At 52.7% G+C, this 57,671-nt stretch carries 49 protein-coding genes, 2 tRNA genes and 2 rRNA genes; 14 read left to right on the top strand and 39 right to left on the bottom strand.

Annotation, left to right across the window (positions count from 1 at the left end):
- Window positions 1-55: 55 nt before the first annotated feature.
- Together iolB and BM191_RS11050 are read right to left on the bottom strand one after the other, a co-directional pair.
- Window positions 56-877, bottom strand: a complete 822-nt coding sequence (gene iolB / locus BM191_RS11055; RefSeq protein ID WP_092878123.1) for a 5-deoxy-glucuronate isomerase — start codon at window positions 875-877, stop codon at window positions 56-58.
- 22 nt (window positions 878-899) lie between these two features.
- Window positions 900-2,405, bottom strand: coding sequence for a CoA-acylating methylmalonate-semialdehyde dehydrogenase (locus BM191_RS11050; RefSeq protein WP_092878121.1), 1,506 nt, complete (start codon window positions 2,403-2,405; stop codon window positions 900-902).
- 362 nt (window positions 2,406-2,767) lie between these two features.
- Between BM191_RS11050 and BM191_RS16565 the strand changes: the two genes are divergently transcribed.
- Window positions 2,768-3,040: a hypothetical protein gene (locus tag BM191_RS16565; RefSeq protein WP_143088821.1), complete on the top strand. Its 273-nt coding sequence runs from the start codon at window positions 2,768-2,770 to the stop codon at window positions 3,038-3,040.
- 92 nt (window positions 3,041-3,132) lie between these two features.
- Here the strand turns inward: BM191_RS16565 and BM191_RS11045 are convergent, their stop codons facing one another.
- The 5 genes from BM191_RS11045 to BM191_RS11025 are packed head-to-tail and all read right to left on the bottom strand — an operon-like array spanning window position 3,133 to window position 7,495.
- Window positions 3,133-3,444 (bottom strand): PTS lactose/cellobiose transporter subunit IIA, encoded by a 312-nt coding sequence (locus BM191_RS11045; RefSeq protein ID WP_177203329.1) that lies wholly within the window; start codon window positions 3,442-3,444, stop codon window positions 3,133-3,135.
- A 1-nt stretch (window position 3,445) separates the two neighbouring features.
- Window positions 3,446-3,757, bottom strand: coding sequence for a PTS sugar transporter subunit IIB (locus tag BM191_RS11040; RefSeq protein WP_092878119.1), 312 nt, complete (start codon window positions 3,755-3,757; stop codon window positions 3,446-3,448).
- Between the two features lies 1 nt (window position 3,758).
- Complete coding sequence (locus tag BM191_RS11035; RefSeq protein ID WP_092878117.1) at window positions 3,759-5,219, bottom strand: M17 family metallopeptidase; 1,461 nt, start codon at window positions 5,217-5,219, stop codon at window positions 3,759-3,761.
- Complete coding sequence (locus BM191_RS11030; RefSeq protein ID WP_092878115.1) at window positions 5,212-6,183, bottom strand: N(4)-(beta-N-acetylglucosaminyl)-L-asparaginase; 972 nt, start codon at window positions 6,181-6,183, stop codon at window positions 5,212-5,214. The genes BM191_RS11035 and BM191_RS11030 overlap by 8 nt, the downstream gene beginning before the upstream one ends.
- A gap of 31 nt (window positions 6,184-6,214) precedes the next feature.
- On the bottom strand, window positions 6,215-7,495 hold the full coding sequence (locus tag BM191_RS11025; protein WP_092878113.1) for a PTS sugar transporter subunit IIC: 1,281 nt from the start codon (window positions 7,493-7,495) through the stop codon (window positions 6,215-6,217).
- A gap of 168 nt (window positions 7,496-7,663) precedes the next feature.
- On the opposite strand from BM191_RS11025, the gene BM191_RS11020 reads away from it, so the two are divergent.
- Entirely contained in the window at window positions 7,664-8,524 is an 861-nt protein-coding gene (locus BM191_RS11020; RefSeq protein WP_092878111.1) for a hypothetical protein, read from the top strand.
- Window positions 8,525-9,149: 625 nt separating this feature from the next.
- Window positions 9,150-10,655, top strand: a complete 1,506-nt coding sequence (proP, locus tag BM191_RS11015) for a glycine betaine/L-proline transporter ProP (protein WP_092878109.1) — start codon at window positions 9,150-9,152, stop codon at window positions 10,653-10,655.
- 836 nt (window positions 10,656-11,491) lie between these two features.
- On the opposite strand, the gene BM191_RS11010 is transcribed toward proP, so the two are convergent.
- The 5 genes from BM191_RS11010 to BM191_RS10995 all read right to left on the bottom strand — a co-directional run bounded on the left by BM191_RS11010 (window position 11,492) and on the right by BM191_RS10995 (window position 16,280).
- Window positions 11,492-12,451, bottom strand: coding sequence for a chemotaxis protein (locus BM191_RS11010; protein ID WP_092878107.1), 960 nt, complete (start codon window positions 12,449-12,451; stop codon window positions 11,492-11,494).
- A gap of 492 nt (window positions 12,452-12,943) precedes the next feature.
- Window positions 12,944-14,107 carry an MFS transporter gene (locus BM191_RS11005; RefSeq protein WP_092878328.1) on the bottom strand — a complete coding sequence of 388 codons (1,164 nt, stop codon included), beginning with the start codon at window positions 14,105-14,107 and terminating at the stop codon, window positions 12,944-12,946.
- 178 nt (window positions 14,108-14,285) lie between these two features.
- Window positions 14,286-14,459 carry an ROK family protein gene (locus BM191_RS16560; protein WP_143088820.1) on the bottom strand — a complete coding sequence of 58 codons (174 nt, stop codon included), beginning with the start codon at window positions 14,457-14,459 and terminating at the stop codon, window positions 14,286-14,288.
- Between the two features lie 4 nt (window positions 14,460-14,463).
- Complete coding sequence (locus tag BM191_RS11000; RefSeq protein WP_092878105.1) at window positions 14,464-14,841, bottom strand: hypothetical protein; 378 nt, start codon at window positions 14,839-14,841, stop codon at window positions 14,464-14,466.
- Window positions 14,842-15,095: 254 nt separating this feature from the next.
- Entirely contained in the window at window positions 15,096-16,280 is a 1,185-nt protein-coding gene (locus BM191_RS10995; protein WP_092878103.1) for a BaiN/RdsA family NAD(P)/FAD-dependent oxidoreductase, read from the bottom strand.
- Window positions 16,281-16,518: 238 nt separating this feature from the next.
- On the opposite strand from BM191_RS10995, the gene pitA reads away from it, so the two are divergent.
- On the top strand, window positions 16,519-18,018 hold the full coding sequence (pitA, locus tag BM191_RS10990) for an inorganic phosphate transporter PitA (protein WP_092878101.1): 1,500 nt from the start codon (window positions 16,519-16,521) through the stop codon (window positions 18,016-18,018).
- A 39-nt stretch (window positions 18,019-18,057) separates the two neighbouring features.
- Here the strand turns inward: pitA and uspB are convergent, their stop codons facing one another.
- Entirely contained in the window at window positions 18,058-18,393 is a 336-nt protein-coding gene (gene uspB / locus BM191_RS10985) for a universal stress protein UspB (protein WP_092878099.1), read from the bottom strand.
- Between the two features lie 447 nt (window positions 18,394-18,840).
- Here uspB and uspA point away from each other — a divergent pair, with 447 nt between their 5' ends.
- On the top strand, window positions 18,841-19,281 hold the full coding sequence (gene uspA, locus BM191_RS10980) for a universal stress protein UspA (RefSeq protein WP_092878097.1): 441 nt from the start codon (window positions 18,841-18,843) through the stop codon (window positions 19,279-19,281).
- A gap of 85 nt (window positions 19,282-19,366) precedes the next feature.
- Here the strand turns inward: uspA and rsmJ are convergent, their stop codons facing one another.
- Both rsmJ and prlC read right to left on the bottom strand, forming a co-directional pair.
- Entirely contained in the window at window positions 19,367-20,122 is a 756-nt protein-coding gene (gene rsmJ / locus BM191_RS10975) for a 16S rRNA (guanine(1516)-N(2))-methyltransferase RsmJ (RefSeq protein WP_092878095.1), read from the bottom strand.
- The gene (gene prlC, locus BM191_RS10970; protein WP_092878326.1) at window positions 20,119-22,173 is read right to left on the bottom strand and encodes an oligopeptidase A; all 2,055 of its coding nucleotides are present in this window, start codon (window positions 22,171-22,173) and stop codon (window positions 20,119-20,121) included. The genes rsmJ and prlC overlap by 4 nt, the downstream gene beginning before the upstream one ends.
- Window positions 22,174-22,412: 239 nt before the next feature.
- On the opposite strand from prlC, the gene BM191_RS10965 reads away from it, so the two are divergent.
- A complete protein-coding gene (locus BM191_RS10965) occupies window positions 22,413-23,255 on the top strand; it encodes a 23S rRNA (adenine(2030)-N(6))-methyltransferase RlmJ (RefSeq protein WP_092878093.1) in 843 nt (280 codons plus the stop codon).
- Here the strand turns inward: BM191_RS10965 and rnz are convergent, their stop codons facing one another.
- Window positions 23,256-24,167 carry a ribonuclease Z gene (rnz, locus tag BM191_RS10960; RefSeq protein ID WP_092878323.1) on the bottom strand — a complete coding sequence of 304 codons (912 nt, stop codon included), beginning with the start codon at window positions 24,165-24,167 and terminating at the stop codon, window positions 23,256-23,258.
- 190 nt (window positions 24,168-24,357) lie between these two features.
- Here rnz and gorA point away from each other — a divergent pair, with 190 nt between their 5' ends.
- The gene (gorA, locus tag BM191_RS10955) at window positions 24,358-25,710 is read left to right on the top strand and encodes a glutathione-disulfide reductase (protein ID WP_092878091.1); all 1,353 of its coding nucleotides are present in this window, start codon (window positions 24,358-24,360) and stop codon (window positions 25,708-25,710) included.
- A 119-nt stretch (window positions 25,711-25,829) separates the two neighbouring features.
- Here gorA and BM191_RS10950 read toward each other — a convergent pair whose 3' ends face one another.
- Complete coding sequence (locus tag BM191_RS10950) at window positions 25,830-26,465, bottom strand: carbonic anhydrase (protein WP_092878089.1); 636 nt, start codon at window positions 26,463-26,465, stop codon at window positions 25,830-25,832.
- Window positions 26,466-26,477: 12 nt separating this feature from the next.
- Between BM191_RS10950 and BM191_RS16800 the strand changes: the two genes are divergently transcribed.
- Entirely contained in the window at window positions 26,478-26,621 is a 144-nt protein-coding gene (locus tag BM191_RS16800) for a hypothetical protein (RefSeq protein WP_177203328.1), read from the top strand.
- A gap of 149 nt (window positions 26,622-26,770) precedes the next feature.
- On the opposite strand, the gene BM191_RS10945 is transcribed toward BM191_RS16800, so the two are convergent.
- From BM191_RS10945 to BM191_RS16555, 3 genes are all read right to left on the bottom strand, one after another.
- Window positions 26,771-27,379 carry an NUDIX hydrolase gene (locus tag BM191_RS10945; RefSeq protein ID WP_092878087.1) on the bottom strand — a complete coding sequence of 203 codons (609 nt, stop codon included), beginning with the start codon at window positions 27,377-27,379 and terminating at the stop codon, window positions 26,771-26,773.
- A 272-nt stretch (window positions 27,380-27,651) separates the two neighbouring features.
- Window positions 27,652-28,872, bottom strand: a complete 1,221-nt coding sequence (locus BM191_RS10940) for an NAD(P)/FAD-dependent oxidoreductase (RefSeq protein WP_092878085.1) — start codon at window positions 28,870-28,872, stop codon at window positions 27,652-27,654.
- A 234-nt stretch (window positions 28,873-29,106) separates the two neighbouring features.
- Window positions 29,107-29,439 carry a hypothetical protein gene (locus BM191_RS16555; RefSeq protein WP_143088819.1) on the bottom strand — a complete coding sequence of 111 codons (333 nt, stop codon included), beginning with the start codon at window positions 29,437-29,439 and terminating at the stop codon, window positions 29,107-29,109.
- Here BM191_RS16555 and BM191_RS10935 point away from each other — a divergent pair.
- Window positions 29,411-30,538 carry a GNAT family N-acetyltransferase gene (locus BM191_RS10935; RefSeq protein ID WP_092878083.1) on the top strand — a complete coding sequence of 376 codons (1,128 nt, stop codon included), beginning with the start codon at window positions 29,411-29,413 and terminating at the stop codon, window positions 30,536-30,538. The genes BM191_RS16555 and BM191_RS10935 overlap by 29 nt on opposite strands.
- Before the next feature lie 25 nt (window positions 30,539-30,563).
- On the opposite strand, the gene BM191_RS10930 is transcribed toward BM191_RS10935, so the two are convergent.
- The gene (locus BM191_RS10930) at window positions 30,564-32,396 is read right to left on the bottom strand and encodes an ABC transporter ATP-binding protein (protein WP_092878080.1); all 1,833 of its coding nucleotides are present in this window, start codon (window positions 32,394-32,396) and stop codon (window positions 30,564-30,566) included.
- A 171-nt stretch (window positions 32,397-32,567) separates the two neighbouring features.
- Between BM191_RS10930 and BM191_RS10925 the strand changes: the two genes are divergently transcribed.
- On the top strand, window positions 32,568-33,167 hold the full coding sequence (locus tag BM191_RS10925; RefSeq protein WP_092878078.1) for an alpha/beta hydrolase: 600 nt from the start codon (window positions 32,568-32,570) through the stop codon (window positions 33,165-33,167).
- 15 nt (window positions 33,168-33,182) lie between these two features.
- Here BM191_RS10925 and kdpD read toward each other — a convergent pair whose 3' ends face one another.
- The 6 genes from kdpD to rep form a co-directional block, all read right to left on the bottom strand.
- Window positions 33,183-35,852, bottom strand: coding sequence for a two-component system sensor histidine kinase KdpD (gene kdpD / locus BM191_RS10920; protein WP_092878076.1), 2,670 nt, complete (start codon window positions 35,850-35,852; stop codon window positions 33,183-33,185).
- A gap of 49 nt (window positions 35,853-35,901) precedes the next feature.
- On the bottom strand, window positions 35,902-36,474 hold the full coding sequence (gene kdpC / locus BM191_RS10915; RefSeq protein ID WP_092878074.1) for a potassium-transporting ATPase subunit KdpC: 573 nt from the start codon (window positions 36,472-36,474) through the stop codon (window positions 35,902-35,904).
- A 10-nt stretch (window positions 36,475-36,484) separates the two neighbouring features.
- Window positions 36,485-38,533: a potassium-transporting ATPase subunit KdpB gene (kdpB, locus tag BM191_RS10910; protein WP_092878072.1), complete on the bottom strand. Its 2,049-nt coding sequence runs from the start codon at window positions 38,531-38,533 to the stop codon at window positions 36,485-36,487.
- 17 nt (window positions 38,534-38,550) lie between these two features.
- Entirely contained in the window at window positions 38,551-40,236 is a 1,686-nt protein-coding gene (gene kdpA / locus BM191_RS10905; protein WP_092878070.1) for a potassium-transporting ATPase subunit KdpA, read from the bottom strand.
- Window positions 40,236-40,325 carry a K(+)-transporting ATPase subunit F gene (gene kdpF / locus BM191_RS10900; protein WP_092878068.1) on the bottom strand — a complete coding sequence of 30 codons (90 nt, stop codon included), beginning with the start codon at window positions 40,323-40,325 and terminating at the stop codon, window positions 40,236-40,238. The genes kdpA and kdpF overlap by 1 nt, the downstream gene beginning before the upstream one ends.
- A 203-nt stretch (window positions 40,326-40,528) precedes the next feature.
- Window positions 40,529-42,553 carry a DNA helicase Rep gene (gene rep / locus BM191_RS10895; RefSeq protein ID WP_092878066.1) on the bottom strand — a complete coding sequence of 675 codons (2,025 nt, stop codon included), beginning with the start codon at window positions 42,551-42,553 and terminating at the stop codon, window positions 40,529-40,531.
- A gap of 560 nt (window positions 42,554-43,113) precedes the next feature.
- Between rep and BM191_RS10885 the strand changes: the two genes are divergently transcribed.
- Window positions 43,114-44,373 carry a serine hydrolase domain-containing protein gene (locus tag BM191_RS10885; protein WP_177203327.1) on the top strand — a complete coding sequence of 420 codons (1,260 nt, stop codon included), beginning with the start codon at window positions 43,114-43,116 and terminating at the stop codon, window positions 44,371-44,373.
- A gap of 284 nt (window positions 44,374-44,657) precedes the next feature.
- Here BM191_RS10885 and ilvC read toward each other — a convergent pair whose 3' ends face one another.
- Entirely contained in the window at window positions 44,658-46,133 is a 1,476-nt protein-coding gene (gene ilvC, locus BM191_RS10880) for a ketol-acid reductoisomerase (protein WP_092878321.1), read from the bottom strand.
- Window positions 46,134-46,292: 159 nt separating this feature from the next.
- On the opposite strand from ilvC, the gene ilvY reads away from it, so the two are divergent.
- Window positions 46,293-47,174 carry an HTH-type transcriptional activator IlvY gene (gene ilvY, locus BM191_RS10875; RefSeq protein ID WP_092878060.1) on the top strand — a complete coding sequence of 294 codons (882 nt, stop codon included), beginning with the start codon at window positions 46,293-46,295 and terminating at the stop codon, window positions 47,172-47,174.
- Here ilvY and ilvA read toward each other — a convergent pair whose 3' ends face one another.
- The 6 genes from ilvA to BM191_RS16550 form a co-directional block, all read right to left on the bottom strand.
- Window positions 47,175-48,722 (bottom strand): threonine ammonia-lyase, biosynthetic, encoded by a 1,548-nt coding sequence (ilvA, locus tag BM191_RS10870; protein ID WP_092878058.1) that lies wholly within the window; start codon window positions 48,720-48,722, stop codon window positions 47,175-47,177.
- 5 nt (window positions 48,723-48,727) lie between these two features.
- Entirely contained in the window at window positions 48,728-50,578 is a 1,851-nt protein-coding gene (gene ilvD / locus BM191_RS10865; protein ID WP_092878056.1) for a dihydroxy-acid dehydratase, read from the bottom strand.
- Window positions 50,579-50,684: 106 nt separating this feature from the next.
- Window positions 50,685-51,614: a branched-chain amino acid transaminase gene (locus BM191_RS10860; protein ID WP_092878054.1), complete on the bottom strand. Its 930-nt coding sequence runs from the start codon at window positions 51,612-51,614 to the stop codon at window positions 50,685-50,687.
- Between the two features lie 63 nt (window positions 51,615-51,677).
- Window positions 51,678-51,956 (bottom strand): acetolactate synthase 2 small subunit, encoded by a 279-nt coding sequence (ilvM, locus tag BM191_RS10855; protein WP_092878052.1) that lies wholly within the window; start codon window positions 51,954-51,956, stop codon window positions 51,678-51,680.
- On the bottom strand, window positions 51,953-53,599 hold the full coding sequence (ilvG, locus tag BM191_RS10850) for an acetolactate synthase 2 catalytic subunit (protein WP_092878050.1): 1,647 nt from the start codon (window positions 53,597-53,599) through the stop codon (window positions 51,953-51,955). Before ilvG ends, ilvM begins: the two co-directional genes overlap by 4 nt.
- A 142-nt stretch (window positions 53,600-53,741) precedes the next feature.
- Window positions 53,742-53,840, bottom strand: a complete 99-nt coding sequence (locus BM191_RS16550; protein WP_143088818.1) for an IlvGEDA operon leader peptide — start codon at window positions 53,838-53,840, stop codon at window positions 53,742-53,744.
- Window positions 53,841-54,160: 320 nt separating this feature from the next.
- Between BM191_RS16550 and BM191_RS10845 the strand changes: the two genes are divergently transcribed.
- Entirely contained in the window at window positions 54,161-55,684 is a 1,524-nt protein-coding gene (locus BM191_RS10845) for a YifB family Mg chelatase-like AAA ATPase (protein ID WP_092878048.1), read from the top strand.
- 35 nt (window positions 55,685-55,719) lie between these two features.
- Here BM191_RS10845 and BM191_RS10840 read toward each other — a convergent pair whose 3' ends face one another.
- Window positions 55,720-56,058, bottom strand: a complete 339-nt coding sequence (locus tag BM191_RS10840; protein ID WP_092878046.1) for a DUF413 domain-containing protein — start codon at window positions 56,056-56,058, stop codon at window positions 55,720-55,722.
- A gap of 120 nt (window positions 56,059-56,178) precedes the next feature.
- On the opposite strand from BM191_RS10840, the gene hdfR reads away from it, so the two are divergent.
- Entirely contained in the window at window positions 56,179-57,003 is an 825-nt protein-coding gene (gene hdfR / locus BM191_RS10835; protein WP_092878319.1) for an HTH-type transcriptional regulator HdfR, read from the top strand.
- 91 nt (window positions 57,004-57,094) lie between these two features.
- Here hdfR and BM191_RS10830 read toward each other — a convergent pair.
- The 4 genes from BM191_RS10830 to BM191_RS10815 form a co-directional block, all read right to left on the bottom strand.
- Window positions 57,095-57,170: transfer RNA gene (locus tag BM191_RS10830), tRNA-Trp, on the bottom strand.
- 8 nt (window positions 57,171-57,178) lie between these two features.
- A tRNA-Asp gene (locus tag BM191_RS10825) sits at window positions 57,179-57,255 on the bottom strand.
- Window positions 57,256-57,335: 80 nt separating this feature from the next.
- A 5S ribosomal RNA gene (gene rrf, locus BM191_RS10820) occupies window positions 57,336-57,451 on the bottom strand.
- Between the two features lie 112 nt (window positions 57,452-57,563).
- A 23S ribosomal RNA gene (locus BM191_RS10815) occupies window positions 57,564-57,671 on the bottom strand; the annotation flags it as partial.

The following is a 57,671-nucleotide window of genomic DNA, read 5'->3' as shown; positions in this document are numbered from 1 at the left end:
ACTTGTCTGTGTAGAAATTCAGTCAGAGAACTATAACCCTCTGAATAGCTCGTCTTTATGACTGACGCGGATAATCGGCGCTGTTGATCCAGGCATGATCCTTTTCCCAGGTAAATTTCCACAGTCTTACCGGACCCGCCATAACGTTGAGATAATAGTTGTTATAGCCCGCCAGCGTCGCTACAGGATGATAGCCGCGCGGCACCCTCACCACGTCCTGGTTATAGGGTGCCATACATTCATCCAGTGAACGATCGTCGGTATAAACTCGCTGCATAGCAAAGCCCTGAGGCGGATCAAAACGATGATAATACGTCTCTTCCAGATAGGTTTCATCTGCACTATCGTGCTTATCATGTTTATGGCTTGGATAAGAGCTACTATCACCTTCATCGGTATAAACCTCTACCACAAGCAAGCTGTCAGCGGGCTGGCTGTCCGGTAAAATGTTATGTACCAGGCGCTTATTGCGCCCCTTACCACGCCGCTCAACGCCAACATCATCAGGTGCGATTAAACGGACAGGCAAGCCGCCCCCGGTTGAAGGCGCACTACATACCGCCAGCTCCAGATCGGAATCAGCGACCACCTCTACACTCTCCGCCGCAGGAACGTACACCGACCACGGAGGCGTACGCTCGAAAGGGGATAAACGTTTACCGATACCGCTAAACTCCGCATGACGGGTTTTAACCGAAGCCAGACCAGCTACCAGCACCAGGCAAAGCTCTTTATCACCGCTTTCCAGAGTGAGGCGCTGCCCCCTGCTTAGCTGATAGACGGCAAAGCCTACATAGCGCCATTCTGCGTTCTCCGGCGTAATTTGCTGAATGCAACCGTTGGTGTCAGGCGGCTGGCGCTTAGACAGTAAAGACATTCGCTTGCTCCTTTTGGCCCGTTTATCCGAGCGTCGGCATACTAAATTCAGAGGCGATATGCTCACCTGCTGGCCAGCGAGCGGTTGCGGTCTTCATCCGCGTATAGAAGCGAACACCGTCCGGACCGTGTACGTTAAGCGCGCCAAAGACCGAACGCTTCCAGCCTCCGAAGCTATGGAAGGCCATCGGCACCGGAACCGGTATATTGACGCCCACCATTCCCGCTTCAACATCCTGCACAAAGCTACGTGCAGTGTGCCCGTCGCTGGTAAAGATGGCGCTGCCATTGCCAAACTCATGACTGTTAACCAGTTGCAGCGCGCTCTGATAATCAGCGGCGCGCATGATACTCAGTACGGGACCAAAGATTTCCTCACGCCAGATGGTCATTTCTGGCGTAACGTGATCAAACAGGGTACCGCCAACATAGTAACCATTATCATAGCCAGCAACTTTATAGTTTCGCCCGTCAATGATCAGCGTAGCGCCCTCCTGCTCGCCTTTATCAATGTAGCCCAGCACTTTTTTCTGATGAGCCGCGGAAACCACTGGTCCCATCTCATTTTCAGCATCGCCGCGATGTTTACCCGGACCAACCTGCAGCGCTTTGATCATCGGCTTCAGGCGCTCGATTAAGGTATCCGCGGTTTCCTCTCCAACGGCGACCACGACGGGCAGCGCCATGCAGCGTTCACCGGCAGATCCAAAGGCTCCCCCCATAATTGCATTGATGGTCGCATCAAGGTCGGCGTCGGGCATGACAATGGCATGATTTTTCGCCGCGCCAAACGCCTGTACACGCTTACCGTGGGCACTTGCCGTTTTATAGATATGCTCCGCCACGCCCGAAGAGCCAACGAAACTAACCGCCGCGATACGCGGGTCCTGATAAAGCTGCTCAGCATTCTGGTTAGAGCAGTGAACCACATTAAAGACACCATCTGGCAGACCTGCCTCTGTGAGCAATTCAGCCATACGCACCGCCGCAGAAGGATCAAGCGCTGGCGGTTTAAGTACAAAGGTATTGCCACAGGCCAAAGCAACAGGGAACATCCACATTGGCACCATCGCCGGGAAGTTAAACGGGGTAATGCCCGCGACCACACCCACTGGCTGCATCAGAGAGTAGCTATCAACGCCAGTGCCGACGTTAGCTGAATACTCACCTTTAATCAGATGCGGGATACCACAGGCAAATTCCACCACCTCCATACCGCGGGTCAACTCACCCTGTGCATCAGACCAGACCTTACCATGTTCGCTGACAATCAGCTCCGCGAGCTCGTCCCGATGCTTCTCCAGCAGTGCATTAAAGTTGAACAGCACGCGGGCGCGACGCAGTGGCGAGGTACGCGACCAGCCGTGAAACGCCTCCTGAGCAACGGCAATCGCTTGGGAAACCTCTTCTGATGAACTTTGCGTCAATTCACGAATGACGTTACCCGTCGCCGGGTCGTAAACCGGAATAGTTTCCTTAGTGGCGCTGAAGGTGGTTTTACCCGCGATGAAATTTCCAGTGATTTGCATGTTGTTGCCTCTGTCAAGTGAGAGGTCCTTATCAGCCGCGCTAAAATACAGGCCGACCGGACAAAATATCTGCATCACAAAACAGTATAATAATGGAATATTATTTTCAAATAATGACGTTTGAAAAATTTATTTTTATCGAGGATGATCGCATTTTCTTCATCACCTTAACGTTCAGGCGACAATTTGATAGGGTTTGACGAGAATAACCGCGCCTGGAGTTGCATCTCAGCTGTTGCATTTTTCCAGGGCTTCCAAAAAAGTGGTATTTCGCCATGAATGAGAGATGAAATAAATATTCCTTCCATGACCGGTTTCCCGCAGCCGGTCTTATTACGTCGCTACCGGTAATGACGCTTTCCATGTCATTCAGTCGGACGCCGGCAGTCGTGTGGCAAATACGGGCGCAGCGCTGCGCAGATAACCCTCTGCACGCCAGCAAAGCGGATAACGTCCCCACCTGCAGGCCGCTAAGGGCGGGCAACAAGTCTATAAACGCAGTATCAGTCACCAGCGCACTTTCCAGATCCAGTGGCGGCTCTGCACGCTATCTGCCTGCCCGCCAGAGAAAAGACAATGGTTATCAACTGGATAGCATCGACTCAAAGCAAATGATGGCCAGGGCCATGCGGTGATGGCGATTGATCGCGTTGGGATATAACAACCGGACAAGCATGAAGGCGCCGCTTACAGCGCCAGGGCGTAAGCGGTGCCGTATCGTATGCGATCAGCGGTCGATCTTCTGATGCAGCATGATAATTTCCTTTCCCAGCTCCACCAGCATAATCGCATTCATCAGGTGATCCTGGGCGTGTACCATAATCAGGTGAACCGGAATTTTACCGCTACCTTCGTCCTCACCAATCAGGCGCGTTTGCACCGCGTGCGCCTCAGATAGCGAATCCTGAGCCTGCTGCATCAGCATACCGGCCTGCTTAAAGTCGCCGTCTTCACGCGCACAGCGGATAGCCTGAAAAACCAGGCTACGGGCATAGCCGGAGTTAGTGATTAACTCCATAACGTCATTTTCCAGATCCACATCAGACCTCTTCTATCAGTGCTAATGCCTGATCCAGCACCTTGTCACCTTTCAGGGTGCCGTAAGCCATCATGTCAATACAGGCGACCTTTTTGCCGTGCTCATCCGCGATCTTTTGACATTCCGGTAGCTTGTAGCGTATCTGCGGTCCCAGCAATGCCACGTCAAATTCGTCGACGCACATTTTGTAATCGTTGACTGATTTAGCCGTAATCTCGACTAATAACCCGCGCGCCTCTGCGGCCGCCTGCATCTTTTTTACCATCAGACTGGTGGACATGCCCAGGTCGCAAATCAATAGGATTTTTTTCATTTCAGTTCTCCATATCTTCAAGCAAATGCTGAACTAACAGCGGCACAGGACGGCCAGACGCAACGCTATAACCTTTTTCACGCCAAAGCGCCGTACCGCTGATGTCCAGGTGCGCCCAGGGCGTATTGTCCGGGCAAAAACGGCTGAGGAACCAGGCCGCTGACGTGCTTATCGCGGCGTTATTGGTAGGGGTATTGCAGTAATCGGCAATGTGACTTTTTATCTGGCCATCAAAACGCGCATCAAGCGGCAGCGACCAGACTTCGTCAGCACAGCGCTGACCCGCCAGCGTCAGAGCATGGCGCAAATTTTCATCCTGTGTCATCAGGCCGGACAGCTCATAGCCCAACGCTTTTACTACGGCACCGGTCAACGTCGCGAGATCGATAACGTAGCGCGCCGGCTGCCCGTTGACGATCATCCGACTCGCCCAAGCGATGCCATCAGCCAGCACCAGTCGCCCTTCAGCATCCGTATTATTTATTTCAACGCTGTAGCCGGCATAACTCATGGCGACGTCGCCAGGGCGCATCGCCGCTGGACCTATCATATTCTCCGCCAGCGCCAGCACCCCAACCACTGGCCGCGCAAGCTGCAACTCGGCGGCCGCCACCAGCAGCCCCAGGACGTTCGCCGCGCCGCACATGTCGTACTTCATGGTGTACATACCGTCACCGCTTTTCAGCCAGTGGCCCCCCGTATCAAAGGTAATGCCTTTGCCTACGTATGCGGCAAACGGCACCTTCTCTTTTCCGGCATAGCGAATCACCACCAGCCGTGGTGGGTTGTTCCCCCCTTTGCCTACCGCATGTAACAGCCCCAGCCCATGCTGCTGGATCTGTATTTCATCCAACACCTCGCAACTCAGGCTGGGATAGTCAGAAATCAGGGTTTTAACCTCGCTGGCAACATAGGCGGGTGTGCAGCAATCACTGGGCATATCCGCCAGACGGCGGGCAATATTCATCCCCTTTGCCCCGGCATATGCCTGGCGCAGCAGCGCACTGAAATGGGCCTGCTGCTGCACCTGGCAGCAGAATATCAGTCGCGATACGCGCACCAACTTTCGGTCATCGTCTCGCGTCTTCAGCCCAAGATCTTGTAGCTGATAATCCAGGTTAAATAGAAAGTGGAACAGCGCCAGCGCATTAGCCTCATGCGTCAGCAAGCCACAGTCAATAACCAGGCACGCTGCCGTGCTCTTTGACAGTAGCGGCCGCAAAGCATCGATTAGCCGGTTTGCCTGCTGGTGCTGCCAGAGCACCGAAGGCAGTAGAGTCAGACGGCCAAACGGCTCACAGCCATAAGAAGTATCCGCCATCTGCTCCTCATCCGTGCGCATAGCTTGCAGCAGCCATTCAGGCACACCCAGCGATGGTGGCAAAACACTTTGCGGATAGCTAATCAAGTGGGTAGCGCTATCAACAGGGCAGCGTTCAGTACAGAGTTGGTATTCAATCATAGCGGACCTCCTCCATCACAATGGGCGCCCGGATGCGTGCGGCATAGTCATTCATCCATGTCTCGTCAGCCGGAACATAACGGGTAGTATTCAGATGACGTTCGGCCAGATAAACCGTCGGTGGCTGGGCTTCGCTGGCCACCACGAACGAAAAATTACTGATGTTGGTCGATGCGCCAAACATGCCATCCGCATTCATGCAAACGACAGAAAGGTCACCAACGCGCCCAAAGCGCGACATCAGGCGATCTTCGAGTTCAAATACGACCGAATCCGCCGCCTGTTGCGGCGGCATTCCCTGAGCCATTCGCCGAACAATTTCGTAGCTGGTACACCCTTTCATCAGGTCTTCACCTACGCCGGTTGCTGTCGCCGCACCGATCTGGCTGTCGCAATAAAAACCGGAGCCGATAACTGGCGAATCACCCAGGCGTCCGCGACGTTTCATAAATAACCCACTGGTTGAGGTTGCCACGCTCATTGAGCCATATTTGTCCCGGGAGATAATGCCAACCGTGTCATGTCCGTCATAAGGACTTAGCCCCTTGTCGATAGTCTGCTGGCAGCGCTTACGATAATGCTGCAACGCACGTTCGGTCAGCATCTTTCTCGCACTGAATCCCTGGCTGAGCGCCCACTCACGGGCGCCCTGACCGACCAGTACGCTATTAAAACGCTCGCGACTGAGCGCCTGTGCGACCCGTACCGGATTGGCGATATCTATCAGGCTACCTACTGCGCCAAACGCCAGACTATCGCCGTCCATGAAGGCAGCGTCCAGCTCTACATCGCCATTCTCAGTTGGTAAACCGCCATAGCCCACGGATTTATAGAGTGGAAAGTCCTCCACCTCGACGACCGCATCGACGACGGTCTGAGTGGCTAAAGCCCCCTGAGACAACATCTGACTTGCGGTGACTACGCCTTCCAGCGCCATACGCCATGTTGCGATCATTCCCCACATATTTTGCTCCTGCATTGCGGATCCAGGTTGATTAAGCCACTTCTGACGCCTGATATTGCTTATCGAGCACTTTCAGGAAGGGCAAATATAGCAGCGCGCCGATGAGCAAATTGGTCAGCTGCATCAGGCTGCCACTGAGGTGGGCGGTAACAATGAAGCCACTGATTACTGGCGGCAGCGTCCAGGGAATGAATACACCGGTGGTGACCGCAACCATGCCAATCTTCATCGCCACGTATTGGACGGTAACCAGCACTAAAGGCACTAGATTGAAAGGGATAAGCATGATGGGATTCATAATGATCGGCAGGCCAAACAGGATGGGCTCATTAATATTGAAGCACGAAGCCACGGCCCCCAGGCGAGCCACTTCACGGACGCTTTTACTGCGAGCAAAAATCAGCATAGCGATGACCAGCGAAAGGGTGGTCCCGGCCCCTCCCATCCAGATCATGTCAAAAAACTGCTCGGTGATCACATGGGGCGGTACGTGCCCGGCTTGTAACGCCGCCAGATTATCGGTTTGATTCTGCATCCAGAGCGGACGGATAATTCCGTTGACCATCGAGCCGGAGTTGATACCCACCGACCACAAAATGGTAATGCTTAATACCGTCAGCAGCGCGCCTATGTAAGAAGTACCAAAGTGGCGAATCGGTAGAGCAACCACATCATAAATAAACTGATGGATAGTCTGATAGCTGGTATGGGCAAAACCAATGCGGATAGCCAGCGCCAGCACGATAACAACCAACCCAGGGATCAGCGCCGCAAAGGATTCCTGTACCGCTGGCGGAACACCTTCAGGCATTTTAATGACCAGATGCTTACGCTTCAGATAGCAAAACAGTTCGGTCCATAATATTGAACCGATCATTGAGACAAACAGACCTTTACTCCCGATCCATTCGGTGGGGATAGCCATCACGTTGCCAGCCGCATCGAGGGTGATGAACGGCGTCAGAATTAAGAAACAGACCAGCGCCAGAATCCCACAGGAAACAGCGTCTTCTTCATATTGTTCCGCCAGGCGATAAGCGACCAGGAAGCTAATAAACAGCGACATGGTAGCGAATACTGCGTTAAACGGTATCTCGATGATGCTGTTCCAGCTCTTGCCAAACAGCACAGCCATAAAGTGCTGGTAACCTGAATAGGGAAATGACGAGATAATCAGCAATACGGAACCAACAATGATAAAGGGCATGAAAGAGATGTAGGCATTGCGAATCGCACAGAGATGTTTTTGCTGTGCCACTCTGGCCGCCAACGGCATGAGCCTGGCCTCCAGAAATCCCAATACGTTATTCATGCTTAACTCCCCGCTAAGACGATAATGGAAACGACGCTGTGCAACCTGGCCCGATTATCGGGGAATGAATGTCATAGAAAGGTGAATTAGCTCACAACACGGTAGAAAACGATAAAATATCTCACTAGATTGGATATCATTTATCTATGGTTTACCGGAGAGAAACTGATGGAAATTAAGCTGCATGCTAACGCCACAACGACACCGCGAATTCGCAAGTATATCCAGCAGTCCGATAAAAGCGATCGTCAGCTGGCTAAGGAACTAAGTATCTCCGTTGCGACGGTGAGACGCTGGCGATACAGGGAAAATGTCGCCGATCGAAACACCGCACCGCTCGCCTCGCGCAAAGTGCTAAATCCTCAGCAAAGTGCGCTAATCAACTGGCTGAGACAAACTCTCTCAATACCGCTGGATGAACTACTGTTAATGGTCAATCTGGGGATGGGGCTGTCGGTTTCTCGCGCAGGTCTCGATCGCTATCTGACTCGCGTGATTGATAAATGCCCGGGTAAAACGCTGCGCGGCAAAAAGGCCAGCAAAGCAGGGTTGCGCCCAACGCATCTGCGCCTGCACTATCAACGGATTAACCTCCTGCCGGACGACGGTGGCGAATGGCATCTGCTATGGGCGCTGGAGCCGGTAAGCGGCTGGGTAATGGCTCAGGCCTTCGCCGGCGTGTCTGCGCATCTGGTCGTCAGCTGGCTGAGTCAGCTGCTTGATGATGCCCCCTGCGATATACAATCTATTGAGACTGAGAATAAAAAACTGTTTGGCTACCAGGATGCTAAAGAGCAGCCTTTACAGCTCTGGGCCGACCGCAACGCGCTGAAGATTCACTGCGACGAAAGCGCCGACAGTGACGTTGCGCTGAGAATGGATATCCGGTTGAGCACGCTAGCACCCTCAGCAGAAGGTCACGATCTCAACCAGGTCATCGCGCATTTTTGTCAGCATTACAATCACCACTGGCGCCAAAAAAAACTGGGCAATCTCTCTCCTTACGACTATGCACAGGCTCATCGCTAAAGCGAAGGCCAGCATCTAATGACGCCAGTTCGGTTAAGCGTTGGTCGCCGGGGTCAGAACAATAATCACTGATACCCGGCGACTGTTTGATGCAACTTTGGCAGCAGAGACGATTAACATTAAGGCAAAGCTTAAAACCAGCTCTGCAAAGGTAACCGACAGTGAAAAGATGAGGCACAGGCTCAAACATCCGACGCTATTTATCCTGAAAAATAGCAGCGAGTGTTGTCACAGCTTAGCCGATCAACCCTGCATGTCACACACCACCGCAAAGACGCAATTTTTCACTATACTGAACCTTGCGAACCACTTTCACGCCAGTCGCGTGCTAGTGTAAAAACATTTATTAACAATAGGTTATGCGAATAATCAGAGCCATCATCCCACACCAAAATCGGCTTTAAAAGCCGCAGCTAATTGTTAAACTCTGATCTATCAGGCTGAGAAATTACACAAACTGGAAGGAAAACGTTAAGATAACCCTCTGCTGACTCGATTAATTAGATATAAATAATGTCCTTCAAGTCCGTTACTGGCATAAGTCAAAAGATTTTTTTTTTGCTGCTTTTATCAGGACTTGCGAGGCGGGTAAGTTTCACAGGATTAGAACTACAGGGTGTTTGATATGAAGCTACGTAGGAAGCGTGTTAAACCGATTGGGTTAAAAGATATAACAATTATCGACGATACGAAATTGCGAAAAGCCATTACCGCCGCAGCGCTGGGCAATGCAATGGAGTGGTTCGACTTTGGTGTATACGGCTTTGTTGCTTACGCGCTCGGCCAGGTTTTTTTCCCCGATGCCAGCCCAGGCGTGCAGATGGTTGCCGCATTGGCCACATTCTCAGTACCATTTTTAATTCGCCCGCTGGGTGGTATGTTTTTCGGTGCTCTCGGCGATCGCTACGGCCGTCAGAAAATTCTCGCTATCACCATCGTTATCATGTCTATCAGTACCTTCGCCATCGGCCTGATCCCTTCTTATGCCTCAATTGGCATTTGGGCGCCGATTCTATTACTGATAGCCAAAATGGCGCAGGGATTTTCAGTTGGCGGTGAATATACCGGCGCATCAATATTCGTTGCCGAGTACTCACCGGACCGAAAACGTGGCTTCCTTGGTAGCTGGCTCGATTTCGGTTCGATCGCCGGCTTCGTGCTAGGTGCTGGTGTTGTCGTGATGATCTCCGCCATCGTTGGTCAGGATAAGTTTCTCGACTGGGGCTGGCGCATTCCGTTCTTCATTGCACTGCCACTCGGCTTGATCGGACTCTATTTGCGGCACGCGCTGGAAGAGACTCCGGCTTTCCAGCAGCATGTCGAAAAGCTGGAACAGGGTGATCGTGAAGGGCTAGCTGTCGGTCCTCAGGTTTCATTTAAAGAGGTGGCCACCAAACACTGGCGTAGTCTTCTGACCTGCGTAGGTCTGGTCATTGCGACCAACGTGACCTATTACATGCTGCTTACCTACATGCCGAGCTATCTTTCGCACAACTTGCACTACAGCGAAGATCACGGCGTGTTGATCATCATTGCTATTATGATAGGTATGCTGTTCGTCCAGCCAGTCATGGGGCTGATGAGTGATAAATTTGGCCGTCGTCCCTTCGTAATCTTCGGTAGCATCGCCCTGTTCATTCTGTCGATCCCCTGTTTTATGCTGATTAACAGCAATGTTCTGGGGTTAATATTTGTTGGCCTGCTGCTTCTGGCGATTGTACTTAACGCTTTCACGGGCGTCATGGCCGCTACGTTGCCAGCCATGTTCCCGACGCATATCCGTTATAGTGCTCTGGCCAGTGCTTTCAATATTTCCGTGCTCATCGCTGGCCTGACACCGACAGCGGCGGCATGGTTGGTTGAAGCCACCAATAATCTCTATATGCCAGCGTATTATCTGATGGTCATTGCGGTTATTGGTCTGGCCACCGGCCTTCTGATGAAAGAGACCGCTAATAAACCGCTGCGCGGCGCCGCCCCTGCGGCTTCTGATATGCAAGAAGCTCGGGAAATCCTGCAGGAACACCACGACAATATCGAAAATAAAATTGAAGATATTGATGCGCAGATAAGCGAACTGGAAGCCAAACGTAAGAATCTGGTGCAGCAGCACCCGACAATCAACGAGTAATTTTCTCCCAATCCCCCGGCTATCGGGGGATTTTTTTGCCCGGCGATCGCAAATCTATGATCCAACTATGCCTGACTAAAATGACGACTCAGAGCGGAAGATGCTGACACCCAATACGCAGCACGTTATCCGGCAATGGAACCCCGTTAAGACGCCGCGCCGCAATAAGTTACACCACAAATTGATCCTATGCGCCATAATGAAGTGAGCGATCACTTACAATTGGAGTGTTCATTTCCTTGAGTCATGGTTTTATTGAACGGGTATTCTGCCACCGATCTTTTTCAGGCATCTGTTGAGGTGAGTGAGCGGGATTGTTTGGCGCTCCCTCAGCTACGGCGATGCATTAATAGCCTACGTCAAATTGCCGATGAAAAGCCTGAACACACGCCACCCTGCTTAGGAATTTATGCTACAGAGATTCATTCCGCCGACCACGGGGATACAAGCGGTGCAGCAAATACGCGGTAATCCGAAAGAGAAAGTAAATATTATACGAAAATAGAGTGAATACTCACTAACAATACTGAGCCTGTTCTGCAACTCATTAAGAGATTAGCGCACAGACGTGAGGCTGCGGAAATTAACCAGGTCTGCTACTAGAGCCATACAAACGCTGTTGCGGTGGCTTGAGGTAGTAATCGCTTACTTCTATTTCATTCAAAATGATAAAAACCAATTGCTTAACGTTGTCAGCCATCGCCTTAGTGATTAATAAAGACGCCGTTTGCAGCTAACTGGCCGCTCGAAGCTTGTCTGCGCCTGACAAATAAAGCCAGGCGAAAGCGCTCTGCGTCGCCAATAACCCTCTGCCGCGCATAACCACAGGTTTCTGATCAGGGTTGAAGTACCGACTTAATCGCATCATACAACTCGTTAATTTCAAATTTAGCCACGTATCCATCCGCCCGCACTTTACGAATATGCTCTTCGTTTGCGCTGCCGGTAAGCGACGAATGTATAATCACCGGGGTACCGGCTAACGCTTTGTCGCCCTTGATGCTGCGCGTCAGGGTAAAGCCATCCATCTCCGGCATTTCTATGTCCGTCAGCACCAGCGCGATCTTATTACTGATCGGCTCGCCAGTTTCCAGAGACGCCCTGGCAATCTGCTGAATATGCTTCCAGGCCTCAAGGCCCGTGGTATGCATGATAGCGGGCAGTTTCATCACCTCCATCGCCCTCTCCAGCATCTGACGCGCGACTTTTGAATCTTCAGCCACGATGACACTGGCACCAGGCCTGATACTGATCGTTCTATCCTGCTGAACTTTAGTTTCATGTACTTCACGGGTGGAGGGGATGATCTCATGCAAAACCTGTTCAACGTCGAGGATCTGCACCAACCCTTTTTCACCGGAAAGACGCTCCAGCGAGGCAATACTGGTTACATATTTAGCATTCAGCGCCATCTCTGAGGGGTGAACCTGGCTCCATTCGAGACGAACGATATCATCCACAGACTCAATCGCGAAGGCCTGCGTGCTGCGGGCATATTCAGTGACCAGCAGCAAATTATGGCCGGTTTCGGGAACACAACCAGCAACCGCAGCAAGATCAATGACAGGGATAATCTGCCCGCGAATACTGGTCATTCCAAGTAGCGGTGCCGTCATGCCCGCGGCTCTGGTAATTTCCGGCATCGGCATAATTTCTCGCAGTTTAAATACGTTGATACCGTACAGCTCTGAAACGCCTTTCGCCGCCTCAACCCCCAGCCTGAACAGCAGCAGTTCAAATTTATTGGTCAGCGCCAGATTGGCGCGCTCGTCGATGTCTCGTTGGATATTATCCATGCCGGTCTCTCTGATTTTATCGTTGCGAAAACGCCTACCGTTAACCACCCCAACCGATGATCACTGCGTATAAGGCAGGGTTAAAGTTACTATCGGCGCGCCGGAGAAAAAAAAGAGGGGAATGACACAAAAAAACAGTGGTTCGCGCCACAGCACGTTACGCCAGCGGGCGAATGAGTCTGACAAACTACTTCATCCGCAGTGAACGGACGCGTCAGTCGAGCCGGCAAGTCTGCCAGACGTACACATCACGCTCTGCGTTTGTGCGTGCGCTAAAAGATTAAGTCATTACTGGTAAGCAAGGTCCCGTCAGGCGAATTTCTGGGCCTCGAACGGAAACTCTCCTCTGATATCAACGCCTGGCTAACTGACAGCGGCGCGGGATACATAAGGATCTGTGCTCGCAGGGCGATCTGTTACCAGCAGCAGTTCACTGTTGAGAACGATTCGCGCTGCGTTTAACGTTATCTTATTCGCTATGACGTTAGTGCTCTAATTCGTCTGATAGCGCAGCGTCAACGCCGCGACGGCAATCAGTGCAAAACCCGCGGCCAGCAGCGTGAAAGCGATTTGAAAATTGGTATAGTGCGCTATCCAGCCAAGGATAGCCGGGCCGCCGAGTACGCCAAAATAGCCAAGCGTGGTGACGACAGCGACAGACAGGTTAACCGGCATCCCTTTTTCCTGCCCGGCCAGAGTCACGAGTATTGGAACAATATTGGCCGCGCCAATGCCGATTAAAGCGAACCCCCATAGCGATATTATCCAGTCCGGAGCCAACACGACCAGCAGGTAGCCAGCCATCGCCAGCACCCCACCGCCAACCAGTACCGTTTTACGTCCCAGACGCTCCACGAGCGCATCGCCGGTCAGGCGCAATACAGACATGGCAATTGAAAATACAGCAAAACTCCAGCCAGCGTTGCGCACATCCAGACCGCGCTCTGTCGTCATAAAGATGCCGCTCCAGTCGATGACCGCCCCTTCAGCCATAAAAGAAAGCATCGTCATTAACGCCAGTAAAATTAGGGTGAAGCCAGGCCGAAAGCGACCAGTAGATGTTGCTGCCGTCATATGATGGTTGCCAAATCTCAGCAACCCGGAAGACGTCAGCAGCAGCACCAGCGCAGTAACCGTAATTGTTAACAGGGTGCTGGTTAACGGTGTAAGGCCAACGCGGAACAGCAAAGCACCGCCGGCAGAACCGGCAATGCCGCCAATACTCCACAGGCAGTGAAACCCCGACATCAAAGGCTTGCCGGACATCTGCTCAACGATAGCGCCCTGTACGTTCATCGCGACCTCAGTCAGTCCGATACCCATGCCAAAAATAAACAGTGCGAGACCAAGCTGCCAAAGCTCATCTGCAGTCGCCAGTACCGGCAATAACAGGCAGTAAAGTAAAGTTGCAACGAAAATAATCGTCCGACAGCCGAAGCGGCCGACCAGCGGGCCTGCAACGGACATAGAGACCAGCGACCCGGCACCAAGGCAGAGCAACAGCGCACCAAGCTGGTTTGCTTCTGCACCCGTTCGCTGTTGAACGAAGGGCACAAGCGCTGCCCATAACCCCACTGCCATACCGACGATAAAAAATACCGCTCGCGTAGCCAGCGCTCCGGATACCACTTTCTTGCCAGAGCTAACTTTACTCATTTTTAACTGCCTCCAGAGGTCAATAAAGCTACTTTTTAAAATGATTTTAATTACTGAAAACGATAATTCCTGACGGGCAAAACTCAAGCGGAAAAATTAATTTTCCTGCAAATTCAGAAGGCTGAGGCTGCGCTGTATCAGGTCAGCCATTCCATACAGATAGGGGCGCTGAACTCATTCAGGCAGATGTCGCTGGGCAATACGCTGGTGTAAGCATGGTTCCGTGCAATAGCTGACCGTTTACCACCAGACCACAGCCAATGCAAAAAACCTCATGACAATGAATATACGCCACCGGATCGGAGTCCGGAGAGCAGTGACGCCGATACAGCCCACAGACCGCATGACTCATAGCGTTATCCGCGCGAACATGACACCCCCGTTTGCTGACTCAGCGTCTGCGCTATCTTTAAGCCGCTAAAGGAGGAAATATCGTTGGATAGCACCGTGCCATCGGCCACCCCCCCTGACACGCCAGCGCCAATTGCGCGAATATTCGGCCAACGTTTAAGCGCTAAAGTAACGCTGGCGTAAAAAGCTTCTGGTTGTTGCTGCTGAACGTCTCCCCGATCCTCTGACCGTCGTCCGCCCGTTGCAGAGAACAATGCGCGCACGATACGGGCCGAAGAGTCGTTGCCCTCAGCATAGAAGCAAAGCAGAGAATAACAATCGGGATTCAAAGCATAACGTAGCGCTGGACGCCCGCCACGAAAAGCTTCAGGCGCCCGGATCATCACCTCCTGATGCGCGCAAAGGGCGTTAACAACGCTGCCAAAGCTGGCGCTGCACAGACCAGTCTTGCCGCCAGTTCAGACTGGAGCACAAAACCCAGTCTGTGCAGCGTTGCAATAATCGCCAGTCTATGCTGGCGTCTGATGTTGTGAATGTGGGATGTCATCGATATCAGCATTGAGAGATCATGACGGCGGTATACATAGAGTTATCTTAACCCAGCCGGTGGCGTCCAGATTCGCCGTGGTCTGCAGTATCACAACGCCTGAGCGCAGGCCCAAGCCGAACTCCAGGCCCACTGGAAGTTATAGCCCCCCAACCAACCGGTTACGTCGACCACCTCACCAATAAAGTAGAGGCCAGGAACGCTTGCCGCTTCCATCGTTTTCGAGGAGAGCGCATGGGTATCCACGCCACCGAGAGTCACCTCCGCCGTACGATATCCTTCGGTGCCATTAGGTTGGATTCGCCACTGATGCAGCGTTGCCGTTAGCGCTGCCTGCTGCTTTCTATTAAGCTGTTTCAGGCTGACATCCGGTATGATCTCAAGCTGTTGTAATATCTCGACCAGCCGTTTAGGCAGCACTTTCGTCAGGCAGTTTTTCAGGCTGAGATTGCGCTGCGCCTGGCGCTCGTTGTTAATTAGCGCATCCAGTGATTGCTGGGGAGAAAGATCAATGCTGATATGTTCGCCAGGCTGCCAGAAGCTGGAGAGCTGAAGCACCGCAGGGCCAGAAAGACCGCGATGGGTAAATAGCAGCGCCTCATTGAAAACGGTGCCGTCTTCCGCAGTCAGGCGCGATGGCAGCGAAACGCCTGAAAGAGTTTGCAACTGCGTCAGTAATGGCTTGTGCAAAGTAAAAGGCACCAGCGCAGCGCGTGTAGGCAGCACCTTCAGACCGAACTGTTCCGCAAGACGATAGCCGAACGGCGAGGCCCCTAATCCTGGCATCGACAGACCACCGCTGGCGACCACCAATTTGGGCGCACAAACCCGACTATCGTTCAGCACCAGCTCATAATTCTCTGCGATTTTCTCCACGGCGGAGATATCACTGCGCAAACGCAAAATAACCTGACCCACTTCACATTCGTTCAACAGCATATCGACAATTTGCTGCGCCGACTCGTCACAGAACAGCTGACCGAGCGTCTTTTCATGCCACGGGATCTGGTGGCGATTAACCAGGCCGATAAAATCCCACTGGGTATAGCGCGCCAGTGCAGATTTGCAGAAATGCGGATTGGCAGACAGGTAAGCGCCTGGCTGCGTATAAAGATTAGTGAAATTACAGCGGCCGCCGCCCGACATCAGAATTTTACGCCCGGCTTTTTTGCCGTTATCAAGGAGCAGAACACGTAGACCTTTCTGTCCCGCCTGAGCGGCACAAAACAGACCTGCCGCACCTGCACCAATAATAATGACATCAAACTTTTGCACGCAATTTCTGCCCGACGATAAAAAGAGGCTGATTGTAAAAGGTTGCCGCTACGGTTACCAGTGGCAATAATGCCATCACTGACCAGGCCAAATAATATTCTGTTTAATAACCGCTTTATGCCCTGATGACGATATAAATATCAAAACATAACAAAAATAAGTCCATATTTTCCTTTCCCAATGTGGCTTTGTCACCGATAATGCGCCGCGTTCATTTCCTCCAAAATGGCTTAACGTTATGCTTCATCTTTTTGCTGGTCTTGATTTTCATACTGCCCTGTTGCTGGTACTGGCCCTTATTTTTGTTCTTCTGTACGAAGCAATTAATGGCTTCCATGATACGGCTAATGCAGTTGCGACAGTGATCTATACCCGCGCAATGCGTGCGCGGTTGGCAGTGGGCATGGCCGGACTGTTTAACTTCTTTGGCGTGCTGCTCGGCGGACTAAGCGTCGCCTACGCCATCGTACATTTGCTGCCAACCGATTTATTGTTGAACGTCAGTTCAGCACAGGGGCTGGCGATGGTATTCTCGCTGTTACTGGCGGCGATTATCTGGAACTTTGGTACCTGGTATCTGGGTCTGCCCGCCTCAAGCTCTCACACCCTTATCGGTTCGATCATCGGAATTGGTCTCACCAACGCAATCGTTAATCACACCTCTATTATTGATGCGCTGAATATTCCGAAAATGATCGAAATCTTTCTGGCGCTGATCATTTCACCGCTGGTAGGCCTGGTGCTGGCAGGATTGCTAATCTTTCTGCTGCGTCGCTACTGGAGCGGCACCAAAAAGCGTGCGCGCATTCATATGACACCAGCCGATCGTGAAAAGATTGATGGCAAAAAAAAGCCGCCTTTCTGGACGCGTATTGCGCTGATTGTATCCGCTATTGGCGTTAGCTACTCTCACGGTGCCAACGACGGACAAAAAGGAATTGGTTTGATCATGCTGGTGTTGATCGGTATTGCGCCAGCAGGCTTCGTAGTCAACATGAACGCCACAGGCTACGACATCATGCGGACCCGCGATGCGGTAAATCATCTACAGCAGTTTTATCAGCAAAATGATAACGTGCTGAAACAGTTAGTGGCGCTGTCTCCACCGGCCGTCCCCACGCCGGAAGAAAAGCCTGGTGATCCTCACAGCTTCCATTGCAATAGCGCAAACGCTATGCACTCCATTGAGCGCGCCCAGCAGTTGCTGACGAATCTGAAAAACTACGATCAGCTCAGCGTCGCTCAGCGTAGCCAGTTGCGTCGTATCATGATGTGCATTTCTGATGCGACGGAGAAGACCACCAGTCTGCCCGGCGTCAGCAGTGATGATGTGCGCTATTTGAAAAAGCTAAAAAGTGATCTACTCAGCACCATTGAATACGCGCCGATTTGGATTATTGTCGCTGTTGCGCTGGCACTCTCACTCGGTACGCTGATCGGCTGGCGTCGGGTAGCAACAACCATTGGTGAAAAAATCGGTAAGAATGGCATGACCTATGCCCAGGGCATGTCGGCACAGATGACCTCCGCACTGTCGATAGGTATCGCCAGCTATACCGGGATGCCGGTATCTACCACCCACGTACTCTCGTCCTCAGTCGCCGGGACCATGCTGGTAGACAGCGGCGGTTTACAGGGCAAAACGGTTAAAAATATTTTGATGGCCTGGATACTGACCCTACCGGTCTGCATCCTGCTGTCAGGCGTGCTCTACTGGCTGGCCCTTAAGCTGGTATAACAGGCAGGCCGGGCTTTCCCGGCCTGCTTTTTTGGCGGGTCAATACCCTATCGCCAGCGCAATTGCGCTCACGATGATCACACCACAAAGGGTACTGGTCAGAATAAACTGTCCGCGGACACGCTCACAGCGCAACATAAACTCGTCATCATGATGGTCACGATAGCGCTTTAACCAGATGTAGCGAACCAGCCGCACCTGCTTACCCGGCTGGCCATGCGCTGTAAAAAATCCGCCGCCGTCCACGTACTGATAAAGCAGCGGATCGCAACCACGTAATACGATAAGCAAGGCGCGTAAAGAAGAGAAGTAACGCGCCATATTTACCACGCACACCACACACAAAGCCCAGAACAGTGCGATAGGGCTGATCATATCTCCCTCCCGGCTAAAGATCGCAAAGGCGGATGCAACGCAGTAGCGCCGGACTCGCCCTGGAGGTGTAGCCAACCATAAGATAGCCAAAATTGTTGTGTTAATACGGAAGATTAAGGCGCCTGCCGTCGTTACAAACGCCTTTAAATAGTGTAGAAGAACCGAACTAAAATATTCCACCCCTGTTTTTCACTACGTCATTTTCTAAAGAACGCAAAAGCCTTATAAATAGTTTAAACGATGCGCTGTACCACTGTGCATAATGCATTGTAGGTCTATACTCTTTGTCTCTGAAATAAGGGTGATACGGGGTGATGTTGTTTTAGAACAGGTAGCAAGTCACTTTATGAATTGCGACTGGTTTTAGAACGCTTTTAACTGATTGTGGTGCAGCCGGGAATTAAATACTCGCGACGGACCCACGCGTTTTATGGAAGGAGTTTTATCATGGCTTACAAACATATCCTGATAGCAGTAGACCTTTCTCCTGAAAGCAAAGTATTGGTAGAAAAGGCGATTTCTATCGCACAACCTCATAACGCTAAAGTTTCCCTGATCCATGTAGATGTCAATTATTCGGATCTTTATACCGGTCTGATCGATGTGAATCTTGGCGATATGCAACAACGCCTTTCCCAGGAGACTCAGAATGCCCTCACAGCCCTATCGACTAACGCTGGCTATCCAATTAGCGAAACGCTGAGTGGCAGCGGCGATTTAGGGCAGGTGCTGGTTGATGCCATCAGAAAGTATGATGCAGACCTCGTCGTCTGCGGTCACCATCAGGACTTCTGGAGCAAACTGATGTCCTCGGCGCGTCAGTTAATCAACACCGTACATGTTGATATGCTGATCGTTCCGCTACGCGACGAAGAAGAAACAGAGTAACAGCCCGGACGCCGACAATAAAAACCGCATCATGAGCGCCAGTATCCCCTGCTCATCGGATGCGGTTTGAACGCGGGATTTTCACTTAGCCAGCACTCAGCGGCGGATAAATATCATAGCGGTGACTTTTGGTTATTACTGCCGAGCGGGTTTCAACCTCTGCCAAAGGCGGCGCGTAGTCGGGCCGTTTCACCACGATCCTTTTTGTCGCCAGTCGTCGTGCCGGGAACAGCAAACCATCGGCGTCAGCGTCAGCCCCTACCAGCATCTGAAAAACGCGCATCTCTTTTTTCACCAGTGCACTCTTCTGACGATGTGGATACATGGGATCGAGATACACAACCTCCGGGCGTGGATTAAGCGCCTCAAGAGCCGTCAGACTTGATGCATGCAGTAAGGTCAGGCGTTCACGCAGCCAGACGCCGATTTCCGCATCCAGATAGCCGCGTTGCAGGCCATCATCCAGTAACGCGGCCACGACCGGATGGCGCTCCAGCATCCTGACGCGACAACCGATAGAGGCCAGCACAAAAGCGTCACGCCCCAATCCGGCGGTGGCATCGACCACGTCAGGCAGGTAGCTGCCCTTTATACCCACGGCTTTAGCGACGGCCTCACCCCGACCGCCGCCAAAACGCCGGCGGTGTGCCAGCGCGCCCGCGGCAAAATCAACGCGGATACCACCGAGTTTTGGCTCATCCTGCTTGCGTAATTCAAGGCCATCAGACGTCATCACCAGCGCCATTAACTGACGTTCATCCTGCTCCAGCCCCCACCGAGCGGCTAAAACAGACAGGGCGCCGTCACCGGCGCCCGTTTCATCGATCAGGCAGATTTTCACGCCTCGGATGCTTCCTGAATACCATAATGTTTCAGCATCGCATCCAGCTGCGGTTCACGACCACGAAAGCGTTTAAACAACGCCATCGGCTCCTCAGATCCCCCTCGGGTCAGAATGTTGTCGAGGAATGCCTGACCGGTAGCGCGGTTAAAAATGCCGTCGTCTTCAAAACGCGAGTAAGCATCCGCCGCCAGCACGTCCGCCCACAGATAGCTGTAGTATCCTGCTGCGTAGCCACCCGCAAAAATATGGCTAAATGCGTGGGGAAAACGGCCCCAGGAAGGGCTGGGCACCACCGCTACCTGCTTTTTAATCTCGGCCAGAGTGTCGAGAACAGACGCACCGTTAGCTGGGTTAAATTCTGCATGCAGACGGAAATCGAACAGGCCAAATTCCAGCTGGCGCAAAATAAACAGCGCGGCCTGGTAATTCTTGGCCGCCAGCATTTTATCCAGCAGCGCCTTAGGTAGCGGCTCGCCGGTTTCATAATGGCCGGAGATAAACGCCAGCGCTTCAGGCTCCCAACACCAGTTTTCCATAAACTGACTTGGCAGTTCGACCGCATCCCAGGGTACGCCGTTGATGCCGGAAACGCCCGGCACCTCTATCTGTGTAAGCATGTGGTGCAAGCCGTGACCAAACTCATGAAACAGGGTGATCACTTCATCATGGGTAAACAGCGCCGGTTTGCCACCGATCGGCCCATTGAAGTTGCAGGTCAGGTACGCCACCGGCTTTTGCAACAAGCCGTCCGCTTTACGCATCTGGCCGACGCAGTCATCCATCCAGGCACCACCACGCTTATGCTCGCGAGCGTAAAGATCCAAATAAAAACTACCGCGCAGCTCGCCGCTGTCATCAAACAGATCGAAAAAGCGTACATCAGGATGATAAACATCGACATCTTTGCGCTCCTTAGCGCTGATGCCGTAAATGCGTTTGACCACTTCAAAAAGACCATTGACCGCACGATCTTCCGGGAAATAGGGCCGCAGCTGCTCATCACTGATAGTATACAAATGCTGTTTTTGCTTCTCGCCGTAGTAAGTCAGATCCCAGGGCTGCAGTTCGTCAACGCCGAACGTTTTTTTGGCAAATGCACGCAGCTGTGCCAACTCTTTTTCCGCTTGGGGGCGTGCGCGCTTAGCCAGATCACCGAGAAATTCAAGAACCTGCGCCGGACTTTGCGCCATTTTGGTCGCCAGCGACTTATCGGCATAGGAGTCAAAGCCCAGCAGCTGGGCCAGCTCGTGACGTAGCGCCAGCTCCTCGGCCATCACCTCACTGTTATCCCACTTGCCGGCATTCGGCCCCTGGTCGGAAGCCCGGGTGGAATAGGCACGATACATTTCTTCACGCAGCGCTGCGTTGTCGCAATAAGTCATCACCGGCAGGTAGCTCGGAATATCCAGCGTCAGCAACCATCCTTGCTGCTCTTTCGCCTCTGCCTGTGCTTTAGCGGCGGCCAGTGCGCTTTCAGGCAACCCGGCCAGCTCACTTTGGTCGCTAATCAGCTTACTCCACCCCATCGTGGCGTCGAGCACGTTGTTACTGTATTTCGAACCCAGCTCGGAGAGACGCGCGGCAATTTCGCCATAGCGTTTTTGTTTCTCTTTAGAGAGTCCTATACCGGAAAGCTCAAAATCACGCAGCGCATTATCCACCGCTTTCTTCTTCGCCAACGTCAGCGAATTATAGCTACCGTTCTCTTTCAGATTACGGTAAGCCTGGTACAATCCTTCGTGCTGGCCGACCCACGTGCCATATTCTGATAACAGCGGCAGAACCTGTTCGTAGGCTTCCCGCAGCTCAGGACTGTTTTTAACCGAATTCAGATGACTGACCGGCGAAAAAAGCCGACTGAGTCGATCGTCCACTTCAGCCAGCGGTTGTACCAAATTATCCCAGTTCCAGGGCGCACCGTGCGCCACCGCCTTTTCAACCGCCGCGCGGCAGTCGTCAAGCGCCTGCTGCACGGCAGGAACCACATGTTCAGGCTTAATGGCAGAGAAAGGGGGAAGGGTGAAATTACTCAGAAGCGGATTCGTCATAGCACGGTCCTTATTATCGTGTATGGGGCAGCGTTGCTGCGCGCGATAAGCAGTAACATGGGGCCAGACGTAATAGAAATCAATGCCTGTTAGCATCGGCAGGACATTTCCACTGCCAGCAGGTTATACTGGCGCCAACCTTGTCGCTGAATCAGGCCGATGACGTTCTGTCAGGAACGTTATCATCAACCTGATGAGTGCGGCACTAACGCTTTTTCCCATCGGATAAATCTTCAGACATGCTCAGCTACCGCCACAGTTTCCACGTCGGCAACCACGCCGATGTCCTCAAGCACACCGTGCAAAGCCTGATCATCGAAGGGCTTAAAGAGAAAGAAAAACCGTTTCTCTATCTTGATACCCACGCCGGAGCCGGACGCTATCAGCTAAGCGGAGAGCACGCCGAGCGTACCGGAGAATATCTTGAAGGTATCGCCCGCATCTGGCAGCACGATGATATACCGGAACTGCTTAAACCCTATATCGGCGCAGTGAGGGCCTTTAATCAGGGTAAAACGCTGCGTTTCTACCCCGGCTCGCCGCTGATAGCCCGTCATTTGCTGCGCCCCGACGACAAGCTACACCTGACCGAGCTGCACTCCAGCGATTTTCCTTTGTTGCGTAACGAGTTTCAGAAAGAGCCTCGCGCCCGGGTTGAGCGTGCTGATGGCTATCAACAGCTAAAAGCCAGGTTGCCGCCACCGTCACGCCGGGGGCTGATCCTTATCGACCCACCTTATGAGCTAAAAAGCGACTATCAGGCAGTGGTCAGCAGCATCCACGAAGGCTATAAGCGTTTCGCTACCGGGGTATTCGCCCTCTGGTATCCTGTGGTCATGCGTCAGCAGATAAAGAAAATGTGCAATGAGATGCAAGCCACCGGCATTCGCCGCATTTTACAAATCGAACTGGCGGTGCGCCCTGACAGCGATCAGCGGGGCATGACCGCTTCCGGTATGCTGGTGGTTAATCCACCCTGGAGGCTGGAACATCAGATGAAAACCCTGCTGCCGTGGCTACATGAAAAGCTGGTACCAACAGGCATCGGCCATGCCCGCGTCAGCTGGTTGGTACCGGAGTGATCACAGGCTGAACAGTGAAAAGTCTTGCGCCAACTCGGTTGCCGGAAAGATGGTCCGGCACTCGGCCAACAGACGTGGGCAATCTGCACGCTGATAGCGCGAGCTGAGATGCGTAATAATCAATCGTCTGGCACCAGCCTGGCGGGCTACCTCCGCCGCCTGTACGGTAGAGGAGTGACCCCGGCTATTGGCCTTTTGTTCCATCGCGGCCTCCAGCGTAGCCTCATGCACCATCAGATCCGCCCCTTTCGCCAGAGTCAGTGCCGCATTACCCGGTGAGGTATCACCGAAAATGGTCAGCGTTTTACCTTTTGTTCCCGGCAACACGTAATCCCAGCCGTTGATCAGCCGACCGTCATCCAGGACGACCTGTCGTCCCTGCTTGATATCGTGAAACCAGGGACCGCGCGGCACGCCGTCGGCAGCAAGCCTTCCGGCATCCAGCGCACCGGGCTTATCTTTTTGCTCAATGCGGTAACCATAGCATTCCACAGGGTGGTTCATTGGTCCGGCGATAACCCGGTAAAATTCATCGTCGTAAACCGTTCCCGCACTAATCTCGACAATTTCCATTGGAAAAGAGACCCAGGAACCGCTGAGGGATAGCGTCGTTTCGACGAATGATCGGATACCCGGCGGCCCATAAAGGGTTAAAGGACCTTTACTGTCATTCATTGAACGGCTGGTAAGAAAACCAGGCAGGCCAAAAATATGATCGCCATGTAAATGTGTAATAAAGATCTTCTCGATCCGCCCTGGTTTGATCGTCGTACGCAGGATCTGATGCTGAGTACCTTCACCACAATCAAACAGCCAGCTAACCGGCCGTTCCGGCAGGTTCAGAGCGATACTGGTGACGTTACGCTCCCGGCTGGGCATCCCCGCGCCGGTACCAAGAAATTGAAGTTCCATGCAATACTCCAGGTTGACCAGTGCGCTGAGTTTAACCTTTTTAGGGGCCTTTACCACCGACAGGTAATCGGTCATGTCGACACGCTTCCCCTATTACAATCATTGGTGCAAACTTTACGGCATCGCCAATGCAGGCGTTAAACTTAGGGCTATTATTAGCTAAACCACTTTCACCGGATGGAACGCTTTAATGACCAGACATTATGATTACCTCGCCATAGGTGGCGGCAGCGGCGGAATTGCATCAATCAACCGTGCGGCCATGTACGGGCAAAAATGCGCGCTGATCGAAGCAAAGGATCTTGGCGGAACCTGCGTAAACGTAGGTTGCGTACCCAAAAAAGTGATGTGGCATGCAGCACAAATCGCCGAGGCCATTAATCATTACGGCCAGGATTATGGCTTTGACGCTACGCTTAATCAGTTCAACTGGGCAACCCTGGTAAAAAACCGCACGGCCTATATCGATCGCATCCACACCTCTTATGACAACGTGCTGGGCAAAAATAACGTAGATGTTATTCACGGCTTTGCACGTTTTGTTGACGCTCACACCGTGGAGGTCAACGGCGAAAAGATCAGCGCCGATCATATTTTGATCGCTACCGGCGGACGACCGACGCATCCGAGTATCCCCGGCGCGGAACTGGGCATTGACTCTGACGGTTTCTTCGAGCTGCAGGCGCTGCCAAAACGTTCGGCAGTGGTGGGGGCAGGTTATATCGCCGTTGAGATCGCCGGTGTGCTGAGTGCGCTGGGTTCCGAAACCCATCTGTTTGTACGTAAACATGCTCCGCTGCGTAGTTTCGACCCGCTGTTGTCAGAGACCCTGGTTGAGGTGATGAACGCTGAAGGCCCAACGCTGCACACCCACGCGGTGCCGAAAGCAGTGAGTAAAAATTCCGATGGCAGCCTGACACTGACGCTGGAAAACGGCCAGCAGCAAACTGTTGATTGTCTCATCTGGGCCATTGGCCGCGAACCGTCAACCGATAATCTCAACATTGAAGCAGCCGGCGTGGCCCTTGACGAAAAAGGCTATATTCTGGTGGACAAGTTTCAGAACACGAATGTCAACGGCATCTACGCTGTCGGCGATAACACCGGTAATATTGAGCTAACACCCGTAGCCGTGGCGGCTGGACGTCGTCTTTCCGAACGCCTGTTTAATAACAAGCCAAATGAGCACCTGGATTACAGTAACGTCCCGACAGTGGTGTTCAGCCATCCGCCGATTGGTACTGTTGGCATGACGGAGCCGCAGGCGCGCGAGGCGTTTGGTGATGACAATGTCAACGTCTACAAATCCGCTTTTACTGCCATGTACACTGCCGTTACTCAGCATCGCCAGCCGTGCCGAATGAAGCTGGTTTGCGTAGGTAAAGAGGAAAAAATCGTCGGTATTCACGGCATTGGCTACGGTATGGATGAGATGCTGCAGGGTTTCGCCGTGGCATTAAAAATGGGGGCCACTAAGCAGGACTTCGATAATACCCTAGCCATTCACCCAACCGGTGCTGAAGAGTTTGTGACCATGCGATAATCATCAGGCTCTGACAGTGACAAACAGAAAAATGGGATGCTGATAGCATCCCATTTTCTTTCGCCGGGTTGATGGCAGCACCCTCCCCCCGGAGGTAAAACATCACCGTCAGATCCAGCTTATTCGAAAAAAGTATCCGGATTTTCGGACAGCAGTACAAAGCGTTCAGACATATGCTCAAGCGCGTGGATAACGCCGGTTTCAATATCATAGACCCAACCGTGCAGTCGGATGGTGCGATTCCGCAGCGCCACCGCAACTGAAGGATGAGTGCGAATATTATAAAGCTGGGCAATGACGTTTTCCTGCACCATCGCATTCACTTTATCTTCTTCACTCGCGTGGGATTTATCTTCCACAACCGACTTTGCCGCATCAGCGTAGCGTAGCCAGTGTGAGACCGCTGGCATATTATCGAGGCACTGGCAGGTTGCAATGGCTTTCATCGCACCGCAGTTTGAGTGTCCGCAGATGATGATATCACTGACACCCAACGCCAAAACCGCATATTCGATAGTGGCAGAGACCCCGCCCGGCTCCGGGCCGAAAGGGGGAATAATGTTGCCAGCATTGCGAATAACAAACAGCTGCCCTGGGTCCTGTTGGGTGACTAACTCCGGCACCAGGCGGCTATCGGAGCAGGAAATAAACAGGGCCTTAGGACTCTGGCTGGAAGCAAGTCCCCTGAACAGCTCGCGCCTTTCAGGAAATACGTTTGCCTGAAAACTCAGGAATCCTTTAACGATGTCTTTCATGTCCACCTCTGAATGAATCAAATTGCAGGCAAATTTAGCCAAAATATAAACAGCTATGCCCGTGCTATTAAGATGATTATGCCGGATTTACCGACTTTTACCTCTACTCTTTATTCCATTATTCAGCCTTTGGCACTTGCAAAAGAAGGCGGTTGACAACACCCGTCTCCGCTGCAAAGTAGGTCAATTATCCGCAATGTACATAAGACCGTCAGACAGGAATTCCCCAGGAAAATAGAGATCACTACCGCGTCAGCGTTGCTTTCCGCCAGCCACCGCGACATTGAGAGAGATTTTGCCGCCTGTTAATCACACCACGGCTCGCTACCTTCACGTGCAATGCGCAGGCTGGTTTCGATTTGCAACGGCACGATACGCGTTAGCGATAACGGCGGCAGATCATCGGCCGCAAAAAAGCCGATATCCAGCGACTCATGGCTGATGGCTAACTCTCCACCCAATTCTTCACAGAGGAAAATGAGCTTGTAGATATGAAACGGGTGGGGCGGATGACCATGCTGATTACGATCCCATACGCCGAGCAGACGAGTTGCCCGTACCTGTAAGCCGGTCTCTTCCAGGACCTCGCGCTCAGCGGCCTGTCTTGGCGCATCGCCAACGTCAACCCAGCCGCCGGGTAAGCACCAACCGCCATCATCCATTTCTCGCACCATCAGCAATTTGCCGTCACGAACAATCAGCGCCCGGCTGTCTATCTTTGGCGTTGCGTATCCCTGCTGCTGAGAAAAACTCGATTGAACCTGCAGCGGATCGGCTGAAAACTGCTCCGCCATCAGCTGCGCCGCCAGCGCCCGCAGCTGCTCATAGCGTTCAATATCAAACTGATCCTGACTGAAGGTAAGGCCGGACTGAGCAAGCGCCTGAAGCTTTTGTGCCAATGCGATAGGATCCATTGATACCCTCCTTTGTAGAGTGCCAGCAGTCAGCATAACCATTCAACGCTGCTTTAAAGCAACGGCGATGAAAAATACCCGACTGCACCGGCACTGTTTGCTTAGGGCAGGCATCCTGCATCATCAGCGGGATGGCCGTTAGTCAGTATAATGTTGTCTGCCAGCGGTGACTGGGCATCCAGAGTTTCTGCAGTGAGAGTTGTTCCAGCTGCGGTTTTTGGCACCAGAGGTTTAAGAGTCTGTTATCTGAAGCTGGCACGCACCGCATACCGCTACCGTTTTGGCTTACAGGCGGTGAACCACTCCACGCCCTGTAAAATTCCCTTCCAGTAGAACCAGGGTAAAAAACGCGCTTTGAGAAACCATCCCAGCCAGCGTGGCTTCAACGGATTCAGAGGAAATGTTGGCAACAGACGGCCGTTATAACCAAATTCTGCCAGCAAAACTTTACCGCGTCTGACCGTTAGCGGGCAGGAGCTGTACCCATCATAACGGGCCGTGAGCGGCTGTTGACGTAAAAAACTCAGTACATTACGCGCCACAATCACCATCTGCTTACGCGCTGCCGCTGCGGTTTTGGAGTTCGATGTCGATACCGCATCGCCCAGGGAAAATATCGAGGCAAAGCGCGTATGCTGCAACGTGATTTCATCCACGTCGCACCAGCCGGCCTCATTACCCAACCCGCTATCAGAAATAAATGCCGGCGGCAGCTGCGGCGGAACAACATGCAACATATCAAATGATCTCTGCACCTCGACAGTTTCACCGTCAGCGCCAGCCTGCTCAAACCAGGCCTGGCGATTCGCACCGTCAACCCGGACCAGTTTGCAGCCATAGTTGACCTGTGCATGGTAATGTTGCAGCCAGCGTTCCAGCTCCGGAATAAAATCACTTACGCTGAACAGCTGCTGGCCGGCGATGCAAAGCTCGGTGTTGATCTGCCCAAGCCGATGCTGTTTATGCCAGTAGTCGCAGGAAAGATAGAGCGCTTTTTGTGGCGCGCCGGCACATTTAATCGGTACCGGCGGCTGGGTGAAAAGTGCGTTACCGCACTTGAGTTGCTGCACCAGCTCCCAGGTATAAGGCGCCAGATCGTAACGATAATTTGAGGTCACGCCATTTTTACCCAACGTCTCCTCCAAACCTTCGATTTTATCCCAACGCAGCGTCAGACCGCAGCATATCAGCAGCACATCATAGGGTAGCGCCTGACCTGCGGCAGTATGCACCTGCTGGCGTTCCGCTTCGACCCGGCTGACGCTATCCTTGTGCCAGGTCACACCAGATGGAATGAGTTTACGCATCGGGCGGCGCGTGTCTCGCTGATCATATTCACCGGCACCGACCAGCGTCCAGCCGGGCTGATAATAGTGATACTCTTGCGGCTCAATCAGCGTAATCGCTAGCTGTTTATTTCGTTTCCTTAAGCTGGCAATCACACCCAAACCCGCCGTTCCACCACCGATTACCACCACACGCTGTTGCACCATCACACCATCCTTTATTTCGCTGTGTTTTTACCGGCACTCCGCCCCTGAAAAGAGTCTGCTTCAGTCAACAGCGATCAGACAACCGGCCCTCTGCCCTACTTATTGATCTGCTCGTGCCACGCCTGATGCCATAGCTGAAGTAACAGGTCGGCAGGCACCCGCACAACATTATCAATATAACCGTGAAGCGTTTATCTCACATGCTATTTAACGCGCAGTGAACCAGTTAAATCTTCAAGCCACCGATAACAAGCTTTCTGTAGCATGGCAAAAATTTTTTAGCGATGCACTATTCTGATAGCCAGTCTCGCGGCCATGCTCCCCACACTTCTGCTCAATGTAATCACAGAAATACTCTGTAAATTTTGATAAAGAGACGACCGTCAGATGTTTCTCATCCCCCGACAGCTTTGCTTTACTGACGGCACTTGCATCGGCCGTAGACCGGTTCCGGGTGGTGTTATCTGGCACATAAGGTGATTGATCGATACCCAAAAAACGTTCAACGTAGCCATAGCGTTGTTCACCGGAGACTAAAATGTCGCTAGTCTGCCTTAATACGATCACTGATATCGCCGCTGCCAGCTGGGATGCTCTGCTGGTCGATCATCAGCCGTTTATACGCCATGCTTTCCTGAGCGCACTTGAAGAAAGCGGCTGTATCAAACCCGAAACCGGCTGGCATCCGCAGCATCTGCTGTGGGAGGAGCACGGGAAGGTGCTGGCCGCTATGCCTGGCTATCGTAAAAACCATTCTCACGGCGAATATGTTTTCGATCACGCCTGGGCGGACGCTTGCCAGCGGGCAGGGTTGCCCTATTACCCTAAATGGCTCTGCGCCGTTCCTTTCAGTCCGGTTAGCGGCGCACGCGTCATGGGAGGGCAACAGGCAGTTCGTCAGCTCCTTGAATTGCTGCCGGCCTGGTTTGAAGAAGCCAGGCTGCATAGCGGCCATATTAATTTTACCAATTCGTTTGCTGACTCGCTGCTGGAGCAGCAGCAGGACTGGCTGTCGCGCATTGGCTGTCAATATCACTGGCATAACCGCCAGTATCGTGATTTCAACGACTTTCTTGATACGTTGATGTCACGCAAACGCAAAAATATGCGCAAAGAACGCCAGACTGTGCGCGAGGAGGGGTTTGATTTCTGCTGGTATCAGGGAGATGAACTCACGCAAAGTCAGTGGGATTTTATTTATGTTTGCTACGCCAATACCTACGCGGTGCGTGGCCAGCGCCCCTATCTCAATCGCCTATTTTTTAGCCTGCTGGCCGAACGAATGCCCGCGGCTATTCGGGTTGTAATCGCTCAGCGGGATCAAAAGCCGGTTGCTATGGCCTTGAGCCTCGTCGATGATCACACTTTCTACGGCCGCTACTGGGGGTGTCTGGCAGAGTTTGCCCACCTGCACTTTGAAACCTGTTTTTATCAGGGCATGGAGTATGTGATGGCCAACGGGCTGAGCCGTTTTGACGCCGGTGCCCAGGGGGAGCACAAGCTGGTGCGCGGCTTTGAACCCACGCTAACGCGCTCATGGCACCTGCTACGCCACTCCGCACTGCATGAGGCGGTAGCGGATTATTTACAGCAGGAAAAGTTGGCGGTGGCAGCCTGGGCGCTGGAAGCGCGCCAGGCCTTGCCTTTTCATCGTCAGCAGCCTTAACGCCGTGGACTTCAACCGACTGCAATCAAAGCTCGCCGACAAAACCACCGGTCTGATGGTGCCAGAGGCGGGCATACAGACCGTTTTGTTCCAGCAGCTGCTGGTGATTACCCATCTCAACAATCTTCCCTTTTTGCAGCACCACCAGCCGATCCATTTTAGCGATGGTGGACAGGCGGTGAGCAATGGCAATCACCGTTTTCCCTTCCATTAAATCCTCAAGGCTCTCCTGAATCGCCGCTTCGACCTCTGAGTCAAGCGCCGAGGTGGCCTCATCCATGACCAGAACCGGCGCGTCTTTCAGCAGCACCCGTGCAATGGCAATCCGCTGTCGCTGACCACCAGAGAGTTTTACACCGCGCTCCCCGACGTGCGCCTCAAGACCGGTGCGTCCCTGATCGTCGGACAGGCAGGGAATGAAATCCTCTGCACGTGCACGCTGTATTGCCTGGCGCAGCTGATGATCAGATGCGTTGGGGCGTCCATACAGCAGATTGTCGCGAATGGAACGATGCAACAGCGAGGTATCCTGGGTGATCATACCTATCTGTGCCCGCAAACTTTCCTGACTCACCTGGGCAATGTCCTGTCCGTCAATCAGAATACGTCCCCCATTCAGATCGTAGAGACGCAGTAACAGATTAACCAGCGTTGACTTGCCAGCACCCGACGGGCCGATTAAGCCGATTTTTTCACCGGGCTGAATGGTCAGGTTAAGCCCTTCAATGACTGACCGTTCACTACCGTAATGAAATTGCACGTCGCTAAAGCGTATTTCACCACGTTCAACTCGCAGCGGCTTAGCATCGGGCCGATCGGCAACGTTTACCGGCTGAGCAATGGTTTGCAGACCGTCCTGCACCATGCCGATATTTTCAAAAATGCCGTTTACCACCCACATAATCCAGCCAGACATGTTCACAATGCGTATAACCAGGCCGGTAGCCAACGCAATCGCCCCAACGCTTATCAGCGACTGGGTCCAGAGCCAAAGCGCCAGCCCGGTAGTAGAAACAATTAAAAGGCCGTTGATCGTGGTGATAGTCACATCCATGCCGGTGACCATACGCCCAGCCAGCTGGGTTTTCTCGGTTTGCTCGCCGATGGCCTGACGGGCATACTGTTTTTCCAGTGCGCTGTGGGCAAAAAGCTTCAGGGTCGTGATGTTGGTGTAACCATCAACGATGGTTCCCATTAATTTCGAGCGCGCCTCGGACGAAGCAACAGAACGCGCCTTTACGCGCGGAACAAAATACCACATGCATAAAACGTAGCCGATGATCCATAAGATAAGCGGGATCATCAGCCGCCAGTCTGCTTCCGCGAACAGCACCAGCGAGGTGATGGCATAAATCAGCACGTGCCAGATGGCATCAACCGCCTGCACGGCCGAATCCCGCAGCGCATTACCGGTTTGCATAATGCGCTGGGCAATGCGTCCGGCAAAGTCACTCTGAAAGAAATTAAGGCTCTGCCGCAGTACGTAATTGTGATTTTGCCAGCGGATCATGCTGGTCATCCCGGGACTAATGGTTTGATGTACCAGTAAATCATGCAGCCCGATAAAGAGTGGCCGTAACAGCAACGCCACCACCACCATCCAGATCAGCTCTCCGCCGTGCATACTGAACAGTTTTTCAGGCGGAGTAGAATTGGCAAGATCAATGATGCGACTCAGATAGCTGAACAGGGATACTTCAATTAATGAAGAAATCAGCCCGACCAACAGCAGGATGGCGAAACTGGGCCAGACCTGACGCAAATAGTAATAATAAAACGCCCAGACCCGATCAGGTGGCGTATCGCCTGGCGCATCCTTAAACACATCAATCAGACGTTCAAATCGTTGAGACAGCATTATTAATCTCTCATTTTCCTTAAGAATTCTGCAAAGCGTAGTGCAAAACACGGCTAAAGGGGGAATCTTGCCGGATGAGCGTTACTCAGACAAAGGCACGTAAACCTTATGCACTCGGCCAAACAGCAAGCACAATGCGGATACGAGTTATCACTGCGCAAGAGGAAAGATATGACAGACGGTTTAGCGATTCTTTTGCATGGCTTTGGCAGTAATGGTGACGACCTGGCCGGGCTGGCGGCTCGCTGGGCACCCGATCTCCCTGATGTGCGATTTTCCAGTCCAAACGCGCCCGAACGTTTTCTCCACGGCGCGGGCTATCAGTGGTTCGCACTGGACGATATTACCCCGGAAAACCGTTCTCAGCGTGTGGCTGACGCCCGCCACAACGTTGATCGGGTTCTCAAACAGGTTCTGCAGCAACAGAAGATGGCTGATAAGCTGGATAAGGTGGTGCTGATAGGTTTTTCTCAGGGTGCCATTATGGCCCTTGACGCCGTGGTTTCCGGCCGTTGGCCCGTTGCGGGCGTGGTGGCATTTTCCGGCCGCCTGGCATCACCGCCGCCGTGGAAACCCGCCATCGCACCACTACTGTTAATCCACGGCATGATCGACCCGGTGATCCCCTATGCTGAAAGCCAGCAGGCGGCTGATCAGCTACGCAGACTGGGCTATCCGGTGACAACCCAATTTGAACCATCAACCGGTCACACTATCTCAGCGGCCGGGGCTAGATCCGCGGCCGGATTCATTGCCGAGCGCCTGACCTGATGAGCTGGCACCTTGCTACGTCAGTTCAGGCGGCGCTCCCAGCGGCAAAGTGAAGGTAAAGCACGCGCCGCCCTCCGGGCGATGACTGGCACTGATTGTACCGCCATGAATATCAATAATTGCCTGGCAAATCGCCAGGCCCAGTCCCACACCCGGCACGGCAGACTCTTTGCTGCCGCGGGCAAACTTTTCGAAAATGTGCCCTTCCTGCCCTGGTGAGATACCACGCCCCGAATCCCAGACGCTGATAGCCAGCGTATTATTTTCCGAACGTAAGGCCGTGATACCTATCTGCGCACTCTCGCCAGCGTACTTGAGTGCATTCTCAAGCAGGTTAGCGAATACCCGCTCCATCAGCGCCCCATCGACCTGCAACAGCAGCATTTCATTCGGTAAGTCGAGCTGTATCTGACGCTCACCCAATAACGGTGTGAGATTTTGCAACGCACTGCCAATCAGCTCATCCAGCGCCATCCACTCGGTGTGCAGGTGAAATCCACCCGACTGTAAACGCGCCATATCCAGCAAATTATTCACCAGCCTGACCGTGTTCAGCGTTTGCTGACGTATTTGACTTGCCTGAACGGCATGTTTTGAGTTTTCGCCAGCCAAATCCAGCATCAGAATTTCTGCCTGGCTAAATAACACCGTCAGTGGTGTGCGCAAATCATGGGAAAGTGCCGACAGCAAGGCATTGCGCAGCTGCTCACGCTCAGCGGCCAATCGGGCAACCTCCTCACGTTGTGCCAGCTGAAGCCTTTCCAGCGCATTCGCAATCAGCGCAGTAAAGGTATTAACCAGCTGTTGCTGCTCGGGGATCATCAGCTGACGCGGATTATTCGGTTCAATAATCAGCAGCCCGTAGGTTTGCTGCGCGGTTTTAAGCGGTAGCATCTGCCACGGCACCGCAGGCAACGTATCCGTACCGGCACCGGCTGGCTGGCCTTTATCAATGCTCCAACGGGCGATGGCCTGATCCGGCAGGACGCTAAGGCGCTGCTCTCCCGGCATGAACAACTCGCCCTGTTCGCCGGTCAGTAACAGCTCGCTACGCGCACCAAGCGTACTCTCGACAGTGCGCTGGCTGATACTGGCGATATCCTGCTGGGACAACGCGCGCCCAAGCGACTGCGCCAGCTCATACAACCGACGCGCCCGCTGTTCCCGATAGCGGGCCACCCGTGCCTGGTAGCGCACGCCCGCCGTCAGGTTACCCACCAGGGTGCCGACTGTCAGCATCACGCCAAAGGTCACCAGATACTGCATGTCAAATACCGCAAGGGTGCCCGTTGGGGCAATAAAAGTGAGATCAAAAGCGATGACGCTCAGTACTGCGGCGATCACCGACGGCCAGCGACCATAGCGCAACGCCACAATCACCACCCCCAGCAGATAGATCATCACCAGGTTAACCGAGTCAACGCCTGGCAGCAGCCAGCGACCGAGAAAAGTAATCAGGGCGCACAACAGTGCCGCCGCCGCGCAGCCATACAGTTGCCGACGCCATTTTTCAGCAGAAAATGTACGATCAACCGGCGTCAGTGCGGAGCGGGTACGCGGGGCATCATTCAGCGCGACCACCAGCAGATCCAGCTCAGGACCAGACTGGCCGAGACGCCGCAGGAATCGTTCCCGACGCCAGCGATGTAACCCTGGCGAGCGGCCAATGACGATTTTACCGAGGTTATGTTCTCTGGCATAGCGCAGGATCGCTTCGGTTTCACTGGGGTCAGAGAGGGTGGCGGTTTCCGCGCCCAGCTCTCTTGCCAGTTGCAGCGTGCTCAACACCGCCCGTCGACGAGCCTCCGAAATACCGTAAAGGCGCGGCGTTTCAACATAAACCGCATGCCAATCGCTTCCCAGCTTTGCAGCCAGACGAGCCGCAATGCGCACCAGCTTTTCACTGCCGTTATTGTCGCCGATGCATAAAAGAATCGCATCGCGGGTATGCCAGACCTTTGCGCGCCCGTGACTGTCACGCCAGAGCCGCATCTGGTCATCCACCCGGTCAGCGGTCCGCCGCAGGGCCAGCTCGCGCAACGCAAAGAGATTGCCTTTGCGGAAGAAGTTTTCAATCGCGCGCTCCGCGCGATCGCCAACGTACACTTTGCCCTCTTTCAGCCGCTGCAGCAGGTCATCGGGTGGCAAATCGACCAGCACGATCTCATCGGCTGAATCAAAAAAAGGATCAGGTACCGTTTCCCGCACCCGAACACCCGTAATCCCGCTAACCACGTCATTCAAGCTTTCCAGATGCTGTACGTTAACCGTCGTCATCACATCCATACCCGCCGCCAGTAACTCTTCGACATCCTGCCAGCGCTTAGGATGACGTGACCCCGCGGCATTGCTATGAGCCAATTCATCAATCAACATCACCGCCGGATGACGTGCCAGCGCAGCATCGAGATCGAACTCCGCATGGTTGTGCCGTGCAGAATGACGGCGGGGCAGCATTGCCAGCCCATCCACCAGCGCAGCCGTTTCTTTACGTCCGTGGGTTTCCACCACGCCGATCAGGACATCCAGTCCCTGAGCACGCAATCGATGTGCTTCCTGTAACATCGACCAGGTTTTTCCAACGCCGGCGTTGGCGCCAAAAAAGATTTTTAACCGTCCGCGTGGTTTTTCCTCTGCGTGCTTCAGCAAGGCATCCGGGTCGGGGCGGATAATATCGTTATTCATCGCTGTCCTGCCTGAGAAACGGGTCGCCGACAGCGCCGGCGATAAGGGTTTAGCGTGCTAATTTATCCAGTGCACTATTGAGCATTACGACATTAACGCCCGGCTCGCCGATAAACCAGGGCATCGGCCTGCGGGTATTCTCGGCAATCAGCTGCTCCACTCGCGCTAACGCCAACCCACGGGCGGCCGCTACCCTTTTTGTCTGCCAGCGTGCGGCCTGTGGTGAGATCTGCGGATCAAGTCCACTTGCAGACGCAGTAACCAACTCCACGGGTACCGGGCCAGTTGCCTGCGGATTTGCCGTTTTAAGTGCCGCTACGCGCTGCGCTATCGTCGTCAACAATGCCGGATTAGTGGGTCCAAGATTGCTGCCCCCTGACGCCTCTGGGTTGTAGGGTAAACCGCCAGTGGCGGATGGTCGCCCCTGGAAATATCGCGTCTGAGTAAAATTCTGGCCGATCAACGCTGAACCTCGTAGAGCGTTGTGCTGCTCTAACAGCGAACCATTGGCCTGAAACGGAAACCACCATTGTCCCAGCGCCGTGGTTAATAAAGGGTAGCCAACGCCGGTGATAAGCGTAAGGAATAGCAACAGCGTCAGCGCGGGGCGTAATTGACTCATTTTTCTCTCCTCAGGCCAAACCTGATACGGTCAGAATTATATCGATCAGCTTAATTCCCACAAACGGGACCAGCAGACCGCCAAGGCCATAGATCCACAGATTACGTCGCAGCAAGGCAGCAGCGCTAAGCGGGCGATAGCTCACGCCTTTCAGCGCCAATGGGATCAGGAAAACAATCACCAACGCATTAAAGATGACTGCAGAAAGAATGGCCGATTGGGGTGAATGCAACTGCATAACGTTCAGGGTATTAAGCTGCGGATAAGTGACGACGAAGGCGGCAGGAATAATAGCGAAATATTTAGCCACATCGTTAGCGATGCTAAAGGTGGTCAGCGAACCCCGCGTCATCAGCATTTGTTTACCAATATGCACCACCTCCAGCAGCTTGGTGGGGTTGGAGTCAAGATCAACCATGTTGCCCGCTTCTTTTGCCGCCTGTGTACCGGAGTTCATCGCAACGGCTACGTCGGCCTGTGCCAGCGCCGGGGCATCATTGGTACCATCACCGGTCATGGCAACCAGCCTTCCCTCCGCCTGATACTGACGGATTAACGCCAGCTTGGTTTCCGGCGTGGCCTCCGACAGAAAGTCATCAACGCCCGCCTCAGCAGCGATCGCTGCAGCGGTCAGCCCGTTATCGCCGGTGATCATGATAGTTTTAATACCCATTTTGCGCATGTCGACAAAGCGCTCTTTGATCCCGCCCTTCACGATGTCTTTTAGCGCAACCACACCAGTAACTGTCGAGCCTTCGGCAACAACCAGCGGCGTACCGCCCGCGCGGGCCACGTCCTCCACCAATTTATTGACCTGTGGTGGAAACTGACCGCCGTTAGCCTCAACGTGACGACGGATAGCATCCGCTGCGCCCTTGCGGATCATACGGTCTTGCACGTTGACGCCGCTCATCCTTGTTTGCGCTGAAAATGGCACAAAGGTCGCACCGCTGCTTTGCAGATCGCGTTCGCGCAGATTAAATTTTTGCTTCGCCAGCACGACGATACTTCGCCCTTCCGGCGTTTCATCCGCTAACGACGCTAACTGTGCGGCATCAGCAAGCTGACGTTCACTGATACCCGGTGCCGGTAAAAACTGTGTCGCCTGCCGATTACCCAGCGTGATGGTGCCGGTTTTATCCAGCATCAGCACATCGACATCACCAGCAGCCTCCACCGCTCGCCCGCTGGTGGCAATCACATTGGCTTGCAGCATACGACTCATACCTGCCACGCCAATTGCCGATAGCAATCCACCAATAGTGGTGGGGATCAGGCAAACCAACAGCGCCACCAGTACGGTTACACTGACCGGTTGCCCACCCCAAAGGGAAAAGGGCCATAGCGTCGCTGTAGCAAGTAGAAAAACGATAGTCAGCGCAATCAGCAGAATGGTCAGTGCAATTTCATTGGGGGTTTTGCGGCGCTTTGCGCCTTCTACCATCGCGATCATGCGATCAAGAAAGGTTTCTCCCGGATTGGCACTGCACTGAATTATCAACCAATCAGACAGGATGCGCGTTCCGCCGGTGACTGACGCAAAATCACCGCCGGACTCGCGGATAACCGGTGCCGACTCGCCGGTTATCGCGCTTTCATCAACCGAGGCACCGCCTTCAAGCACTTCGCCATCGCAAGGAATAATATCGCCAGCTTCAGCCAGCACGACATCGCCCTTACGCAGGGAGTCGGCCGCAACCGTCACCGTTGCGGCGCCATAATGTGGCTGCGCCATTTTTTTCGCATCGTGGGTGCGTTTGACGCCTTTCAGACTGTTAGCCTGCGCCTTGCCACGTCCTTCGGCCAGCGCTTCGGCGAAGTTGGCAAATAACACGGTAAACCACAGCCAGACCGCGATAGCCCAGGTAAAGCCCTCCGGTCCGGGCATCAGATTAAAACTCATTGCCAGGGCTTGCAGCGTAGTCAATACGCTGCCGAGCCAGACAACAAACATGACCGGATTATAAAACTGTACCCGCGGATCAAGCTTGCGCAATGCATCCATTAAGGCGATGCGGGCCAGCGCCCCGTTAACTGACATCGGTGTGGAACTTTTCATGGTGTTTTCCTTAGCTCTCACTGACCCATCATCTGTAAATGTTCGGCAACCGGTCCCAGCGCCAGAGCCGGGACAAACGTCAGCACGCCAATCAGTACAATGGTGCCGGTAAGTAATGCGATAAACAGAAAGCCGTGAGTAGCAAGGGTGCCATTACCCACCGGCTGCACCGGTTTTACCGTCAGGGAACCCGCTATCGCCATTACTGCGACGATCACCCCAAAGCGGCCGATAAACATGCAAAATGCCAGCAACAGGTTCCAGAATGGCGTGTTGGTGCTTAAACCAGCAAAGGCGCTGCCGTTGTTATTAGCCGCGGAAGATAGCGCGTACAGAACCTCACTGAAGCCATGAATACCGGGGTTCGTCATGGCCGATCGTCCCGCTTCGGTCATCATCGCCAGGCCGCTGCCGAGCAGGACCAGCACCGGCGTGACCAGAATGGCCAGCGCAGTCATTTTCATTTCCCGGACGTTAATTTTTTTACCCAGATATTCGGGGGTACGGCCGATCATTAACCCGGCAACAAATACCGCCAGTAAAACAAACAGCAGTATGCCGTACAGGCCAGAGCCAACGCCGCCAAACACCACCTCACCAATCTGCATCAGCAACATAGGCACCATGCCGCCTATCGGGGTCAGCGAATCATGCATAACATTAACCGCACCGCAGGAAGCGGCCGTGGTTACTACCGTGAACAGGGCCGAGCCGGGAATGCCAAAGCGGCTCTCTTTCCCTTCCATATTGATGCTGCTATCGGTACCCAATGCCAGCAGATGCGGATTCCCTTGCTGTTCGGCCCAGATAACGGTAACTGCCGCCGCAACAAATAACAGCGTCATCGACCAGAGCAGAACATACCCCTGACGACGATCTTTTACCGCTTCACCGAAAGTGAAGCACAGCGCGGCAGGAATAAGGAGTATCGCCAGCATCTGTACAACGTTGGTCAGTGCCGTCGGATTTTCAAAAGGATGAGCCGAGTTGGCGTTAAAGAAGCCGCCGCCGTTGGTACCCAGGACTTTGATCGCTTCCTGAGAGGCAACCGGTCCCATCGCCAGCGTCTCTTTTGCCCCTTCCAGGGTGGTGAGATGCAGGTAAGGCTGAAAATTTTGCAACGTGCCCTGACTGATATGGAACAAGGCTATCAGCAACGATATCGGCAGCAGAACCCACAGCGTAATGCGCGTCAGATCGCGCCAGACATTACCCAGCAGACTTGACGAATGGTTAGCAAAACTGCGGATGAGTACCAGGGCAACCGCCATGCCGCTGGCGGCTGAGAGGAAGTTTTGCACCGTCAGCCCAACCATCTGGCTGAAATAGCTAAGCGTGCTTTCTCCCGCATATGATTGCCAGTTGGTGTTGGTGACAAAGCTTACCGCCGTATTCAATGCCAGGTGCCAGCTTAATCCAGGCAGATGCTGTGGGTTTAGCGGCAGGCTGCCCTGCGCCATCAACATGAGGAAAAGCACAAGCATGCCCGCCAGGTTGAACAATAGCAACGCCAGCAGGTATTGCCGCCAGCCCATAGCCTGTTCACCAATCGCACAAATGCGCCAGATATAGCGCTCAATGGTAGCAACGCCCGGCCAGGGACGATCCTCAACCATCAGTACCATCGATCGACCTAACGGCCAGGCAAGTAGCATCAGGACAACCAATAAGCTGGTCATTAACAACAGGGCGCTTAAGTCCATCAAAATGTCTCCGCGTTGATCAGGGCGTAAACCAGATAGCCCAACAACAGAAACACCAGTGCGATCCCGATAACTCCTATGATGCTCATTTTTCACCTCTGTCAGCACTTTTCAGATACTGTCAGTCTGAACAGGCGACCATAAAATAGGTGTAAAAACTCGCGGGCAGGGCGTAAAAAAAGTATAAAAAAGGGGAGTCAGGCGGCACGTCAAGCGACATCGTAGGGTTCAAAGGCTGATAATTAACCGCCTGCACCCTAAGGAAGAGAGGGTGGAAAAAACAGGTTCTCTTTTAGCCAGCGCCGCGCGATTTATCCAGCATCGCGCGTAATCCGGCAACCCGACTCTGGCCGGTTTTCATCCGCTGCTCCGGGCTGACGACCTTACGCTCGGTTTCCCACTGTAGATCATCCTGCGGCAGTTCAAGTAAAAAGCGGCTGGGTTCGGGCCGGATCAGCTCACCGTACTGACGGCGTTCACGACAGAGCATAAAAGTGAGTTCTCTTTGCGCACGGGTTATCCCGACATAGGCCAGACGCCGCTCCTCATCAACATTGCTTTCATCGATGCTGCTCTGATGCGGCAAAAGCCCCTCTTCCATCCCCACCAGAAAAACATAGGGAAACTCCAGCCCTTTCGAGGCATGTAGCGTCATCAGCTGCACCTGATCGGTATCTTCATCACCTTCGCCGCGCTCCAACATGTCACGCAGCGTAAAACGCGTAACCACCTGTGCCAGGGTCATCGGCTCATCAAGATCGGTGCCTTCGAGCATCTCCGTCATCCAGCTAAACAGCGTATCAACATTTTTCATCCGCATTTCAGCCGCTTTCGGGCTGGCAGAGGTCTCAAACAGCCAGCTTTGATAATCCATGCAGCGAATTAAATCACGCACCGCGTTGATCGGTTCGCGCTCTGCCAGGGCCGCAATCTCACGCAGCCAGAGAGTAAAACGCTGTAATGATTCGAGGTTGCGACCGTTTAACGTCTGTTGCAGACCGATATCAAAGCTGGCAGTAAACAAGCTTTTATTTCGTGCCATCGCCCAGTCGCCCAGCTTTTGCAGCGTTGCCGGGCCAATCTCACGCCGGGGGGTGTTGACGATACGCAAAAAGGCGCTGTCGTCGTCAGCGTTAGTCAGTATGCGCAGATAGGCCAGCAGATCTTTAATTTCCGGACGCGAAAAAAAGGAAGTACCACCAGAGATACGGTAAGGGAGACGGTTTTGCATCAACATCTTTTCGAAGACCCGCGACTGATGATTGCCGCGATACAAGATGGCGTAATCCTTATACTGGGTTTTGTTAATAAAGTGATGCGCGATCAACTCACCGACAACCCGCTCGGCTTCATGGTCTTCATTGTTAGCGGTGACCACTTTCAACTCCGCGCCGTAACCCAACTCAGAGAACAGTTTTTTTTCGAAAACGTGAGGGTTATTGGCAATCAGGATATTTGCCGCTTTAAGGATGCGCTGGGTAGACCGGTAGTTCTGTTCGAGCTTTATGACCTGCAACGCCGGAAAATCCTGATTGAGTAACGCCAGATTCTGCGGACGCGCTCCGCGCCAGGAATAGATTGACTGATCATCATCACCCACGACCGTAAACCGCGCCCGGTGGCCAACCAACAACTTTACCAGCTCGTACTGACTGGTGTTGGTGTCCTGATATTCGTCCACCAGCAGATAGCGAATGCGCTGCTGCCAGCGTTCGCGCACCGCCTCATTGCGTTGCAGCAACAGGGTTGGCAGCAGGATTAGATCGTCAAAATCAAGTACGTTGCAGGATTTCAGGTGGGCATGATAGAGGCCATAACAGTGAGCAAAAATGTTGTCGCGCTCTGAGCGTGCCAGCGATGCGGCACCGGCCGGATCCACAAGATCATTTTTCCAATTAGAGATCGTGGATATCAGTTGCTGCAGCAGCGTCTTATCCTCTTCCAGCCACTGTGCGGTCAGCTCTTTTAGCAATGCCATCTGGTCCTGATCGTCAAACAGCGAAAAGTTGGATTTCATTCCCAGCGCGGCGTATTCGCGTTTGATAATGTCCAGTCCCAAGGTATGAAAAGTGGAAATCACCAGCCCGCGCGCCTCTTTGCGCCCCAGAGTCTGGGCGACACGCGCTTTCATCTCACGCGCCGCTTTATTGGTAAAGGTCACTGCGGCAATATGGCGAGCCTGATAGCCACATTCACGAATAAGGTGGGCGATTTTATTGGTTATCACGCGCGTTTTTCCTGACCCGGCACCGGCCAGCACCAGACAAGGTCCGGTGACAAATTCGACGGCTTGTTGTTGACCAGGGTTTAAACGCATAACCAGGATTCGCTCATGACAGGTGGCTGGGATAGTATCTCGCTTGCCGCGTACGGTATGACAGGCAGGACGCGGCCTAGTATAACCAACACACAGGTTACGATCATGGCAAAAAACGCAGCCGCTCTGCATATCCTTGTTAAAGAACAAAAACGGGCGCAACAGCTGCTTAAGCAAATCAGGCGACTCTGTGGCACCGAACCACGAAAAATCGTTCGGCCATAAATTTGAGCGGCATACATTTGCTTATGATAAAAGACAATTTCCTCACTCCAGACAGGCCAGTGGGGTTTGATTCAGCTGCCCACTCGGCAGATATGTCGTCAGCAAAAGTTTGTTCGTATCAGCGCGAATTATTGCTAATAGCAGTGACCAGGATAACTTGACATTTTTTAAAAAAATCTCGCTTATTTAATTCTCACCTTGCCAAGCCTCGTTGTCATTTTTTAATGATATTGCCAGCCACTGCACGTTATTAACATATGATAACTACCCATGCCTGAATTTTGACTACACTTTGCAGCGTTGCTATGTCATGCAAGTCAATTCAACTTTTAATTATGGATAAATTACTAATGATAAGATTATTATGCCTGTTAATTGCTACGCTGCCGATTGCTAAAGGCTACTGTAGCGATGAAGAGATAACGAATACTTTTTCACAGCAGCAATCAGTTATTGCTCATCATAATGGTTTTTACTTTCCTGATAATCGCGTGACCTATCAAAATATGGGGAAATTATACCCCAACGCTACGCTTTTTAATGGAAATCACATCTGGAAACTCAATACCGTTCCGTCATCGCTAGATAATTTGATCATTAAGGATGGCAATGAAAGCTATCCTTTGGGTAAAATTGGCAACCACCGAAAAATAGATAGCGTAGTGGTTTTAGAGAAGGGAAACATTCGTTTCGAAAAGTATTTTAATGGCCAGACAGAGTATACACGTCACCAGCTAAACTCCGTGACAAAGTCGGTGAGTTGGCTGGCCATTCAGCCGCTGATTGACAGTGGGAAAATCGATCCAGATGCGCAGGTCAGCCATTACTTACCTGAATTGGCCCACAGCGCTTGGGGAGACGCCAAAGTTTCTCAGGTAGCCGCAATGACGACTTCCCTCCAGTACGATGAAGATTATGCTAAACCTGACAGTGGATTTAATCGTTATCTGGCTGCCGGCAATTTCATACCTGGTGAACAAAACCCACCAGGTCTACTGGCTTTTCTTCGCGGTATAAAAAAAGCCGCTCATCCACAGGGGAGTCAGTTTAACTATGCAACAGTCAATACCGATGTGATGTGTCTGATTGCAGAAAAAGTCGCTAATAAACCTGCATGGCAGATCATTGAAGACAATGTCTGGAAAAAAATAGGCGCTGAGCGGGATGCTTTTATCTTACTGGATAACAAAGGACAAACCTTTTGTGGTGCAGGTATGAGCGCCACTACTCGAGATATCGCGCGGTTAGGTCAGGTGGTTCTGAATACGGTTACGGGTAATACCCCACGATTTGACAGTCCGGGGTTGGCTAACTTAATTAAAGATAAAGGTAATAAAAAGGCATGGGATGCGGGCGATTATGGTAAAAAAATATCCTATGAGCAAGGCTATAACCATTTCTGGTGGTTTATTGGTGATAAGGAACAGATTATCTCTGCAGAAGGGATTAATGGGCAACTGGTCTATATTGATCCAGAGAAAAATATCGTCATCGCTGTCAACTCGTCATTTGTAAATTCAGATGCTGATAGCGACTGGAAATTTCTATTCAGCGTGGCCAGTCAAATCACTGATCAACTGAGTCAGAATAAGTAGTGAATACTGGCATCGACGAAATGTCACAGTGATAACCATCGCAATGCTGGTGAACTTAACTGGCGTGTTCACCAGTAACGGTACTCATAAACCTGTAAAAGGACCGACATTTTAGTCGTAACAGCATCCTGTCAGCGGTACGCTGGTACTGCAAATATGGCACCAACTACCACAAACTGCGGTCACGGCACTTTAGCAGGTATCGATCATTAGCTGTTGTTTAACAAAGCCAGCCATAAAAAAAGCGTCCGGCTGAGGGGACGCTTTTTTATTTTTATTGTGACTTATCCGGCAACAGCAATGCGTTTCATATCAGTCATATAGCCACGCAGTTTGCGACCAACCACTTCGATTGGATGGTTGCGGATCGCTTCGTTAACGTCGCGCAGCTGGGCGTTGTCCACGGCACTTCCGGCAACCGCTTTGCCCAAATCCCCCGCCTGCAACGTCCCCATGAAATCTTTCAGCAATGGAACGGCGGCAAATGAAAACAGATAGTTACCATATTCTGCGGTATCGGAGATAACCACGTTCATTTCGTACAGACGTTTACGAGCAATGGTATTAGCAATCAGCGGCAGCTCATGTAGCGATTCGTAATAAGCCGACTCTTCGATAATGCCAGCATCAACCATCGTTTCAAACGCCAGCTCAACCCCCGCTTTAACCATAGCGATCATCAGCACGCCCTGGTCATAATAATCCTGCTCGGCGATTTTACCTTCAAATTGTGGTGCCGTTTCAAACGCCGTTTTTCCGGTCTCTTCGCGCCATGTCAGCAGGTTTCTGTCATCATTGGCCCAGTCCGCCATCATCCCTGCGGAAAAGTCACCGGCAATAATGTCGTCCATGTGTTTCTGGAACAGCGGCGCCATGATGGTTTTCAGCTGCTCAGACAGTGCGTAAGCGCGCAGCTTGGCCGGGTTGGACAGACGATCCATCATCAGCGTAATGCCGCCAAATTTCAGCGATTCAGTGATAGTTTCCCAGCCGAACTGAACCAGTTTTTCGGCATAGGCCGGGTCGGTGCCTTCAGCCACCAGCTTATCAAAGCACAGTAAAGAACCGGCCTGTAGCATACCGCACAGGATGGTTTGCTCACCCATCAGGTCGGATTTCACTTCCGCCACGAAAGATGATTCCAGTACGCCAGCGCGGTGACCGCCCGTTGCGGCAGCCCAGGCTTTCGCCAGCGCCATACCTTCACCTTTAGGATCGTTTTCCGGATGGACAGCTATCAACGTCGGTACGCCGAAACCGCGCTTATACTCTTCGCGAACTTCGGTCCCCGGACACTTAGGCGCCACCATGATAACCGTGATGTCTTTACGGATGTTTTCGCCCACTTCAACAATGTTAAAGCCATGAGAATAGCCCAGCGCCGCCCCATCTTTCATTAGTGGCTGAACGGCCTTAACAACCGAAGAGTGCTGTTTGTCCGGCGTCAGGTTGACTACCAGATCGGCTTGCGGGATCAGCGCCTCGTAGGTACCCACTTTAAAGCCGTTTTCACTGGCTTTGCGCCATGAAGCGCGCTTCTCAGCAATGGCTTCAGGGCGCAGGGCGTAGGAGATATCCAGGCCGGAATCGCGCATATTCAGTCCCTGATTGAGACCCTGAGCACCACAGCCCACGATGACCACTTTTTTCCCTTTAAGATAGCTGGCTTCATCGGCGAATTCATCGCGCGTCATGAAGCGACATTTCCCTAATTGCGCTAACTGATTGCGCAGGTTCAGCGTGTTGAAGTAATTAGCCATGGATCCCTCGTTATTAGTGTTTGCCATTATTGTGTCTGTAGCACGATACGCGGCGCTGCCGGAAATATCTCCATAATATGACAGGAAATATGTTGCTTAAATTGATATATTGACAACACTATGTTGCAATAATTACAACAATAACCCGGTAGGCTGCGCATGGATTTACGAGACCTCAAATTGTTTCTTCATCTGGCGGAAAACCGCCATTTTGGCCGCACGGCACGTGCCATGCATGTCAGTCCCTCGACCCTATCACGCCAGATCCAGCGCATTGAAGACGAGCTGGGCCAGTTTCTTTTTTTGCGCGATAACCGTACCGTGACGCTAACCGGGTCTGGCGAACAGCTGCGACACTTCGCCCAGCAAACGCTGCTGCAATATCAGCAAATGCGTCACGCCATAGCTCAGCACGCTCCATCGCTCAGCGGTGAACTGCATCTGTTTTGCTCCGTTACAGCCGCCTATAGTCATCTTCCGCCGATCCTCGACCGTTTTCGCGCCGAACAGCCACAGGTGGAAATAAAACTGACTACCGGCGATGCCGCTGATGCTGTTGAAAAAGTGCAGTCCGGCGCGGCCGATATGGCCATTGCCGGTCGACCGGAAAATCTGCCTGCCAGCATCGACTTTATCGCGCTGGGGCTGATCCCGCTGATTCTGATTGCACCGGCCTTACCCTGCCCGGTACACACGCTTGCCAGCGAAGAAAAGCCAGACTGGTCTAAAGTCCCCTTTATCCTGCCGGAGCAGGGGCCGGCGCGACATCGTATCGATCTCTGGTTTCGTCGTGAACATATTGCGAATCCACAAATTTATGCCACTGTTTCCGGCCATGAGGCGATTGTTTCAATGGTCGCCCTCGGCTGTGGTATCGCTCTGCTGCCCGATGTAGTGCTGGAAAACAGTCCGGACCCGGTACGAAACCGCATCCTGGAGCTGGGCAATGCGACCTCGGTCGCGCCATTCGAGCTGGGCGTCTGCGTACAAAAAAAGCGGCTTAGCGAACCGCTTATTGCGGCATTCTGGAGCATCTTGTAATCAGTTTCCCGCCAGGAAGAAACGAAAAGACGGGTTACTGGTTTCATCGTGGCAGTCATAGCCCAGCGCAGTCAGATGCTGCTCAAAACGCGGTTCCGCTTCGCTCAGCTCAAACGCCGCCAGCACCCTGCCGTAGTCGGTACCGTGGCTACGATAATGAAACAATGAGATATTCCAGTGCGTTCCCAGTGTCTGCAGAAATTTCAGCAGCGCCCCTGGGGCTTCAGGAAATTCGAAGCTGTAAAGCCGCTCATGCAGCGGCTTAGAGGGGCGACCTCCGACCATGTAGCGTACATGCAGTTTAGCCATTTCATCGTCGGAAAGATCGACAACTTTATAGCCCCCCCCATGTAGCAGGCCGATAATTTCCGCTCGCTCCTGCAGGCCACGCGTCAGACGTACGCCAACGAAAATACAGGCGTCTTTCTCATCGGCATAGCGATAGTTGAACTCGGTCACCTGACGGCCGCCCAGCAGCTGGCAGAAATTCAGGAAGCTGCCCTGCTTTTCAGGGATAGTCACTGCCAGCAGCGCTTCGCGCTGCTCACCCAGCTCGCAACGTTCAGAAACATAGCGCAGGCCGTGGAAGTTGACGTTCGCACCGGAAAGGACATGCGCCAGGCGTTCACCCTGGATATTGTGCCGCTGAATGTACTTTTTCATTCCGGCCAGTGCCAGCGCGCCGGACGGCTCCGCTATCGCACGTACGTCTTCAAATAAATCCTTCATCGCCGCACAAATAGCATCGCTGTCTACGGTAATAATATCGTCAAGATGTGACTGGCAAAGGCGGAAAGTTTCGTCACCGATACGTTTAACCGCCACGCCCTCAGCAAACAGTCCGACGCGCGGTAAGTCTACCGGCTCTCCAGACTGGAGAGCCGCTGTCAGACAAGCCGAGTCCTCCGCTTCAACTGCTATAACTTTTATTTGCGGCATCAGCTGCTTAATCAGTACCGCTACGCCAGCGGCCAGGCCGCCGCCGCCGACCGGTACAAACACCCGGTCGATGTGCGCGTCCTGCTGTAGTAACTCCATGGCGAGTGTGCCCTGCCCGGCAATGACCGCCGGATGATCGAAAGGCGGAACAAAGGTATATCCTTCAGCCTGCGCCAGCTCAATGGCTTTGGCTTTTGCCTCATCGAAATTAGCACCAAAAAGATACGCTTCGCCGCCAAAGGCGCGCACCGCATCGACCTTGATGTCGGCGGTAACCAGCGGCATCACAATTAGCGATTTAATTCCCAGCCGGGTGGCGGAGAGCGCCACACCCTGGGCGTGATTGCCCGCCGAGGCCGTGATCACCCCGCGCGCTTTCTGCTCCTCGTTCAAGCTGGCAATCATGGCGTAGGCACCGCGTAGCTTAAAGCTGTGTACCGGCTGACGATCTTCGCGTTTAACCAGAATGGTATTGCTCAGACGAGAAGAAAGTTTCTCCATCTTTTGCAGTGGCGTAACCTGTGCCACTTCATACACTGGTGAGCGTAGTACCGCCCGCAGGTATTCCGCTCCGCAGGGATTTGCAGATAGCGGTTGAGATTCAGCCATATCCTTTAGCCTCCCAGTTTACTCTTGTCACGAACGGCGCCTTTATCGGCGCTGGTTGCCAGTGACGCATAAGCACGCAGCGCGAAGGAGACTTCACGCTGGCGATCCTGCGGGGTATAAGCCGCCTCGCCACGCGCCTGCTGTCTCTCTCGCCGGGCGAGTAACGCATGATCCGCCACGTCCAGCTGAATGCTGCGTCCGGGAATATCGATATCGATCATGTCGCCGTTTTCTACCAGCGCGATGGTGCCACCATTTGCCGCTTCAGGCGAGACGTGTCCGATAGAAAGACCTGAGGTACCGCCGGAAAAGCGGCCGTCGGTGATAAGCGCACAGCTTTTACCCAGCCCCATAGATTTCAGGAAAGTGGTCGGATAAAGCATCTCCTGCATCCCCGGACCACCTTTGGGTCCTTCATAACGAATAACGACCACGTCGCCAGCGATGACTTTTCCACCCAGGATTGCCTCGACAGCATCCTCCTGACTTTCATAAACTTTAGCCGGCCCACGAAATTTAAGACTTTCTTTATCCACGCCCGCCGTTTTTACAATACATCCATCTTCAGCCAGATTACCGTACAGTACCGCCAGGCCGCCATCCTGTGAGTAAGCATGTTCGCGTGAGCGTATGCATCCTTCTTTGCGATCGTCGTCGACACTTTCCCAACGGCACTCCTGGGAAAATGCCTGGGTTGTACGGATACCCGCAGGGCCGGCGCGGAACATATTTTTCACCGCCGGATTGTCGCTAAGCATAATGTCGAAGTTGTTCAGGGTTTCGCGCAGGGTCGTACCCAACACGTTGTTTACCGACGTATCCAGCAGACCGGCGCGGTCCAGCTCGCCAAGAATACCTATCACGCCACCGGCGCGATGTACATCTTCCATATGGTATTTTTGCGTACTGGGTGCCACCTTGCACAAATGCGGAACTTTGCGCGACAGGCGGTCTATATCAGAAATATTGAAATCTATTTCGCCTTCCTGAGCCGCCGCCAGCAAGTGTAGAACCGTGTTGGTAGACCCCCCCATAGCGATATCCAGCGTCATCGCGTTCTCAAATGCGCTTTTACTGGCGATGTTTCGAGGCAGCACGCTGCTATCATCCTGCTCGTAATAACGCTTTGCCAGGCCAACGATACGTTCGCCAGCCGATAAAAATAGCTGCTTGCGATCGACGTGTGTCGCCAGAAGGGAACCGTTTCCCGGCTGTGAAAGCCCTAACGCTTCGGTCAGGCAGTTCATCGAGTTGGCAGTGAACATTCCGGAGCAGGAGCCGCAGGTCGGACAGGCCGAGCGTTCAATCTGTTCACTATCGGCATCACTGACCTTTGGGTTGGCACCTTGAATCATTGCGTCGACCAAATCCAGCTTGATTATTTGGTCCGACAGCTTGGTTTTACCCGCCTCCATTGGGCCTCCGGAGACGAAAATCGCCGGTATGTTCAGGCGCAGCGCCGCCATCAACATCCCCGGGGTGATTTTATCGCAGTTAGAAATACAGACCATGGCATCCGCGCAGTGGGCGTTAACCATATATTCGACTGAGTCAGCTATCAGCTCGCGCGATGGCAGAGAATAGAGCATTCCGCCGTGACCCATCGCAATACCATCATCAACGGCAATGGTGTTGAACTCTTTGGCTACGCCGCCAGCAGCTTCGATCTGCTCTGCGACCAGCTTACCCAAATCGCGTAGATGAACGTGACCCGGCACGAACTGCGTAAAGGAGTTAACCACGGCGATAATGGGCTTGCCGAAATCAGCGTCGGTCATACCGGTCGCTCGCCATAATGCGCGGGCGCCGGCCATATTACGACCGTGGGTGGTGGTTGCGGAACGATACTTAGGCATGCTCTGTTTACTCCAGTCTGAATAGGAGCGGGCCTGTCAGCAATTAGCTTCACGTTCTGAGGCGAAGAATCAAAGCCGGATAGCGACCCGCAAAATTATCTCGTTATTAGGGGTTTACTGGATCAAGCCAGCCCCATTTATCAGCGGTTTCGCCAGTGAACAGTCCGAAGAAAGCTTTCTGAATACGTTCGGTGACTGGGCCGCGTTTGCCTTCGCCGACCTGAATACCATCTACGCTGCGTACCGGAGTAATCTCCGCTGCGGTGCCAGACATGAAAACCTCATCGGCCAGATACAATGACTCGCGTGACAATACCTGTTCGCGTACTTCAACGCCGATATCCTGTGCCAGCTTAATAATCGCGTCGCGGGTAATGCCCGGCAATGCTGAGGAGGTGAACGGCGGAGTGAACAGAATGCCGTCTTTAACTTCGAAAAGGTTTTCACCGGCGCCTTCTGAAATATACCCATGAGTATCCAGCGCAATTCCCTCCTGATAGCCATGGCGACGTGCTTCGCTCCCGACCAGCAAAGAAGACAGGTAGTTGCCCCCCGCTTTTGCAGCAGTAGGCAAGGTATTCGGTGCAACGCGATTCCAGGATGAAACCATCGCGCTAATGCCCTGCTCCAGGGCTTCCGGCCCCAGATAGGCTCCCCAAGGAAAGGCGGCCATAATGACGTCGGTGGTAAAGCCATCCGGCGGGTTAACACCGAGACCAACATCTCCGACGAAAGCTAGAGGGCGGATATAGGCGCTTTTAAGATTATTTTTACGCAATACTTGACGGCAGGCGTTCATCAGATCATCAACGCTGTACTTGATGGGCAGGCGATAAATCTTCGCCGAGTCGTGCAGACGCTGCATATGTTCGCGATGACGGAAAACTGCCGGACCTTTGTGTGTGTCGTAGCAACGCACACCTTCAAATACTGAAGAGCCGTAATGCAGAGCGTGAGACATAACGCTGACTTTAGCCTCTTCCCATTTCACCATCTCACCATTGAACCAGATGAAGTCAGCTTTTTTCGTCGACATTCTCAATTCCTTTCGCGCCGGGCGCGGTATGTTATGTTGTTTATTATCAATGCCCTGGTGCAGTCAGATCGATTCAACCAACTGACCATGCGTGAATTTTTGCGAAGCCTGCTGATGAATTTCGACGCAGACAACATCCAGCAATTTGCTTAACTGTGCTGACAGTAAATCGATCGAGCGCTGACTGACAATGGTCATTTCAATATTAATGCTATCAGCGTTGTTAGTTGCGGCCATGTTCATGGTACGTACCTGAAAACCCCGGTGCCGAACAACACGCAGAATGCGCTCCAGTATTTCCGGACGAAAGCGCGCTTCGATAGACAATTGATGCTGCATCATAAGGTTTGCTCCATCATATTTTCGTTGCTGGCTCCCGGTGGAACCAGTGGCCAGACGTTTTCATGTGCGTCAATAGCAACGTGCAGCATGTATGGCCCTTCACTGTGCAGCAAAGCGTCTAATGCAGCGTCGACCTGGTCTTTTCGGGTGATCCGCTGGCCGGGAATACCAAAGGCACTAACCAGCGTTAAAAAGTCGGGGTTATCGGATAAATTGGTTTCACTGTATCGTTCGGAAAAAAACAGCTGCTGCCACTGGCGTACCATGCCCAAACGCTGGTTATCCAACAGCAGGATTTTCACCGGCAGCTGTTTGCGCTTAATGGTGCCAAGCTCTTGTACGTTCATCATGAAGGAGCCATCGCCGGAGACACAAATCACCGTATCATCCGGACGTGCAGTTTGCGCACCTACAGCAGCAGGCAGGCCAAACCCCATAGTGCCAAGCCCGCTGGAAGTAATAAAATTTTCCGGGCGCGTGAAACGCATATGCTGAGCCGCCCACATTTGATGCTGACCGACATCGGTCGTCACGACAGCAGACTCAGGTTTACGATCGGACAGTTGCTTAAGCAACAGCGGAGCAAAGATAACCTCGCCCGGGTGATCATAGCGCCAGGCGTGTTCTTTTTTCAGCATCTGCACCGTGTTACGCCAGTCGTTGATTGATAACGTCTGGGCCAGCGCGGGCAATAATTTGTTCAGATCACCTTTAATCGTGATATGGGCACGGCGCAGCTTATTCAGTTCGGCGGGATCGATATCGAGGTGGATTACCGCCGCATGGGGCGCAAAAGTATCCAGCTTGCCGGTAACCCGGTCGTCAAATCGGGCGCCGATGGCAATCAGCAAATCACATTGTTGAACCGCCAGATTAGCCGCTTTAACGCCATGCATACCCAACATACCGAGGTAACAGGCATCGTCTGGATCCGGCGCCCCCAGACCTTTTAACGTAGCAACCGTCGGTATTCCGCTGAAGGCCGTAAACTCCCGCAGTGCCTGAACGGCTCCTGCAATGCCTACGCCACCACCAATATACAGAACGGGTTTTTGCGCTTTAGCCAGCATTTCCCGGGCGAATTTCAGATCGTTAAGGGAAGGTTCGGGTTGTTCCTCGACGGATATCAGATGCGGATTCAGGTTGCTGGTGGCTAATTGAATATCTTTAGGGATATCTATCAGCACCGGTCCTGGGCGCCCCGAGGAGGCAATAACGAAGGCCTCAGCCATTACGGCGGGCAGTTCATCGAGTGATTGAACCAAAAAACTGTGTTTGGTACAGGCCAATGACATGCCAAGAATATCTATTTCCTGGAAAGCATCGGTACCGATAAACGGGGATGCAACCTGCCCGGTGATAGCCACTACCGGGACCGAATCCAATAGCGCATCGGCCAGGCCAGTAATCAGATTAGTGGCTCCCGGGCCAGACGTGGCAATACAAACGCCAACTTTGCCAGTTGAACGTGCATAGCCGATGGCAGCCATTGCGGCACCCTGTTCATGGCGGCACAGAAGGTGTTCGACGCCACCATCATAGAGTGCGTCATAAATAGGCATTATTGCGCCGCCCGGATAACCAAATATGGTTTCGACACCCTGTGCTCGCAATGCCTGAACAACCCACTGTGCTCCTGTCATATCTACGAATCTCCCTTCTCTTTATGGGAACAACAGCATTCTATGCTAGTAATCATGGTGTGTTCCTTAGTACTGAAGTTGAACAATAAAAAAACCCCCGGACCTTTCGGTGCGGGGGTTCTCTAGAAAATCGACTTGTTTATTAAGCCTTTATTCCTCCGAGCGTAGCCCCGCGCGGCGTGGTAATAATCACCACGACGTGAATGACGACTAGGCTGACGACTCGTAGAATAGCTTTCATGTTAACTCGAATAACTCATTTGTCCGAAGTAATACCTACAGAGTTATCACAGTTTAGATACCTCTTTCAACTTTTTTTAATCTCATTTTGCGCTATCATCTTAAAAAGCCTGATAAAACAAAGATAAATGATTTCGGCGAATTCATCTGCATACGTCCGATTCATGATGAATTAATGCGCCTGATTCGGGAACCCAGCATCCATTTGAAACGGTAAACTTGTGATAATTAGACGGCAGTTGCGCACCAACTCGCAGAAGCTTAAACCGCTTCTTTGCGTCAGATGGCTTTTGCATCAGTCTGACAAAAAGGAGTTACAGCATGTCTTTAGCACTAATTTATACCAGGGCGGCTATCGGCGTTGATGCGCCGCAGGTTGTAGTTGAAGCACACATTAGCAGTGGCTTACCTGCCTTTACCCTTGTTGGTCTGCCTGAAACTACGGTGAAAGAAGCGCGGGATCGGGTACGCAGTGCCATTATCAATAGTGGTTTTACCTTTCCCGCTCAGCGCATCACCGTAAATCTGGCCCCTGCCGATCTACCAAAAGAAGGTGGCCGTTATGACCTGCCAATCGCAATGGCAATTCTTGCCGCATCAGGCCAGATACCAACTGATCGGCTTAATAAATACGAATTTGTTGGTGAACTTGCCCTAACCGGTGAGTTACGGAACGTACAGGGTGCAATCCCGGCAGCGATGGCCGCCCTGGATGCTGACCGCCAGTTAATTCTGTCTGTTAAAAATCAGCAGGAGGTTGGTTTAATCAATCATGGACATAGCCTGGTTGCCAGCCATTTGCAGGAGATAAGTGGATATTTTCATGGTAGCCAGACACTGGAAAAAGCAGTGATATCAACGCCCGAAGCACCGAATGCCTGCGCTCTACCCTGCCTGAGAGATATAATCGGTCAGCAGCAGGCCAAGCGAGCGCTGGAAGTTGCAGCGGCGGGAGGTCATAACCTTCTGCTGCTAGGGCCGCCAGGTACGGGTAAGACGATGCTGGCAACTCGTTTGCTAGGCTTATTACCCCCTTTGAGCGAACAAGAGGCCTTGGAGAGCGCGGCGATTAACAGCCTGATCAGCGCCTCAACTCCCTGGCAAAAATGGCGCCAGCGGCCGTTCAGAGCGCCTCACCATACGTCATCTCGTTACGCCTTAATCGGCGGTGGAACTATTCCTCGCCCCGGAGAGATATCGCTGGCCCATCATGGCGTGTTATTTCTTGATGAATTACCGGAGTTCGGTCGCAGTACGCTTGATTCTCTGCGCGAACCGTTGGAATCAGGGGAAATCCATCTTTCACGCACACGCGCTAAAGTCACTTATCCCGCCCGCTTTCAACTGATTGCGGCAATGAACCCAAGCCCATCGGGGCATTATACCGGGCAGCATAGTCGCGCATCGCCGCAGCAGACGTTACGCTATCTGTCACGCTTGTCCGGCCCTTTGCTGGATCGCTTTGACCTGTCACTGGAGGTTCCACTTCTCCCCCCTGGCATGCTCAGTAATCGTGAGTTACAGGGAGAGACCAGCGAAACGGTGCGCGCCCGGGTCCGGGCCGCAAGAGAGCGCCAGCTAATACGTTGCGGCAAAATTAATGCGTTAATGAGTAATCAGAACGTCAACCAACACTGTGATATTAACAACAACGATGCTATCTGGCTTGAGGAGATATTTAATAAGTTAGGATTGTCAGTCAGAGCATGGCAGCGTTTGCTCAAGGTAGCCAGGACACTGGCCGATCTTGCTGGCGATAAGAACATCGAACGCCATCACTTAATGGAAGCAATTAGCTACCGGGCTGTAGACAGACTGTTTATTCATCTTGAGCGGAGCCAATAAAAAAGGGGCTATGCACCCCTCTCGTTTAAGCACAGTTAATCATCGCTGTCAGAATAATCTTCTATGCTTTCCATCTGAGGCTTGCCGCCAGACAGGGTATGGAAGCGTTTAGGCCGCTTAATGCGAGCCATGTATTTTATCCAAACTCGCTCTGATTCGGTTTGCGGTTCGCGCAAACCACGACAGACATCGAGGAACCGCCGTTCTTCGTCCGTAGCTGGCTCACGTTTAGCCAGATCCAGTTCGTTAAACGCGTGACCATGACGCTCAAGCAGCTGAGCTTCCTTGATGGTGAAGTCACCATGGCGGGAAAAACCGCGGGGATAATTTTTATTATCAAAAAAACGATTACTTGTTGCAAAGCTATCCGCCATTTTACACGCTCCTGATTCTTAATGGCCGTGCTGTTAATGGCGCGGAGTATTAGATAGGCTTGACAGACTGTAAAACAAAACATTTAAATCATAACGACAAATTTTTTTTAGGAGATGGCTTTGGATTCGGAATTACTCAAAACCTTCCTCGAAGTGAGTAGAACACGCCACTTTGGCCGAGCCGCTGAAGCACTTTATCTGACACAATCAGCCGTCAGTTTCCGCATACGCCAGCTTGAAAATCAGCTTGGTGTGAATCTTTTTACCCGCCACCGAAACAATATTCGACTTACATCCGCTGGGGAACGCCTGCTCCCCTATGCTGAAAGCCTGATGAGTACCTGGATGATGGCCAAAAAAGAGGTTTCTCATACTCATCAGCATAATGAACTGTCAATCGGAGCCAGCGCCTCTTTGTGGGAGGTTTATCTGACACCCTGGCTGCAAACGCTTTATGAAAACCGCGACAGTTTATGCCTGGAGGCGAGAATAGCTCAACGTCATTCAATGGTTAAACAGCTTCACGAACGGCAGCTGGACCTGCTGATCACTACTGAAGCGCCCAAGATGGACGAACTGACCAGTCAAGAAATTGGCCATATCACGTTGAACTTGTTCCGTTCAAGACACAGCGAAAAAAGGGATAAATACGATTACATCAAGCTGGAGTGGGGTGCTGATTTCCATCAGCATGAAAGCGTTATGGAAGGTGCAGATGTTGTCTCGATCCTGACGACGACCTCCGCTTTGCTGACGCGCCAACTTTTACAGACTACAGGAGCCTGTGCTTTTCTACCGGCCCACTGGGGTGAGAAATATGGTGATCTCTTGGTGATCCCTGAGACACCGGCCGTTGTGCGATCGCTTTATGCCGTCTGGTTACAAAGCAGTGACCAACAGTCACATATACATCAGCTGATCAAATATCCGGTAGAAATATATTAGCAGAAGAGATTAAGAACCGCAGGTTAGCGTGGTTCAAAAAAGGATTAGTTTTAAGAAAAAATCCTTCGCATAAGCAAAGGATTAGTATTAATGGCAGGGGCGGAGGGACTCGAACCCCCAACACCCGGTTTTGGAGACCGGTGCTCTACCAATTGAACTACGCCCCTAAAAAGGGTGGCGGAACGGACGGGGCTCGAACCCGCGACCCCCTGCGTGACAGGCAGGTATTCTAACCAACTGAACTACCGCTCCACCGATTCTGTACTGATGCTGCTTATCGCACAGCTTCAGGTATTTCTCCCATCCCTCGTCACCGGATGGTCTTATTTGATGCCTGGCAGTTCCCTACTCTCGCATGGGGAGACCCCACACTACCATCGGCGCTACGGCGTTTCACTTCTGAGTTCGGCATGGGGTCAGGTGGGACCACCGCGCTGTTGCCGCCAGGCAAATTCTTTACGTCATGTCCCGCCTCTTCTCTGCGCAGAACACAACTCTGTTCTCTGTCCGTCAACAAGCCAAAAATTCTCTCAACTCACCCCGAACGCTTCTGGCGTTGTAAGGTTAAGCCTCACGGGTCATTAGTACCGGTCAGCTCAACGCATCGCTGCGCTTACACATCCGGCCTATCAACGTCGTCGTCTTCAACGTCCCTTCAGGACTCTCAA

Source organism: Izhakiella capsodis, assembly GCF_900115045.1.
Classification (GTDB): domain Bacteria; phylum Pseudomonadota; class Gammaproteobacteria; order Enterobacterales; family Enterobacteriaceae; genus Izhakiella; species Izhakiella capsodis.
The sequence above is the reverse complement of the archived record's forward strand: the minus strand, read 5'-3'. Positions and strand labels throughout refer to the sequence as shown.

Excerpts from the sequence above, each read along its gene's own strand:
- iolB (WP_092878123.1), bottom strand. The coding sequence starts at position 877 with ATGTCTTTACTGTCTAAGCGCCAGCCGCCTGACACCAACGGTTGCATT.
- BM191_RS11050 (WP_092878121.1), bottom strand. The coding sequence starts at position 2,405 with ATGCAAATCACTGGAAATTTCATCGCGGGTAAAACCACCTTCAGCGCC.
- BM191_RS16565 (WP_143088821.1), top strand. The coding sequence starts at position 2,768 with ATGTCATTCAGTCGGACGCCGGCAGTCGTGTGGCAAATACGGGCGCAG.
- BM191_RS11040 (WP_092878119.1), bottom strand. The coding sequence starts at position 3,757 with ATGAAAAAAATCCTATTGATTTGCGACCTGGGCATGTCCACCAGTCTG.
- BM191_RS11035 (WP_092878117.1), bottom strand. The coding sequence starts at position 5,219 with ATGATTGAATACCAACTCTGTACTGAACGCTGCCCTGTTGATAGCGCT.
- BM191_RS11030 (WP_092878115.1), bottom strand. The coding sequence starts at position 6,183 with ATGTGGGGAATGATCGCAACATGGCGTATGGCGCTGGAAGGCGTAGTC.
- BM191_RS11025 (WP_092878113.1), bottom strand. The coding sequence starts at position 7,495 with ATGAATAACGTATTGGGATTTCTGGAGGCCAGGCTCATGCCGTTGGCG.
- BM191_RS11020 (WP_092878111.1), top strand. The coding sequence starts at position 7,664 with ATGGAAATTAAGCTGCATGCTAACGCCACAACGACACCGCGAATTCGC.
- proP (WP_092878109.1), top strand. The coding sequence starts at position 9,150 with ATGAAGCTACGTAGGAAGCGTGTTAAACCGATTGGGTTAAAAGATATA.
- BM191_RS11010 (WP_092878107.1), bottom strand. The coding sequence starts at position 12,451 with ATGGATAATATCCAACGAGACATCGACGAGCGCGCCAATCTGGCGCTG.
- BM191_RS11005 (WP_092878328.1), bottom strand. The coding sequence starts at position 14,107 with ATGAGTAAAGTTAGCTCTGGCAAGAAAGTGGTATCCGGAGCGCTGGCT.
- BM191_RS16560 (WP_143088820.1), bottom strand. The coding sequence starts at position 14,459 with ATGAGTCATGCGGTCTGTGGGCTGTATCGGCGTCACTGCTCTCCGGAC.
- BM191_RS11000 (WP_092878105.1), bottom strand. The coding sequence starts at position 14,841 with ATGATCCGGGCGCCTGAAGCTTTTCGTGGCGGGCGTCCAGCGCTACGT.
- pitA (WP_092878101.1), top strand. The coding sequence starts at position 16,519 with ATGCTTCATCTTTTTGCTGGTCTTGATTTTCATACTGCCCTGTTGCTG.
- uspB (WP_092878099.1), bottom strand. The coding sequence starts at position 18,393 with ATGATCAGCCCTATCGCACTGTTCTGGGCTTTGTGTGTGGTGTGCGTG.
- uspA (WP_092878097.1), top strand. The coding sequence starts at position 18,841 with ATGGCTTACAAACATATCCTGATAGCAGTAGACCTTTCTCCTGAAAGC.
- prlC (WP_092878326.1), bottom strand. The coding sequence starts at position 22,173 with ATGACGAATCCGCTTCTGAGTAATTTCACCCTTCCCCCTTTCTCTGCC.
- BM191_RS10965 (WP_092878093.1), top strand. The coding sequence starts at position 22,413 with ATGCTCAGCTACCGCCACAGTTTCCACGTCGGCAACCACGCCGATGTC.
- rnz (WP_092878323.1), bottom strand. The coding sequence starts at position 24,167 with ATGGAACTTCAATTTCTTGGTACCGGCGCGGGGATGCCCAGCCGGGAG.
- gorA (WP_092878091.1), top strand. The coding sequence starts at position 24,358 with ATGACCAGACATTATGATTACCTCGCCATAGGTGGCGGCAGCGGCGGA.
- BM191_RS10950 (WP_092878089.1), bottom strand. The coding sequence starts at position 26,465 with ATGAAAGACATCGTTAAAGGATTCCTGAGTTTTCAGGCAAACGTATTT.
- BM191_RS16800 (WP_177203328.1), top strand. The coding sequence starts at position 26,478 with ATGAATCAAATTGCAGGCAAATTTAGCCAAAATATAAACAGCTATGCC.
- BM191_RS10945 (WP_092878087.1), bottom strand. The coding sequence starts at position 27,379 with ATGGATCCTATCGCATTGGCACAAAAGCTTCAGGCGCTTGCTCAGTCC.
- BM191_RS10940 (WP_092878085.1), bottom strand. The coding sequence starts at position 28,872 with ATGGTGCAACAGCGTGTGGTGGTAATCGGTGGTGGAACGGCGGGTTTG.
- BM191_RS10935 (WP_092878083.1), top strand. The coding sequence starts at position 29,411 with ATGTCGCTAGTCTGCCTTAATACGATCACTGATATCGCCGCTGCCAGC.
- BM191_RS10930 (WP_092878080.1), bottom strand. The coding sequence starts at position 32,396 with ATGCTGTCTCAACGATTTGAACGTCTGATTGATGTGTTTAAGGATGCG.
- BM191_RS10925 (WP_092878078.1), top strand. The coding sequence starts at position 32,568 with ATGACAGACGGTTTAGCGATTCTTTTGCATGGCTTTGGCAGTAATGGT.
- kdpD (WP_092878076.1), bottom strand. The coding sequence starts at position 35,852 with ATGAATAACGATATTATCCGCCCCGACCCGGATGCCTTGCTGAAGCAC.
- kdpC (WP_092878074.1), bottom strand. The coding sequence starts at position 36,474 with ATGAGTCAATTACGCCCCGCGCTGACGCTGTTGCTATTCCTTACGCTT.
- kdpB (WP_092878072.1), bottom strand. The coding sequence starts at position 38,533 with ATGAAAAGTTCCACACCGATGTCAGTTAACGGGGCGCTGGCCCGCATC.
- kdpA (WP_092878070.1), bottom strand. The coding sequence starts at position 40,236 with ATGGACTTAAGCGCCCTGTTGTTAATGACCAGCTTATTGGTTGTCCTG.
- kdpF (WP_092878068.1), bottom strand. The coding sequence starts at position 40,325 with ATGAGCATCATAGGAGTTATCGGGATCGCACTGGTGTTTCTGTTGTTG.
- rep (WP_092878066.1), bottom strand. The coding sequence starts at position 42,553 with ATGCGTTTAAACCCTGGTCAACAACAAGCCGTCGAATTTGTCACCGGA.
- BM191_RS10885 (WP_177203327.1), top strand. The coding sequence starts at position 43,114 with ATGGATAAATTACTAATGATAAGATTATTATGCCTGTTAATTGCTACG.
- ilvC (WP_092878321.1), bottom strand. The coding sequence starts at position 46,133 with ATGGCTAATTACTTCAACACGCTGAACCTGCGCAATCAGTTAGCGCAA.
- ilvY (WP_092878060.1), top strand. The coding sequence starts at position 46,293 with ATGGATTTACGAGACCTCAAATTGTTTCTTCATCTGGCGGAAAACCGC.
- ilvA (WP_092878058.1), bottom strand. The coding sequence starts at position 48,722 with ATGGCTGAATCTCAACCGCTATCTGCAAATCCCTGCGGAGCGGAATAC.
- ilvD (WP_092878056.1), bottom strand. The coding sequence starts at position 50,578 with ATGCCTAAGTATCGTTCCGCAACCACCACCCACGGTCGTAATATGGCC.
- BM191_RS10860 (WP_092878054.1), bottom strand. The coding sequence starts at position 51,614 with ATGTCGACGAAAAAAGCTGACTTCATCTGGTTCAATGGTGAGATGGTG.
- ilvM (WP_092878052.1), bottom strand. The coding sequence starts at position 51,956 with ATGATGCAGCATCAATTGTCTATCGAAGCGCGCTTTCGTCCGGAAATA.
- ilvG (WP_092878050.1), bottom strand. The coding sequence starts at position 53,599 with ATGACAGGAGCACAGTGGGTTGTTCAGGCATTGCGAGCACAGGGTGTC.
- BM191_RS16550 (WP_143088818.1), bottom strand. The coding sequence starts at position 53,840 with ATGAAAGCTATTCTACGAGTCGTCAGCCTAGTCGTCATTCACGTCGTG.
- BM191_RS10845 (WP_092878048.1), top strand. The coding sequence starts at position 54,161 with ATGTCTTTAGCACTAATTTATACCAGGGCGGCTATCGGCGTTGATGCG.
- BM191_RS10840 (WP_092878046.1), bottom strand. The coding sequence starts at position 56,058 with ATGGCGGATAGCTTTGCAACAAGTAATCGTTTTTTTGATAATAAAAAT.